This window comes from Streptomyces sp. NPDC014801, from assembly GCF_043082085.1.
In the GTDB taxonomy this organism is placed as follows: domain Bacteria; phylum Actinomycetota; class Actinomycetes; order Streptomycetales; family Streptomycetaceae; genus Streptomyces.
Genome location: NZ_JBIBXG010000003.1, coordinates 508,258 through 564,804 on the forward strand (window position 1 = coordinate 508,258; position 56,547 = coordinate 564,804).

Annotated in this window: 49 protein-coding genes, 1 tRNA gene and 1 riboswitch (2 of these 51 cut by a window edge); of the genes, 30 read left to right on the top strand and 20 right to left on the bottom strand. The window is 73.8% G+C overall.

The annotated features are described in order from the left end of the window. The 6 genes from ACF1AL_RS08945 to ACF1AL_RS08970 form a co-directional block, all read right to left on the bottom strand. Nucleotides 1–3,488, bottom strand: partial view of an aminotransferase class I/II-fold pyridoxal phosphate-dependent enzyme gene (locus tag ACF1AL_RS08945; protein ID WP_391825720.1) — the 5' portion only. 1,462 nt of this gene lie to the left of the window's left edge; the window shows 3,488 of its 4,950 coding nt (coding positions 1–3,488); the start codon lies at nt 3,486–3,488; its stop codon lies off the left edge, out of view. Between the two features lie 180 nt (nt 3,489–3,668). Further along, entirely contained in the window at nt 3,669–4,754 is a 1,086-nt protein-coding gene (galE, locus tag ACF1AL_RS08950; RefSeq protein WP_391825647.1) for a UDP-glucose 4-epimerase GalE, read from the bottom strand. 186 nt (nt 4,755–4,940) lie between these two features. Beyond that, on the bottom strand, nt 4,941–5,711 hold the full coding sequence (locus ACF1AL_RS08955; RefSeq protein WP_391659596.1) for a GntR family transcriptional regulator: 771 nt from the start codon (nt 5,709–5,711) through the stop codon (nt 4,941–4,943). A gap of 10 nt (nt 5,712–5,721) precedes the next feature. Next, complete coding sequence (gene iolD, locus ACF1AL_RS08960; RefSeq protein WP_391825648.1) at nt 5,722–7,593, bottom strand: 3D-(3,5/4)-trihydroxycyclohexane-1,2-dione acylhydrolase (decyclizing); 1,872 nt, start codon at nt 7,591–7,593, stop codon at nt 5,722–5,724. Next, nucleotides 7,590–8,483: a 5-deoxy-glucuronate isomerase gene (gene iolB, locus ACF1AL_RS08965; RefSeq protein WP_391825649.1), complete on the bottom strand. Its 894-nt coding sequence runs from the start codon at nt 8,481–8,483 to the stop codon at nt 7,590–7,592. The genes iolD and iolB overlap by 4 nt, the downstream gene beginning before the upstream one ends. 40 nt (nt 8,484–8,523) lie before the next feature. After that, the gene (locus ACF1AL_RS08970) at nt 8,524–9,402 is read right to left on the bottom strand and encodes a deoxyribose-phosphate aldolase (protein WP_391818472.1); all 879 of its coding nucleotides are present in this window, start codon (nt 9,400–9,402) and stop codon (nt 8,524–8,526) included. Between the two features lie 284 nt (nt 9,403–9,686). Here ACF1AL_RS08970 and ACF1AL_RS08975 point away from each other — a divergent pair, with 284 nt between their 5' ends. The 5 genes from ACF1AL_RS08975 to ACF1AL_RS08995 all read left to right on the top strand — a co-directional run bounded on the left by ACF1AL_RS08975 (nt 9,687) and on the right by ACF1AL_RS08995 (nt 15,143). Further along, entirely contained in the window at nt 9,687–10,700 is a 1,014-nt protein-coding gene (locus ACF1AL_RS08975; protein ID WP_391825650.1) for a sugar ABC transporter substrate-binding protein, read from the top strand. Next, on the top strand, nt 10,700–11,776 hold the full coding sequence (locus ACF1AL_RS08980; protein ID WP_366834883.1) for an ABC transporter permease: 1,077 nt from the start codon (nt 10,700–10,702) through the stop codon (nt 11,774–11,776). The genes ACF1AL_RS08975 and ACF1AL_RS08980 overlap by 1 nt, the downstream gene beginning before the upstream one ends. A gap of 6 nt (nt 11,777–11,782) precedes the next feature. Further along, a complete protein-coding gene (locus tag ACF1AL_RS08985; RefSeq protein WP_391659600.1) occupies nt 11,783–12,691 on the top strand; it encodes an ATP-binding cassette domain-containing protein in 909 nt (302 codons plus the stop codon). A gap of 1 nt (nt 12,692) precedes the next feature. Continuing rightward, the gene (locus ACF1AL_RS08990) at nt 12,693–13,595 is read left to right on the top strand and encodes a sugar phosphate isomerase/epimerase family protein (RefSeq protein ID WP_391825651.1); all 903 of its coding nucleotides are present in this window, start codon (nt 12,693–12,695) and stop codon (nt 13,593–13,595) included. Nucleotides 13,596–13,793: 198 nt separating this feature from the next. After that, nucleotides 13,794–15,143 carry a serine hydrolase domain-containing protein gene (locus tag ACF1AL_RS08995; RefSeq protein WP_391825652.1) on the top strand — a complete coding sequence of 450 codons (1,350 nt, stop codon included), beginning with the start codon at nt 13,794–13,796 and terminating at the stop codon, nt 15,141–15,143. 100 nt (nt 15,144–15,243) lie between these two features. On the opposite strand, the gene ACF1AL_RS09000 is transcribed toward ACF1AL_RS08995, so the two are convergent. The 4 genes from ACF1AL_RS09000 to ACF1AL_RS09015 form a co-directional block, all read right to left on the bottom strand. After that, nucleotides 15,244–19,209, bottom strand: a complete 3,966-nt coding sequence (locus tag ACF1AL_RS09000; RefSeq protein WP_391825653.1) for a hypothetical protein — start codon at nt 19,207–19,209, stop codon at nt 15,244–15,246. Nucleotides 19,210–19,437: 228 nt separating this feature from the next. Then, nucleotides 19,438–20,442: a Gfo/Idh/MocA family oxidoreductase gene (locus tag ACF1AL_RS09005; protein WP_391825654.1), complete on the bottom strand. Its 1,005-nt coding sequence runs from the start codon at nt 20,440–20,442 to the stop codon at nt 19,438–19,440. 48 nt (nt 20,443–20,490) lie between these two features. Continuing rightward, nucleotides 20,491–21,267, bottom strand: a complete 777-nt coding sequence (locus ACF1AL_RS09010; protein WP_391825655.1) for an SDR family oxidoreductase — start codon at nt 21,265–21,267, stop codon at nt 20,491–20,493. A gap of 3 nt (nt 21,268–21,270) precedes the next feature. After that, a complete protein-coding gene (locus ACF1AL_RS09015; protein WP_391825656.1) occupies nt 21,271–22,515 on the bottom strand; it encodes a phytanoyl-CoA dioxygenase family protein in 1,245 nt (414 codons plus the stop codon). Between the two features lie 123 nt (nt 22,516–22,638). Here ACF1AL_RS09015 and ACF1AL_RS09020 point away from each other — a divergent pair, with 123 nt between their 5' ends. Continuing rightward, nucleotides 22,639–23,670, top strand: a complete 1,032-nt coding sequence (locus tag ACF1AL_RS09020; protein WP_391659607.1) for a LacI family DNA-binding transcriptional regulator — start codon at nt 22,639–22,641, stop codon at nt 23,668–23,670. Continuing rightward, a complete protein-coding gene (locus ACF1AL_RS09025) occupies nt 23,667–24,278 on the top strand; it encodes a poly-gamma-glutamate hydrolase family protein (protein ID WP_391825657.1) in 612 nt (203 codons plus the stop codon). The genes ACF1AL_RS09020 and ACF1AL_RS09025 overlap by 4 nt, the downstream gene beginning before the upstream one ends. A 75-nt stretch (nt 24,279–24,353) precedes the next feature. Here the strand turns inward: ACF1AL_RS09025 and ACF1AL_RS09030 are convergent, their stop codons facing one another. Beyond that, nucleotides 24,354–25,505 (bottom strand): Gfo/Idh/MocA family protein, encoded by a 1,152-nt coding sequence (locus ACF1AL_RS09030; RefSeq protein ID WP_391825658.1) that lies wholly within the window; start codon nt 25,503–25,505, stop codon nt 24,354–24,356. A gap of 235 nt (nt 25,506–25,740) precedes the next feature. On the opposite strand from ACF1AL_RS09030, the gene ACF1AL_RS09035 reads away from it, so the two are divergent. Then, a complete protein-coding gene (locus tag ACF1AL_RS09035) occupies nt 25,741–26,733 on the top strand; it encodes a LacI family DNA-binding transcriptional regulator (RefSeq protein ID WP_391825659.1) in 993 nt (330 codons plus the stop codon). 86 nt (nt 26,734–26,819) lie between these two features. On the opposite strand, the gene ACF1AL_RS09040 is transcribed toward ACF1AL_RS09035, so the two are convergent. Next, entirely contained in the window at nt 26,820–27,164 is a 345-nt protein-coding gene (locus ACF1AL_RS09040; RefSeq protein ID WP_391825660.1) for a cupin domain-containing protein, read from the bottom strand. A gap of 188 nt (nt 27,165–27,352) precedes the next feature. Between ACF1AL_RS09040 and ACF1AL_RS09045 the strand changes: the two genes are divergently transcribed. The 5 genes from ACF1AL_RS09045 (at nt 27,353) to ACF1AL_RS09065 (ending at nt 29,897) form a co-directional block, all read left to right on the top strand. Continuing rightward, nucleotides 27,353–27,898, top strand: a complete 546-nt coding sequence (locus ACF1AL_RS09045) for a hypothetical protein (RefSeq protein WP_384207185.1) — start codon at nt 27,353–27,355, stop codon at nt 27,896–27,898. Between the two features lie 73 nt (nt 27,899–27,971). Then, entirely contained in the window at nt 27,972–28,622 is a 651-nt protein-coding gene (locus tag ACF1AL_RS09050) for a GntR family transcriptional regulator (protein WP_391825661.1), read from the top strand. Between the two features lie 102 nt (nt 28,623–28,724). After that, nucleotides 28,725–29,087, top strand: a complete 363-nt coding sequence (locus ACF1AL_RS09055; protein WP_384207192.1) for an ArsR/SmtB family transcription factor — start codon at nt 28,725–28,727, stop codon at nt 29,085–29,087. Beyond that, nucleotides 29,084–29,716 (top strand): SRPBCC family protein, encoded by a 633-nt coding sequence (locus tag ACF1AL_RS09060; protein ID WP_391825662.1) that lies wholly within the window; start codon nt 29,084–29,086, stop codon nt 29,714–29,716. Before ACF1AL_RS09055 ends, ACF1AL_RS09060 begins: the two co-directional genes overlap by 4 nt. A 107-nt stretch (nt 29,717–29,823) precedes the next feature. Then, nucleotides 29,824–29,897, top strand: a tRNA-Pro gene (locus ACF1AL_RS09065). Nucleotides 29,898–29,957: 60 nt separating this feature from the next. Here the strand turns inward: ACF1AL_RS09065 and ACF1AL_RS09070 are convergent. Continuing rightward, entirely contained in the window at nt 29,958–31,055 is a 1,098-nt protein-coding gene (locus ACF1AL_RS09070) for a glycosyltransferase (RefSeq protein ID WP_391825663.1), read from the bottom strand. A gap of 135 nt (nt 31,056–31,190) precedes the next feature. Between ACF1AL_RS09070 and ACF1AL_RS09075 the strand changes: the two genes are divergently transcribed. The 13 genes from ACF1AL_RS09075 (at nt 31,191) to ACF1AL_RS09135 (ending at nt 42,467) form a co-directional block, all read left to right on the top strand. Next, on the top strand, nt 31,191–31,886 hold the full coding sequence (locus ACF1AL_RS09075) for a TetR/AcrR family transcriptional regulator (RefSeq protein ID WP_391695956.1): 696 nt from the start codon (nt 31,191–31,193) through the stop codon (nt 31,884–31,886). Nucleotides 31,887–32,103: 217 nt separating this feature from the next. Further along, a complete protein-coding gene (locus ACF1AL_RS09080; protein WP_366834900.1) occupies nt 32,104–32,280 on the top strand; it encodes a hypothetical protein in 177 nt (58 codons plus the stop codon). A 75-nt stretch (nt 32,281–32,355) separates the two neighbouring features. After that, nucleotides 32,356–33,036: a class E sortase gene (locus ACF1AL_RS09085; protein ID WP_391695961.1), complete on the top strand. Its 681-nt coding sequence runs from the start codon at nt 32,356–32,358 to the stop codon at nt 33,034–33,036. Between the two features lie 159 nt (nt 33,037–33,195). Beyond that, nucleotides 33,196–33,312 carry a putative leader peptide gene (locus tag ACF1AL_RS09090; RefSeq protein WP_366834902.1) on the top strand — a complete coding sequence of 39 codons (117 nt, stop codon included), beginning with the start codon at nt 33,196–33,198 and terminating at the stop codon, nt 33,310–33,312. Between the two features lie 265 nt (nt 33,313–33,577). Beyond that, nucleotides 33,578–34,456, top strand: coding sequence for a glutathione S-transferase C-terminal domain-containing protein (locus ACF1AL_RS09095; protein WP_391825664.1), 879 nt, complete (start codon nt 33,578–33,580; stop codon nt 34,454–34,456). A 38-nt stretch (nt 34,457–34,494) separates the two neighbouring features. Beyond that, nucleotides 34,495–34,605: riboswitch (SAM riboswitch) on the top strand. 33 nt (nt 34,606–34,638) lie between these two features. Continuing rightward, the gene (locus ACF1AL_RS09100; protein WP_366834904.1) at nt 34,639–34,788 is read left to right on the top strand and encodes a hypothetical protein; all 150 of its coding nucleotides are present in this window, start codon (nt 34,639–34,641) and stop codon (nt 34,786–34,788) included. 242 nt (nt 34,789–35,030) lie between these two features. Beyond that, complete coding sequence (locus ACF1AL_RS09105) at nt 35,031–36,014, top strand: amino acid ABC transporter permease (RefSeq protein WP_391825665.1); 984 nt, start codon at nt 35,031–35,033, stop codon at nt 36,012–36,014. 53 nt (nt 36,015–36,067) lie between these two features. Then, nucleotides 36,068–37,087, top strand: a complete 1,020-nt coding sequence (locus ACF1AL_RS09110) for an ABC transporter substrate-binding protein (protein WP_391825666.1) — start codon at nt 36,068–36,070, stop codon at nt 37,085–37,087. Nucleotides 37,088–37,180: 93 nt separating this feature from the next. Beyond that, a complete protein-coding gene (locus tag ACF1AL_RS09115) occupies nt 37,181–37,276 on the top strand; it encodes a putative leader peptide (RefSeq protein WP_366834907.1) in 96 nt (31 codons plus the stop codon). Between the two features lie 100 nt (nt 37,277–37,376). Continuing rightward, nucleotides 37,377–38,585, top strand: coding sequence for an LLM class flavin-dependent oxidoreductase (locus ACF1AL_RS09120; RefSeq protein WP_391825667.1), 1,209 nt, complete (start codon nt 37,377–37,379; stop codon nt 38,583–38,585). Between the two features lie 20 nt (nt 38,586–38,605). After that, nucleotides 38,606–39,979 carry an NtaA/DmoA family FMN-dependent monooxygenase gene (locus ACF1AL_RS09125; RefSeq protein WP_391825668.1) on the top strand — a complete coding sequence of 458 codons (1,374 nt, stop codon included), beginning with the start codon at nt 38,606–38,608 and terminating at the stop codon, nt 39,977–39,979. Between the two features lie 34 nt (nt 39,980–40,013). Continuing rightward, the gene (locus tag ACF1AL_RS09130) at nt 40,014–40,460 is read left to right on the top strand and encodes a GNAT family N-acetyltransferase (RefSeq protein WP_391695970.1); all 447 of its coding nucleotides are present in this window, start codon (nt 40,014–40,016) and stop codon (nt 40,458–40,460) included. Nucleotides 40,461–40,685: 225 nt separating this feature from the next. Then, a complete protein-coding gene (locus ACF1AL_RS09135; protein WP_391825669.1) occupies nt 40,686–42,467 on the top strand; it encodes a LuxR C-terminal-related transcriptional regulator in 1,782 nt (593 codons plus the stop codon). Nucleotides 42,468–42,533: 66 nt separating this feature from the next. Here ACF1AL_RS09135 and ACF1AL_RS09140 read toward each other — a convergent pair whose 3' ends face one another. Then, nucleotides 42,534–45,098, bottom strand: a complete 2,565-nt coding sequence (locus tag ACF1AL_RS09140) for a CHAT domain-containing protein (RefSeq protein WP_391825721.1) — start codon at nt 45,096–45,098, stop codon at nt 42,534–42,536. Between the two features lie 171 nt (nt 45,099–45,269). On the opposite strand from ACF1AL_RS09140, the gene ACF1AL_RS09145 reads away from it, so the two are divergent. The 3 genes from ACF1AL_RS09145 (at nt 45,270) to ACF1AL_RS09155 (ending at nt 47,781) form a co-directional block, all read left to right on the top strand. Then, entirely contained in the window at nt 45,270–46,691 is a 1,422-nt protein-coding gene (locus ACF1AL_RS09145) for a S8/S53 family peptidase (protein WP_391818453.1), read from the top strand. Between the two features lie 62 nt (nt 46,692–46,753). Continuing rightward, on the top strand, nt 46,754–47,329 hold the full coding sequence (locus ACF1AL_RS09150; protein WP_366834913.1) for a sigma-70 family RNA polymerase sigma factor: 576 nt from the start codon (nt 46,754–46,756) through the stop codon (nt 47,327–47,329). Beyond that, nucleotides 47,329–47,781 carry a hypothetical protein gene (locus tag ACF1AL_RS09155; RefSeq protein WP_391825670.1) on the top strand — a complete coding sequence of 151 codons (453 nt, stop codon included), beginning with the start codon at nt 47,329–47,331 and terminating at the stop codon, nt 47,779–47,781. The genes ACF1AL_RS09150 and ACF1AL_RS09155 overlap by 1 nt, the downstream gene beginning before the upstream one ends. A 122-nt stretch (nt 47,782–47,903) precedes the next feature. Here the strand turns inward: ACF1AL_RS09155 and ACF1AL_RS09160 are convergent, their stop codons facing one another. From ACF1AL_RS09160 to ACF1AL_RS09185, 6 genes are all read right to left on the bottom strand, one after another. Next, nucleotides 47,904–48,701, bottom strand: a complete 798-nt coding sequence (locus ACF1AL_RS09160; RefSeq protein ID WP_391825671.1) for an N-formylglutamate amidohydrolase — start codon at nt 48,699–48,701, stop codon at nt 47,904–47,906. A 165-nt stretch (nt 48,702–48,866) separates the two neighbouring features. Continuing rightward, nucleotides 48,867–51,086, bottom strand: a complete 2,220-nt coding sequence (locus ACF1AL_RS09165) for an NADP-dependent isocitrate dehydrogenase (protein ID WP_391825672.1) — start codon at nt 51,084–51,086, stop codon at nt 48,867–48,869. Between the two features lie 134 nt (nt 51,087–51,220). Continuing rightward, the gene (locus ACF1AL_RS09170; protein ID WP_391695986.1) at nt 51,221–51,625 is read right to left on the bottom strand and encodes a DUF4186 domain-containing protein; all 405 of its coding nucleotides are present in this window, start codon (nt 51,623–51,625) and stop codon (nt 51,221–51,223) included. 431 nt (nt 51,626–52,056) lie between these two features. Then, the gene (locus tag ACF1AL_RS09175) at nt 52,057–53,130 is read right to left on the bottom strand and encodes a mechanosensitive ion channel family protein (RefSeq protein WP_384207236.1); all 1,074 of its coding nucleotides are present in this window, start codon (nt 53,128–53,130) and stop codon (nt 52,057–52,059) included. A gap of 245 nt (nt 53,131–53,375) precedes the next feature. Further along, entirely contained in the window at nt 53,376–54,899 is a 1,524-nt protein-coding gene (locus ACF1AL_RS09180; protein ID WP_391659629.1) for an amino acid permease, read from the bottom strand. Then, nucleotides 54,859–55,905, bottom strand: coding sequence for a hypothetical protein (locus ACF1AL_RS09185; protein ID WP_391695988.1), 1,047 nt, complete (start codon nt 55,903–55,905; stop codon nt 54,859–54,861). The genes ACF1AL_RS09180 and ACF1AL_RS09185 overlap by 41 nt, the downstream gene beginning before the upstream one ends. Nucleotides 55,906–56,174: 269 nt before the next feature. Between ACF1AL_RS09185 and ACF1AL_RS09190 the strand changes: the two genes are divergently transcribed. Further along, nucleotides 56,175–56,547 carry the beginning of an FGGY family carbohydrate kinase gene (locus tag ACF1AL_RS09190; RefSeq protein WP_391825673.1) on the top strand. It continues 1,067 nt past the right edge of the window, so 373 of the gene's 1,440 nt are visible here — the first part of the coding sequence; the start codon lies at nt 56,175–56,177; the stop codon falls past the right edge of the window.

Sequence of the window (56,547 nt, forward strand, 5' to 3'; positions counted from 1 at the left end):
CGCGGGGGGTTCCCGCTGTCCGTGGCGCTGCCGGTGTGCCCGGCGTTCCCGCCGTCCGTCGCGTGTCCCGTACGGGGGGCGCTCCCGCCGCCCGTCGAACTCCGGCCGTCCGTCGCCCTCCCGCCGTCCTCCGCCGCGTGTCCGCCGTCCGGGGGTGCGGAGGCCGGCAACGGGGGTGTCGGCGCCCGCCGCGCTCGGGGCGGTGCTCCTGCCTCCGCGGGACCGCCGCCCCGTGCGGTCCCGGGTGCCGGCGGAAGAGGTGCCAGAGCCCGCTGGACGCCGTCGACGCCGTCGACGCCGTGGAGACCGCGGACGCCGTCGATGCCGCCGGTGCGCGCCGCCGCCGGTTCGCCGGTGGTGACCCGGCCGGCGGCCCCGGCCGTACCCGTCCGGGGCGCCCCGACGAGCGGGGCGGTCCTGCTCAGCACGGCCTCCGTCTCGTCCAGCGGCATCGGCCGCGCGAACAGATAGCCCTGCCCGAACCGGCAGCCCATGTCGGCCAGCAGCTCGCGCTGCGCCGCGTGTTCGATGCCCTCCGCGATCACCGTCAGGCCGAGGGTGTCGGCGATCCGGACGATCCCCTCCACGAGCGCCACCTGGCGCGGGTCGCCCGGCACATCGTCGATGAACGTCTTGTCGATCTTCAGGACGTCGAGGGGGAACTCCCGCAGATAGCGCAGCGAGGAGAACCCGGTGCCGAAGTCGTCCACCGCGATGCGCACCCCGAGGTCCCGGACCCGGCCGATGGCGGTGTCGATCTGCTCGTCGCGCTGCATCAGCACGGACTCGGTCAGCTCCAGCTGCAGCGAGCGCGGTTCGAGCGCCGCCCGGTCCAGTGCCTGGCACACCGCGCCCAGGAAGCCGGGGTCCCGCCACTGCCGGCCGGAGACGTTGACGCTGACGTACGGCGGGTCCGGCGGCTGCCAGCGGCGCTGCAGCCGGGCGATGTCGGCGACGGCGCTGCGCAGGATCCACGAGCCGAGCGGGGTGATCTGGCCGGTCTCCTCGGCGAGCGGGATGAACTGCTCCGGCGGCACCAGTCCGCTCGGGGCGTGTGGCCAGCGGGCCAGCGCCTCGAAGCCCACCACCTGCGGCGTGGGCTCGCCGAGGTCGACGACCGGCTGGTAGCACAGCGCGAACCGTTCCTGCGCGATCGCGTCGTCGAGGTGGGCCAGCAGGTCGTGCCGCTGCGCCACCCGCACCCGCAGCTGCGGCATGAAGCGGCGCCACTGCCGCTTGCCGGCCGCCTTCGCCGCGTAGAGCGCCATGTCGGCCAGGGCCAGCAGCTCCTCCGCGTCGCCGCTGTCCAGCGCGGTGGCCACCCCCACGCTCGCGGAGACGGTGACGGTCTCGTCGGCGAGGTGGAAGGGGCGGCTGAACGCCTGGATCAGCTGGGCGGCGAGCAGTTCGGCGTCCAGCGGCTGCCGTGCGTCCTCCATCAGCACCGCGAACTCGTCCCCGCCGAGCCGGGCGGCGGTGTCGCTGCGGCGCAGGGTGTGCGCGAGCCGCTCGCCCACGGCCTTCAGCAGCCGGTCGCCGGCCGAGTGCCCGAGGGTGTCGTTGACGGTCTTGAAGTCGTCGAGGTCCAGGAAGAGGACGCAGGTCAGCGTGGACTCGCGGCGGCCGCGCAGCAGCGCGCGGGCGGTGCGCTCCAGCAGCAGCGTCCGGTTGGGCAGGCCGGTCAGCGGGTCGTGGAAGGCGCGCTGGGTGAGTTCCTGCTCCAGCTGCCGCTGCTCGGTGACGTCCCGCAGGGTGACGACCAGGCCGCCCACGGTGGTGTCCTGCCGCAGGTCGCTGCACCGCACCTCCACCTCGACCCGGGTGTCACCGCGCAGCACCCACCAGTGGTCGTGCGCCTCCTGGCGGCCGTGCCGGCCCAGCACACCCAGCGTGCGGTCCACCCGGTCCCGGTCGCCCGGCGCGACCAGTTCGCGCAGGGCGGTGCCGGTCAGGTCGGCGCGTCCGAACACCGCCCGCGCCGACGGGCTGGCGTAGCGCACGGTGGTGTCGTCGTCGACGATGAGGATGACGTCGGAGGCGTTGCGCACCAGGGTCCTGAAGTACGCCTCGCTCTCCCGGCGCACGATCTCCTGCCGCAGCGCCACGCGTTCCACGGCGAGCCCCGCGTGCGAGGCGAGGATCTCCAGCGCGCCGCGCACCTCGCTCAGCCGCCGCTCCGGTGCGGCCGCCACCAGCGCGCCCGCCGGCTCGGTGTCGGCCGAGGTGTCGGGCGGCGCCATCGCGCAGACCAGGGCGCGGGGCAGCCCGCTCAGCCGGGTCGCGAACCGGGTGCCGAGCCGGTCCACCGGCGCGGAGAACGAGCGGTGCGCCGGCTCACCCGCGCCGGCCCTCGCGGGCGGCCGGCCGAGGGAGTCGTAGAGCTCCCGCGCCTGCCGCGCGGTGAGCAGCAGCGAGCGGTGCGGTACGTCCGGTCCGAACAGGTTGCCCACCGCCCGCACGCACACCGTGGTGATCTCCTGGGGTGTCATCGCCGCCGCCAGGGCGACGGTCGCCGTGCGCAGGGTCTGCTCCCGGGCCATGGCCTTGCGGTGCGCGACGACCATCACCGTGAGCCGGAAGATGACGAGCAGGAACATCAGCGTGGAGAAGCAGGCCAGCGCGGTGGCGTCGTGCACCCGGCCCATCCGCTCCTCCACGAGCAGCAGCGCCGGGGCGATCAGGGTGGCCGCGGTGAGCAGCACCAGCCGGTGCCAGCGCAGCAGCAGCGACTGTGGCCGGGGCTCGGCGGCGGTCAGCTCCGCCATGTCCGGGTGCAGCCCGGCCAGTCCCCAGGCCGTGTAGAACACGACCCAGCCGGAGTCCAGCAGTGTGCCGGTCTGCCAGGTCCCGTTGAGCTGCAGGAAGCCGTAGGCGATGTCGAAGCACAGCAGGGTGAAGGTGCCCACCACCAGCAGCTGGACGCTCCGGTTCGGGGCGCCGACGCGGCTCGGCGCGAGCAGCCGGGCCAGCATCGCCAGCACCATCAGGTCCCCGAGCGGGTAGGCGACGCTGATCACCCGCTGCTGCCAGGTCAGGTCCTCCTGCCCGGCCAGCGGCTGCACCAGGTACACCCACACCGGCAGCGCGACCCCCGCCGTGATGATCATCGAGTCCAGCAGACTGGGCAGGTCGCGGCCCACCCAGCGGTGCCGGACGAGCCCGAACAGCCCGGCCGCGAACAGCGGGTAGACGGCGAGATAGCAGGCGTCGGCGGGGGAGGGGAACGGGTTGGACTCGTGGAAGTACTGCTCCACCGCGTTGTAGTACGTGTCGCCGGCCGCGAAGCACAGCAGCCCGGCCGCCAGCGCGTACCACGGCCAGCGGACGGCCGGCCGGTTCAGCCGGACGCCGGCGAGCACGGCGAGCGCGCCGCCCAGCCCGATCAGCGCCCACAGCACGGTCCGCGCCGGGGGCACCAGCAGGTAGACAACGGTGAGGATCAGGACCGTCGCGAGATAGGCGGCCGGCAGCCGGCGGGACGGCAGCACTGGCACACGCCTCCCCAACTCGGAAGGAGACCGGGCGGCGTACGAAGCGTCAGCCTGGAAGGACGAACTGCGGTACCGATCCTAGGCACGCCCGGCGCGCGGCCGCATCTTCGGCCGGACGGGTGATTCCCGGGCCGGGGCGGCGTCCGGCTCCCCGTCACGTCCCGGGAGGGTGGCGCCTCAGACCTCATCGGGGCCGCTCTGGGTCCAGCGCCCGCCGTCGCCGGGCTCGTGCAGGGAGTCGGGGGAGTCGAGCGGCTGCATGCGCTGGAAGCGCCAGGCGTCGCGGCACACGTCGTCCAGGCCGTGGCGCGGTCGCCAGTTCCAGGCCCGGCCGACGGCCCCGGCGTCGGCGACCCGCCGGGCGGTGTCCCCGGCACGGCGCGGCACGATCTCGTACGGCAGCCGCCGGCCGCACACCCGGGAGAACACGCCGACGACCTCCAGCACCGAGGTCCCCCGCCCGCTGCCCAGGTTGTACACGTGCAGGCCGCGCGCGCCGGCGAGGTGGTCGAGCGCCAGCCGGTGCGCCTCGACGGCGTCCAGGACGTGCACGTAGTCGCGGACCGCGGTGCCGTCGGGCGTGGGGTAGTCGCCGCCGTACACCGGCACGTGGGGGCGGTGGCCCTCGGCGACCTGGGCGAGGAGCGGCACCAGGGACTCCTGTCCGGCGGGGCGTTCCTCGCCGAGCAGTCCGCTGGGATGCGCGCCGGCCGGGGTGAAGTGACGCAGGCAGACCACCGTGTACTCCGGCCGGTGCCGGCAGACGTCGGCGAGGACCTGTTCGCAGGCCCACTTCGACGCCGCGTAGGGGTCCTCGGGCCGTACCGGGTCGTCCTCGGCGTGGGCGCGCCCTACCGCGGGCGCGTACAGGGCGCAGGTCGAGGAGAACACCAGCTGGTGCACGCCGTGTTCGTGCATGGTGTGCAGCAGTGCGGTGGTGCCGCCGACGTTGGTGTCGTAGTACGTGACCGGGTCGCGCAGGGCCGCCTGGGCCGAGGTCAGGCCGGCGAAGTGCAGCACCACGTCCACCGGGTGGCGGGCGAACACCGCCGACAGCGCCCGGCGGTCGCGGATGTCCAGTTCGTACACGGCCCCGACGAACCGGCCCGCGAGCCGCTCGACCCGGGCGAGCACCTGCCGCAGGGCGGGGGACCGGTGGTCGACCACGATCACCTCGTAGCCGTGGTCGAGCAGGTCCACACAGGTGTGGCTGCCCAGGAAGCCGGCCCCACCGGTGACCAGGATCGTTGACGGTGCGCTCATGGACCGGGCTCCTCGCGCACGACAAAGTGTACGTTTACGACGTACACCCCACGACTCTCCTCCGCCCGCCGCGGCCCGTCAAGTACGGGGGAGCGGAAAGGCGGAGGAGAGGCGGATGCGAGGGGGCCGCAGACCGGGAGGCGCGGGCCGCGCAGCCCGCGGCCACGGTCCGACCGGCACCCGCGGCTACGGTCTGACCAGCAGCTGGAAGTCGAACGTGTAGCGCGAGGCGCGGTAGACATGACTGCCGTGTTCGACCGCGCGGCCCGTGTGGTCGTAGGCCGTGCGCTGCATGGTCAGCAGGGCGGCGCCCGCGCGCTCCTCCAGGCGGGACGCCTCCTCGGCCGTCGCGGAGCGGGCGCCGACGCGCTGACGGGCGCTGTGCAGGGTGATCCCGGCCGCGCGCAGCAGCCGGTACAGGCCCGTCGTCTCCAGCCGGGCGGTGTCGAGGTCGAGCAGCGTCGCGGGCAGGTGGTTGCACAGCAGCGCCACCGGCCGGCCGTGCGTCAGGCGCAGCCGCTCCAGCAGCACCACCTCCTCGCCCTCGGCGATCCCCAGCGCCGCGGCCACTTCGGCGCCCGCCGGCACCCGCTCGTGGCGCACGACCCGGGTGGAGGGGCCCTGACCGGCCGCTTCCAGGTCGTCGTAGAGACTGCTCAGCTCCAGCGGGCGCCGGACCTGGCTGTGCACCACCTGCGTGCCCACCCCGCGGCGCCGCACCAGCAGGCCCTTGTCGACCAGGGACTGGATCGCCTGGCGCACCGTGGGGCGGGACAGGCCGAGCCGGGCGGACAGGTCGACCTCGTTGCCCAGCAGGCTGCCCGGGACGAGCACGCCGCGGCCGATGGCCGCCTCCAGTTGCTGCGCCAGCTGGTGGTAGAGCGGCACCGGACTGCCCCGGTCCAGCGCGAAGTCCAGCGCGTCCGTGCCGGACCCGGCGGCGCGGGCTCTCGTCATGACACCCCCCTCACAGATGGCGGCGGCGGTCCGCCACCCGCTGCTCGTAGCGCGCGCGGGCGGCGACGGCGGCCTCACGGCCCGCCACCTCGGCGACCGGCACGTCCCACCAGGCCTCGGGCGGGGGAGCGGTCGGCGCCGGATCCGTCTCCACGTACACGCAGACCGGCCGGTCCGCGGCGCGCGCCGCCGCCAGGGCCTCGCGCAGCTCGGCCACCGTCTTGGCGCGCAGCACCTCCATGCCGAGGCTCGCCGCGTTCGCCGCGAGGTCCACCGGCAGCGGCGGCCCGGTGAACGTGCCGTCGGCGGCCCGGTGCCGGTAGGCGGTGCCGAAGCGCTCGGCGCCGGTCTCCTCCGACAGGCCGCCGATCGAGGCGTAGCCGTGGTTCTGGATCAACACCAGCTTGATCGGCAGGCCCTCCTGGACGGCCGTGACGATCTCGGTCGGCATCATCAGATACGTCCCGTCGCCGACCAGCGCCCACACGACGGTGTCCGGCGCGGCCTGCCGCACCCCGATCGACGCCGGGATCTCGTAGCCCATGCACGAGTAGCCGTACTCCAGGTGGTACTGCCGGGGGCTCCGCGCCCGCCACAGCTTGTGCAGGTCGCCGGGGAGCGAACCGGCCGCGTTGATCACCACGTCCGTGTCGCCGACGACGCCGTCCAGCGCGCCGAGCACCTGCGTCTGCGTCGGCACCGCGCTGTCGTCCGCCGCCCGGTACGCGGCGTCCACGACCCCCTCCCAGCGCTCCTTGCCGGCCCGGTACTCCGCCTCGTACGCCGCGTCGACGCGATGCCCGGCCAGCGCCGCCGTCAGCTTCTCCAGCCCGCTGCGTGCGTCGCAGACCAGCGTGCGCGCCGCCAGCTTGTGCGCGTCGAAGGCGGTGACGTTGAGGTTCACGAACCGCACGTCCGGGTTCTGGAAGAGGGTGCCGGAGGCGGTCGTGAAGTCGGAGTAGCGGGTGCCGACGCCGATGACGAGGTCGGCGGTGCGGGCGAGCTCGTCGCAGACGGCCGTGCCGGTGTGGCCGATGCCGCCCACGTCGGCGGGGTGGTCGTGGCGCAGGGAACCCTTGCCCGCCTGGGTGGAGGCGACCGGGATGCCGGTGGCGTCGGCCAGGGCGCGCAGCGCGTCCTCCGCCTCGCTGTGGTGCACGCCGCCGCCGGCCACGATCAGCGGCCGGGACGCGGCCCGGATCGCGCGGGCGGCCTCGGCGAGTTCGACCGGGTCCGGCGCCGTCCGCCGTACGAACCACACACGCTCGGCGAAGAACTCCCGCGGCCAGTCGTACGCCTCCGCCTGCACGTCCTGCGGCAGGGCCAGGGTGACCGCGCCGGTCTCGGCGGGGTCGGTGAGCACCCGCATGGCCTGCAGCGCGCTCGCGATCAGGGCCTCGGGGCGGGTGATGCGGTCGAACCAGCGGGAGACCGGGCGCAGCGTGTCGTTCACCGACACGTCGGCCTCCACCGGGTGCTCCAGCTGCTGGAGCAGCGGGTCGGCGGGGTGGGCGGCGAAGTAGTCGCCGGGCAGCAGCAGGACCGGCAGCCGGTTGATGGTGGCGAGGGCGGCGCCGGTGACGAGGTTGGTGGCGCCCGGCCCGATCGACGTCGTCACCGCCTGCGCGGACAGCCGGTTGAGGTGGCGGGCGTAGCCGACGGCGGCGTGCACCATGGCCTGCTCGTTGCGGCCCTGGTGGTACGGCATCACGCCGGCGTGCTCGACGAGCGCCTGGCCGATCCCGGCGACGTTGCCGTGGCCGAAGATCCCCCAGGTGCCGGCGATCAGCCGGCGGCGCACGCCGTCGCGTTCGGTGTACTGCGCGGCGAGGAACCGCACCAGGGCCTGGGCGGTGGTCAGTCGCAGGGTGCGCTCGCTCATACGGACGTCTCCGGGGCGGTGTAGAGGGGCAGACGGGGGTCGACGGGCTGCCCGGGCCAGGTGTCACGGATCCAGGCGTGGTCGGGGTGGTCGCAGATCAGCCAGGCGCGCTCGGCCTCGGGGCCCGCCATGACGTTGAGGTAGTACATGTGATGGCCCGGCACGGCCATGGACGGTCCGTGCCAGCCGTCGGGGATGAGGACGACGTCGCCGTCGCGCACCTCGGCCAGCACGTCCGTCTCGCGGCCCGGCCCGGACGGGGAGACCCGCTGGTAGCCGAGGCCGGGGACGCCGTCGTGCGCGGCGAACTCGAAGTAGTAGATCTCCTCCAGCACCGACTCCTCGCCGGGGCGGTGCTCGTCGTGCTTGTGCGGCGGGAAGGAGGACCAGTTGCCGCCGGGGGTGAGCACCTCGACGGCGATCAGCTTGTCGCACTCGAAGACGCCGGCCGCCCCGAAGTTGTTGACCTGGCGCGAGCAGCTGCCGGTGCCGCGCAGCTCGACCGGGACCGAGGAGGCCGGGCCGTACCGGGCGGGCAGCCGGCGGGTGCAGCGGGCGCCGGTGAGGGCGAAGCGGCCGCCTGCGGCGGAGGCGACGCTCGTGCGCGCGTCCCGCGGGGCGTACGCGAAGTCGCTCACCGCGCTGAAGATGTCGGCCCGGCCCGCGAGCTCGAAGGCGTGCCGGCCGAAGTCGTCGGTCACGGTCACCGTGCAGGAGCCGGCGAGCGGCAGCACGATCCACTCGCTCTCGCCGGTCTCGAAGGTGTGAGAGCCGCCGGGCGGCAGCTCCAGCACCCGCAGGGCGGAGTGACCCCAGCCGGCCGTCTCGGGGCCGACGTCGACGGCGTACGGCCCGGCGGCCGCCTTGCCCGCGGGCAGGTGGTGCGTCATGAACTCCTCCGTTTCACAGCAGTCTTCCCCGGCGGCCGGCTCACAGCAGCCCGACGGCCGTGTCGACCGCCTCCTCCACGCTTCCCGCGGCCGGGTAGAGCAGCGAGCGGCCCACCACCATGCCGTGGACGGTGGGCAGCCGCAGGGCCTTGCGCCAGCGTTCGTAGGCCGCGTCCTGGTCCTCGCCCACCTCGCCGCCGAGCAGCACGGCCGGCAGCGTGGACGTCTGCAGCACCTCGCCCATGTCGTCGGGGTCCTCGGTGACCGGCAGCTTGAGCCAGGTGTAGGCGGAGGTGCCGCCGAGGCCGGAGGCGATGGCGATGGAGCGGGTGACGGCCTGCGCGGACAGGTCGTTGCGGACCCGGCCGGCCACCCGGCGGGTCAGGAACGGCTCGACGAACACCGGCAGGCGCATCGCGGCCATCTCGTCGATGGCGCGGGCGGTGGCCTCCAGCGTGGTGAGGGAGCCGGGGTCGTCGTAGTCGATGCGCAGCAGCAGCTTGCCGGCGTCGAAGCGGAGCCGGGCGAGGTCGGCGGCGCGGTGCCCGGTGAACCGGTCGTCCATCTCGAAGGCGGCGCCCGCGAGGCCCCCGCGGTTCATCGAGCCCATGACGACCTTGCCGTCCAGGACGCCGAGCAGCAGCAGGTCCTCCAGGATGTCGGCGGTGGCCAGCACCCCGTCCACGCCGGGTCGCGACAGCGCCACGCACAGCCGCCGCAGCAGGTCGGCCCGGTTGGCCATGGCCAGGCCGTGCCCGCCGACGCCGAGCGCGCCGCGGGCCGGGTGGTCGGCGGCGACGATCATCAGCCGGCCCGAGTCGTTCAGCAGGGGCCGGCGGACGCGCCGGGCCGCGGCCTCGGCGACGGCCTCGGGATGCCGGGCGCGGACCGCGACGAGGTCGGGGATGCTGAGGGTCACCAGTTCGCTCCGTTTCCGCGTCCGGGGCTACGCCCGTGCGCCTGGGGTAGGGATCGACCCGTACCGAGGGGCTTGCCGCCTCCCAGGTGTAGGTCCCGGGGACCGCGCGTGTCAATGGTTTGTACTTACATTCGGACCTGCTCGTGAAATGATGTCTTAACAAAGTATTGACAGCGGGCGTCGCAGCGACTTGTATCCCGTCCCAGCGCAACAGCCATGTGACACGGCTCTCGATCCCCCTCCTTTCCCCCGTCGCACACGTCGCACAGTGAGGTGCAGGAAAGATGGACCGCTCTTCCCACTCCCGCAGACTGGCCCCGGTCGTGGCCCTCGCCGCGGCGGCCGCCCTGACCCTCGCGGGCTGCTCCAGCAGTTCCGGCGGCAAGAAGGCCGAGGAAGGAGGGGGTGCCGCCTCCGCCGGCAAGGCCACCACCCCCCGGATGACGGTCGCCCTGGTCACCCACCAGTCGCCCGGCGACACCTTCTGGGACATCGTCCGCAAGGGCGCCGAGGCCGCGGCCGCCAAGGACAACATCAAGCTCGTCTACTCCGCCGACCCCAACGCCGGCGGCCAGGCCAACCTGGTGCAGAACGCGATCGACCAGAAGGTCGACGGCATCGCCATCACCCTCGCCAAGCCGGACGCCATGAAGAGCGTCGTCGCCAAGGCCGGCAGCGCCGGCATACCCGTGGTCGGCCTCAACTCCGGCGTCAGCGACTGGAAGAAGCTCGGCCTGCTGGAGTTCTTCGGGCAGGACGAGACCGTCGCCGGCGAGGCCTTCGGCAAGAAACTGAACGAGGTCGGCGCCAAGAAGGCCGTCTGCGTCATCCAGGAGCAGGGCAACATCGGCCTGACCCAGCGCTGCGACGGCGTGAAGAAGACCTTCTCCGGCTCGGTGGAGAACCTCTACGTCAACGGCACCGACATGCCGTCCGTGAAGGCGACCATCACCGCCAAGCTCAAGCAGGACACCGGCCTCGACTACGTCGTCACGCTCGGCGCGCCCTTCGCGCTGACCGCGGTGCAGTCGGTGGGCGACGCCGGCAGCAAGGCCAAGGTCGCCACCTTCGACCTCAACAAGGACCTGACCAAGGCGATCCAGAACGGCACCATCCAGTTCGCCGTCGACCAGCAGCCCTATCTGCAGGGCTATCTCGCGATCGACTCCCTGTGGCTCTACAAGAACAACGGCAACTACAGCGGTGGCGGCGAGCAGCCGGTGCTCACCGGCCCGGCCTTCGTCGACAAGTCCAACGTCGACCAGGTCGCCCAGTACGCCGCGAAGGGCACCCGGTGATGAGCATGACCCAGCAGGCTGCGCCGGCGGTGGGGACACCGCCGGCCCCCGGCGCCAAGGAGTCCGACGGCCGCACACGGCAGCGCTCCCTGGTGCTCCGGCTGCTCGCGCGGCCCGAGGTCGGCGTCTTCCTCGGCGCCGTGGCCGTGCTGATCTTCTTCCTGATCGCCGCGCCGACCGTGCGCCAGGGCAGCTCGATGGCCACGGTCCTCTACCAGTCGTCCACCATCGGCATCATGGCGCTGCCGGTGGCGCTGCTGATGATCGGCGGCGAGTTCGACCTGTCGGCCGGCGTCGCCGTGATCACCTCGGCGCTCACCGCGAGCATGCTGAGCTTCCAGCTGAGCATGAACGTGTGGACCGGGGTCGTCGTCGCGCTGATCGTCTCCCTCGCCATCGGCTTCCTGAACGGCTGGATGGTGGTGAGGACCGGGCTGCCCAGCTTCCTGATCACCCTCGGCACCTTCCTGATCCTCCAGGGCGTCAACCTCGCCGTGACCAAGCTGGTCACCGGCAACGTCGCCACCGACGACATCAGCGACATGGACGGCTTCGGCCAGGCGAGAAAGGTCTTCGCCTCCTCCTTCGACGTGGGCGGCGTCCAGGTGAAGATCACGGTGGTGTGGTGGCTGGTCTTCGCGGCCCTGGCCACCTGGGTGCTGCTGCGCACCAAGTACGGCAACTGGATCTTCGCCGTCGGCGGCAACAAGGACAGCGCCCGGGCCGTGGGCGTGCCGGTGAACTTCACGAAGATCACGCTGTTCATGACCGTCGGCTTCGGCGCCTGGTTCGTCGGCATGCACAACCTGTTCTCCTTCAACACCGTGCAGTCCGGCGAGGGCGTCGGCCAGGAGCTGATCTACATCGCCGCGGCCGTCATCGGCGGCTGCCTGCTCACCGGCGGCTACGGCTCCGCGATCGGCCCCGTCTTCGGCGCGTTCATGTTCGGCATGGTCAACCAGGGCATCGTGTACGCGGGCTGGAACCCCGACTGGTTCAAGGCCTTCCTGGGCGTGATGCTGCTCGGCGCCGTCCTGATCAACCTGTACGTGCAGCGCACGGCGACGCGGAGGTGAGGTGACATGAGCACCGGCGAAACCCACGGCGCGATCCTTCAGGACACCGCGCCCGAACAGGACACCCCCCTCGTCGAACTGCGGGGGGCCGGCAAGTCCTACGGCAACATCCGCGCCCTGCACGGCGTCGACCTCAAGGTCTTCCCCCACCAGGTGACCTGCGTCCTCGGCGACAACGGCGCCGGCAAGTCCACCCTCATCAAGATCGTCTCGGGGCTGCACCAGCACACCGAGGGCGAGTTCCTCGTCGACGGCCGCCCCGTGCGCTTCACCACCCCGCGCGAGGCCCTCGACCGCGGCATCGCCACCGTCTACCAGGACCTCGCGACCGTCCCCCTGATGCCCGTGTGGCGCAACTTCTTCCTCGGCTCGGAGATGACCAAGGGCCCCTGGCCCATCCGCCGCCTCGACATCGCCCGCATGAAGAAGACGGCCGACCAGGAACTGCGCAACATGGGCATCGTCCTGGACGACCTGGAACAGCCCATCGGCACCCTCTCCGGCGGCCAGCGCCAGTGCGTCGCCATCGCCCGCGCCGTCTACTTCGGCGCCCGGGTGCTCATCCTGGACGAGCCGACCGCCGCCCTCGGCGTGAAGCAGTCCGGCGTCGTGCTGAAGTACATCGCCGCCGCCCGCGACCGCGGCCTCGGCGTCATCTTCATCACCCACAACCCCCACCACGCCTACATGGTCGGCGACCACTTCAACGTGCTGCGCCTGGGCACCCTGGAGCTGTCCGCCGCGCGCAGCGAGGTCGGCCTGGAGGAACTGACCAACCACATGGCCGGCGGCGCCGAACTCGCCGCCCTCAAGCACGAGCTGTCCCAGGTCCGCGGCGTCGACGTCGAGGGGCTCCCCGAGGAGCAGGACCTCTCCGCGCCCCTGGCGACCCCCGCACCGGAAGGAACACCCTGACATGCCCGCAGCCCTCGACCGCATCCGGGTCGGCTCCGCCCCCGACTCCTGGGGCGTGTGGTTCCCCGACGACCCCGTCCAGGTGCCCTGGCGGCGCTTCCTCGACGAGGTCGCCGAGGCCGGCTACGAGTGGATCGAGCTCGGCCCCTACGGCTACCTGCCCACCGACCCGGCCCAACTCACCGACGAGGTGAACGCCCGCGGCCTGAAGGTGTCCGCCGGCACCGTCTTCACGGGCCTGCACCGGGGCCCCTCCGTATGGGAGTCCACCTGGGAGCACGTGTCTGAGGTCGCGGCCCTCACCCAGGCCATGGGCGCGACTCACCTCGTCGTCATCCCCTCCTTCTGGCGGGACGACAAGACCGCCGAGATCCTGGAGCCGCCCGAGCTGACGGCCGAGCAGTGGGCCCACCTCACCAAGGGCATGGAGCGGCTCGGCCACGAGGTCAGGGAGACCTACGGCCTCGACATCGTCGTCCACCCGCACGCCGACACGCACATCGACACCGAGGCCCACGTCGAGCGCTTCCTCGACTCCACCGATTCCGAACTGGTCAACCTCTGCCTGGACACCGGGCACTACGCCTACTGCGGCGGCGACAGCGTGCGGCTCATCGAGGAGTACGGCGAGCGCATCGGCTATCTGCACCTCAAGCAGGTCGACCCGGAGATCCTCGCCGAGGTCCGGGCGCAGGAGGTCCCCTTCGGGCCGGCCGTGCAGCGCGGCGTGATGTGCGAGCCGCCGTCCGGCGTGCCGCCGCTGGAGCCGGTGCTGGTGGCCGCGCAGAAGCTGGGTGTGGACCTGTTCGCCATCGTCGAGCAGGACATGTACCCGTGCGAGCCGGACAAGCCGCTGCCGATCGCCGTGCGCACCCGGCGCTTCCTGCGCTCCTGCGGGGCCTGAGCGCTCCGGGGACGGGTGGGGGCGCCGCGGCCCGACAGGACGCGTCGGGCGGGCGCTCCTATGCTGGTCGTAACCGGTGTGACCGTTGGTACCACTGGTGCACCAGGGCCGTGGGCCTGTGCGCTGCGGCCGCTGTCCCGCCGCCTTCCACGACGTTCGCGGGGCGTTCCCTCCCGTCTTCTCCCGGGGAGCAAGCCCATGCCGTACGCGTCCACCCGGCTGCGCAGGTCGGCCGTCGCCGTCGCCGCTCTAGGCGTCCTCGCGGTGCCGGCCGCGGGCGGCACCGCCCTCGCCCTGCCGGCCGCGGCCCCCACGCCGCCGTCCCCCTCGGACACCTCCTCCGCGCCCGCCACCTCCCCGACTTCCTCGGGCACATCCCCGTCCTCCTCGGGTACGTCCCCGTCCTCCTCGGGCACCTCGTCGGCGGCCGCCACCTCACCGTCCCCCGTCGGCGGCGAGGTGCGCACGCTCACCCCCGCCGTGCAGGGACAACTCGACGCCGCCGTACAGCGGGTGATGCGGCAGGCGAACGTCCCGGGCGTGACCGTCGGCGTGTGGACACCCCACCAGGGGCAGTACGTCAGGTCGTTCGGCGTCGCCGACAAGTCCACCGGCGCGAAGATGTCCCCCGACCTGTACCTGCGGATCGGCAGCGAGACGAAGACCTTCACGGTCACGGCCGTGCTGCAACTCGTCGACCAGGGCAAGGTGCGCCTCGACGACACCATCGACCAGTACGTCGCCGGCGTGCCCAACGGTGACAAGATCACCATCCGGCAGCTGGCCGGGATGCGCAGCGGACTGTTCAACTACTCGCAGGACGAGAGCTTCTTCAAGGCGCTCACCTCGGACCCGACGCGCCCCTTCACCCCGCAGCAGCTCCTCGCCTACTCCTTCAAGCACCCGGTGCTCTTCCCGCCCGGTCAGCAGTTCTACTACTGCAACACCAACCTGATCCTGCTCGGCCTGGTCGTCGAGAAGGAGAGCGGACAGCACCTGAACGACTACATCCAGCAGAAGATCCTCGACCCGGTCGGCCTGCGCCACACGCTCTTCCCGACCGGCGCGGAGTTCCCCGACCCGCACGCCCAGGGCTACACGAACCAGACCGCGACCGGGAAGGTCGAGGACTCGGCCGACTGGAACCCGTCCTGGGGCTGGGCGGCCGGCGCGATGATCTCCCAGCTGGACGACCTGCGGGTGTGGGCCCGCACGGTCGCCACGGGCAAGCTGCCCGACGGCGGCGACATGATCAGCCCCGCGACGCAGGCCCAGCGGCTGATCACCCCGCCGACGGCCATCCCGGGCGCCGGCTACGGTCTCGGCATCTTCAACGTGCAGGGCTGGATCGGGCACAACGGCTCCCTGCCCGGCTACGAGTCCCTGACCATCTACCTGCCGTCGGCGCAGGCGACGGTCGTCGTCATGCTGAACACCGACATCGACTACCAGAACCAGGAGCCCAGCACCCTCTTCGGCCAGGCCGTCACCCGGATCGTCTCCCCGAACCACATCTTCGACCTGCCGGCGGAACCGGCGGCGCACTGACGGGAAGGAGCGCGTCCGCGAGGCCCGGACGTCTTTGTGGCAGTCCAAGGGCCGGACCCCGTGCAGGCGGTCCGGCCCCGGAACGAGCGGCGGGCTGAGGTCAGCCGCCGAACCAGCCGTTGAGGTCGGCGACGACCTGGACGCCGCCCGTGTGGTTGGTGAAGGTGATCCTGCCGTCGACGACCGGGACGACCACCAGGTTGGAGATCGTCTTCCCGGCCGTGTAGTTGAGGTTGGACACCACGGGCCGCGGGCGGCCGTGCGGGTGGACGATGAGGAAACTGTCCGCGGTCGGCGCCGTGACCGTCACGTTCAGCACGACGGCCGTGACGCCTTCAGCGGGAACGCCGGCCACGCCCGTGACCTGCATGCTCACCACTCCGCCGGGGCCGACCGCCCCCGCGCGGGCACCGAGACCGCTGCGGGTGTCGAGCAGCCGTACCGGGTCGGCGGCGGTGAACGCCGCTCCCTGGGCGGAGTAGTAACCGGTCACATCGGCGAGCAGATCGACCGCGCCCGCGCTGTTGCGCAGCGCCACCGAGCCGTTCACCACCGGAACGACCACCAGGTTCGGCAGGGTCTGTCCGGCCGTGTAGTTGATGTTCGACGCGGTCGGCACGGCCTGACCGTCCGGGTAGACGGTGACGAAGCCGTTCGCCGTCGGAGCGACGGCCGTGACGTTCATGACCACCGCGGTCACCCCCGTCGTGGGCACCCCGCGCACCCCGGCGACCTTCAGCTTCACCGTGCCGCCCGCGCCGACGCGGGCCTTGGGGGCGCCGATGCCGGACCGGGTGTCCAGGAAACGCGTCGGGTCGATGGGCGTCAGCACCGACCCCGTGTCCTGCGCGGCCGTGTAGTAGCCGGCCACGTCGGCGACGATGTCGACCGTCCCCGCGCTGTTGCGCAGGTCCACCGTGCCGTTGCTCACGGCCACGGTCACCAGGTTGGAGAGGGTCCTGCCCGCCGTGTAGTTGAGGCTGGACGCCGACGGCACCGGCCGGCCGTCGGGGTGGACGGTGAGGAAGCCGTTGCTGGTCGGGGCGACGGCGGTGACGTTCATGACGACCGCGGTCACACCGGTGGCGGGGATGCCACCCACCCCGGCGACCTTCAGCTTCACCGTGCCGCCCGCGCCGACCCGGGCCTTGGGGGCACCGATGCCGGACCGGGTGTCCAGGAAACGCTGCGGCGTGACCGGGACGAACCGGCCGGGCGTCGTGGCCGCGGCCTGCGTCACGGTGTAGGCGTCCGGCAGGTATCCGGGCGAGCGGGTGCCGCTCGTGTAGCCGGGGCTGTCCGCCACCAGGTCGTAGCGGCCCGGCGGCAGGTCACGCGTGCCCAGCAGCACGGTCAGGGAGGTGCCGCCCGGCCCGACGGAAACCGGTGGGTTCATCCGGTAGCCGCTGCCGGTGTCGCTGTTGCGCAGCTCGATCTCGGTGCCGAGCGTCAGCCCGGAGCCGTACAGCACGACCGGGTGCGCCGTCCCGGCCGGACCGCTCGTGCTGCTCAGCCGGGACACGTCCGCCCGGGGCGGGTAGGTGCCGCAGCCGGACTTGCACACGCCCTGCATCGTGTACTCGTACGGCGCCGCGGCGTCGCCGGGACCCAGCAGGAGCACGTACTGCCCGCTGGGTGCGGAGGCGCTGGTCAGGCAGTGGAACCGGAACTCGCCGTAGCTGCCGGAGCACTGGTACGAGTAGTCGGTGGTCGCGCCGAAGGCGTTCGGCGCCAGCAGGCTGAGCGACGGCATGTCCGTGCCCACCGAGCTGTCCGCGCCGTACACGTCGAAGGACAGGTTCGGCTTCATGGAGAGGACCGCGCAGTAGGCCGTGGCGGACTCCGTCAGGACCCCGCTGCGCGGCGCGAAGCCCGCCGGCGACACGGTGTTCGCCGTGCACTCCGGCGCCCAGCCGGCCGCGGTGCCGATCCGCCAGGTGTCCAGGTAGGCGGTGATCGGCGTGGTGGCGTACCCGTTGGCCAGGGCGAAGACGAGATAGGACGCGGAACCGCTGACCCGGCAGGTGCCGGCGGTGCCCGGGGCGCGGCACAGGACGGTTCCCGAGCCGTCGACCACTCCGAGCGTGGCGCCCGTGCGGTAGGCCGCGTCCGGGGCGCGCACGGACAGCCACAGCTTGTCCGCGGCCGCCGCCGTCACCCGCAGGCACGTGCTGTCGAGCGCGCCGTGGAAGGTGTACGCGGTGGAGGGCCCGCCGACGGCCAGCGACCTGGGCGCCGCGCACCGGGCCGTCGCGGAGATGTCCCGCCGGACCAGCTTGTACGTGTCGGCGGCGTAGCCGTTGTTGGTCAGCAGGACCGTGTACGCGGCCCCGCCGGTGAAGCGGCAGGTCGTCGTGGAGGAGCCGACGGTGGCGCACACCTGGTCGCCGGCGGTGTCGTGGATGCGCAGCGCCGCGGTGACCCGGTTGCTGTCGTTGGTGTAGTCGAGCAGCTCGGCGGTGGAGTGCGCGTCGGCCGCCAGGGACAGGCACGCGGTCTGCCCGGGCCGGAGCGCGACCTGCGCGCCGAAGTGGTCACCGAAGGCGGACTGCGCCCACGCCGTGCAGCCCGCCGCCTCGCCGGTGCGCTGGACGGCCAGCCGGTACGTACCGGCCGACGGAGCGGACAGCACCGCGTGGAACGGGGCGGTCCCGGTCAGCTTGCAGACCGTCGGCGCGCCGTCGTCGGCGCACTGGGCGGTGCCCGCCGCGTCGAACACCCGCACAGCCGGGTGGACGTCGTCCGACGTCCCCTGGTCGACGAGGTAGACGCCCCGGCCCGAGCCGGTGGGCAGCCCCAGGCACACCGTCTGCCCGGCGCCGGTGAAGGTGCCGCTCGCCGGGCCGGACGCGAAGCCGTCGTCGCGTACCGGGGTGCAGCCCTGCGTCTGGGAGGTCGGGTAGAACCAGACGCCGTACGCGTCGGTTCCGGTGCCGCTGCGGCCGTCGCGGGCCCAGGTGTAGTCGCCGGCGGTCAGGCCGCAGGGCGTGGACGGGTCCAGGACGCAGACCGGTGTGCCGTCCGCGCGGTGCAGCCGGCCGGCGATCGGGGTGTCCGTGGTGCCGCCGGCGCCGAGCGCGCCGAACAGGTGGGGCCCGGCGGTGCGGACCCTCAGGATGCGGCAGCGGGCGGACGACGCGGTGTCCGGGACCGTGCCGTACGCCTGCGGCTCGACGGCCGGGCAGCCGGCCGGGTGGGACAGCCGGGCCAGCGTCACCGTGTTGCTGTCGTCGGCGGCGCCGGACCGCTCGTTGGCGAGGACGCGGAACGGCGCCTCGCCCTTCAGCACGCAGTCGAGGTCCGTGGTGTCCGCGGTGCGGGTGTCGCAGACCGGCGTACCGGCGGCGTCGTACACCGTCGCGTGCACGGGCCAGTGGGCCAGGTGCAGGCGCAGCGTCTCGCCGGCCGCCGTCGGCAGGGTGTAGCAGACGCCGGCGGAGCCCGCCGCGAGGCCGCCCGGCAGAACGGCCGGCGCGCCGAGAGCCGTGTCGTCCTCGGTCACCGCGGTGCAGGTGGAGTCCGACAGAAACGCCTTGTACGCCACGGAGAACGCGCCGCCGGTGCTCCAGAAGCTGCTGACGCGCAGCGTGTGGTCGCCGGCCTGCCGGGTCGGGCAGCGCCGGACCCCGTAGGAGCCGTCGGGCTGGTCACAGGTGACGGCGGTGCCGTCGGGCGCGGTCAGCGAGACGTCCGCGGGATAGCCCTGCGCGTCGACGACCTGGACGAACACCAGGTCGCCGGCGCGGGGCACGTCGAGGGTGAAGCCGGCTCCGCCGGCGGGGAGGGCGGAGCAGGTGTGGACGGCGCCGGGAGTGAGGGACCCGGAACAGGTGTCGGCCGCGCCGCCCTCGCCGATGCCGGCGGCGATCTGGCGGGCGGCGAGGAGGTGCGAGTCGGTGGCCTTGGACGGCTTGGGCGCCGCCTCGGATGTCCGGGACGGCGTGGGTGCCGCCTCGGATGTCCGGGCCGCCGGCTTCGGCGTGGGCCCGGCGGCCGCGGAGGCGGTGCCGGCCGGTCCGAGAACGGAGGCGGCGACGGCGACGACCAGCGCGAGGAGCGCGCCCACGCGCGGCCCTCTCGCCTGTCTCCGCCTGCGTGCGAACGTCAAGTGGTCCCCCCTTGGACGACTGCGGTGAGAAGCAGGCGGAGTCTAACGATGATTCGATCGTCTGTTCCTGCTGGTTTTCCGCGTCCAGAGGGCATCCGACGGTGCATCAGGTCAAAGGGGACGGAGACATGGCTGCGCGGGACCGGACGGTGATCCGGGCGGGGTGGGCGGGGAGCCTGGCGTACCTCAGGCGTCGCGTACCTCCGCGAGGGTCACCGGGCGGTGCTCGCGCAGGGAGAGCGTGCACGCCTCGGCGATCCAGCCCGCCTCCAGCGCGTCCGCGACCGTGCACGGGGAGGGCCGGGTGCCGGCGATCACCTCGGTGAACGCGGCGAGTTCGGCGCGGTAGGCGGCAGTGAAGCGGTCCATGAAGAAGTCGAACGGGGTGCCGGCGGGGAAGGTGACGCCCGGCTCGGCCGAGCGCAGCGGCAGCCTGTCGTCCAGGCCGACGGCGAGCGAGTCGGCGAACCCGTGCAGTTCCATGCGGACGTCGTAGCCACGGCCGTTGTGCCGGGAGTTGGAGACCACGGCGAGGGTGCCGTCGTCGAGGGTGAGCAGCGCGCCCGTGGTGTCGGCGTCGCCGGCCTGCCGGATGTAGTCCGCGCCCCGGTTGCCGCCGACCGCGTACACCTCGGTGACCTCGCGGCCGGTCACCCAGCGGATGATGTCGAAGTCGTGCACGGAGCAGTCCCGGAAGATGCCCCCCGACGCGGCGATGTAGGCGGCCGGGGGCGGCGCCGGGTCCAGCGTGGTCGACCGCACGGTGTGCAGCGTGCCCAGTTCCCCGGACCGCACGGCGGCGCGGGCCGCGGTGAAGCCGGCGTCGAAGCGCCGGTTGAAGCCGATCTGGATCGGCACGTCGGCGCCCTGGACGGCCCGCAGCACCTCGACGCCCTCGGCCATCGTCCGGGCGACCGGCTTCTCGCAGAACACGGGCACGCCGGCCGCCACCCCGGCCCGGATCAGCGCCGGATGGGCGTCGGTGGCCGCGGCGATCACCACCCCGTCCACACCGGCGGCCAGCAGGGCCTCGGGCGAGTCGGCCACCTCGGCGCCGAACCGCTCGGCCGCGGCCTTGGCGGCGTCCGCGAAGGGATCGGCGACGACGAGCGACTCGACGGCGTCGAGCCCGGACAGGGTCTCGGCGTGGAAGGCGCCGATACGGCCGAGGCCGAGGATTCCGATACGCATGGTGCTCCTAGGAGAAGGATCCGGGGGAAGGGAAGCGGGGTGTGCCGGTCAGTCCAGTCCGCCGAGGACGTTCTGGTCCCAGTCGATCACCGAGCCGGTGACCACTCCGGACCGGTCGGACAGCAGGAAGACCACGAAGTCGGCGATCTCGTCCGGTCGGCCGAGCCGCCCCATCGGCAGCCGCGCGGCGGCCTGTTCCCGCCAGTCGTCACCGGCCCCGTGGAAGGCGCGCTGGGTGGCGTCCTCGCCCTCGGTGGCGGTCCAGCCGATGTTCAGGCCGTTGATCCGGATCCGGTCCCAGCGGTGCGCGTGCGCGGCGTTGCGGGTCAGTCCCGCGAGCCCCGCCTTGGCCGCCACGTACGGGGCGAGGAAGGGCTGCCCGCCGTGCGCGGAGGAGGTGATGACGTTGACGATGGTGCCGGGCGCCCCGCGGGCCAGCATGTCGGCGACGGCCGCCTGCATCGCGAAGAACGGCCCCTTGAGGTTGACCGCGATGTGCCGGTCGAACAGCTCGGGGGTGGTGTCCAGCAGGGTGCCGCGCGCGGTGAGCCCGGCGGAGTTCACCAGGCAGTCGACCCGGCCGAAGGCGTCCACCACCGCGGTCACTGCCGCCTTGGCCTGCGTGGCGTCGGCGAGATCGGCCCGTACGTACAGCGCCTTGCCGCCGGCGGCCGCGAGCTGCGCGACGAGGGCCTCGCCCGGCTCGGGGCGGCGCCCGGAGACGGCGACGGCCGCGCCCTCCCGGACGGCGGCCCGGGCGACGGCGGCGCCCACGCCCTGGCTGCCGCCGTTGACCAGCACGACCTTGTCGTCGAGAAGTCCCATGCCTCAGCTCTCCCGTCGGGCGGCGGCCGCGCGCAGCTCCTCGCGCAGCGTCTCGGGGGTCCACTCCTCGGCGAGCGCCCGCCGCAGCAGATCGCTCTGCGCGGGCGGGGCCAGCCCCTCGACCGGCGGGTCCCGGTCGAGGTTGGTGGGGAAGGGGTAGCCCTCCGCGCTCGCGGCGATCACCCGCTCCAGCCACTCCTCGCCCACCCCTTGGGCCTTGCGCCGCAGCAGCACGGGGTAGACGGCGCCGGCCACGGCCGCCCGGTCCACGGTCTCCATGGCCCGCCCGAAGGCGGAGGAGATCTGCAGCAGGTTGGCCATGCGGCGGATGTCCGCCGAGCGGTTGGCGCCGGCCGCGTGGAAGAGGGCCGGGTTGAAGAACACCGCGTCCCCCTGGGCGAGCGGCAGCTGCACATGGTGCCCGGCGAAGTACTCCCGGAACTCCGGCAGCCGCCAGGCCAGATATCCCGGCTCGTACAGCTGGGAGTACGGCAGGTACAGCGTCGGCCCGGACTCCACCGGCATGTCGCCGTGGGCGACGGCGCCCTGGAGGGTGAGCACGGGGGAGAGGCGGTGCACGTGCGCGGGGTAGGCGGCGGCCACGTCGTTCGCGAGGAACCCCAGGTGGTAGTCGCGGTGCGGCTGCTGTGCGTCGCCGCCCGGGTTGACCACGTTGACCTGCGAGGTGACCTGGTAGCCGGGGCCGAGCCAGGCGTCCGCCACCAGGGCCACCACGTCGTTGGCGTAGTAGTCGGCGAACGCCTCCGGGTCGTGCCGGGCGGCCTTCTCCAGGGCGTTCCACACGCGGTCGTTGGCGCCGGGCCGGGCGAAGTGGTCACCGGCCGTGTGGCCCGCGGCGCGCTGCTCGGCGATCAGCGCGTCGAACACGGCGGTGAGCCGGTCGACGACCGCCGGGTCGGGGAAGGCACCCCGGAAGACGGCGAGGCCGGGGCCGTCGGCGAGGACCCGGACGATCTCGGCCCGGACGGCGGGACCGCGGTCCAGGCGCCGGGCGTCGTAGACCGGCACGTTCCGCTCGACGGAGGCGGCGTGCGGCCAGTCGGCGGGGTCGGTCCTCCGCTCGACCAGCGCGCGGAAGGCCGCCAGGTCGCAGTCCCGCTCCGACAGCCGTGCGGGGCGGGAGGCCGGCGAGGAGTGGGGCGCCGGAGAGGGCAGGGGTGCGGTGGAGCCGCGGGATGCCGTGGGGTGCTGCGGTGCGGCCGGGTGGCGGGGTGCGGTGGAGGACATCGCCGTCCCTTCGGGTCATGGCGCGACGCGGTTCATGAAGCACCGCGGCTCTGTCATTCTTGTCAGGACAAACACGGCGAACAACCGGCAGGCAGCCATCAAAAACCCCTCAAGGAGCCGACCGTGGGGCACCCCTTCCCGATCAAGGAGATCGCACGTCAGGCGGGTCTGAGCGAGGCCACGGTCGACCGGGTGCTCAACGCACGCGGCGGGGTGCGGGCGTCCACCGCGCAGGAGGTCCACCGGGCCATCGCCGACCTGGACCGGCAGCGCACCCAAGTGCGGCTCGTCGGCCGCACCTTCATGATCGACATCGTGATGCAGGCACCGGAGCGGTTCTCCACCGCCGTACGGGCCGCCCTGGAGGCGGAGTTGCCGTCCCTGCACCCGGCCGTGCTGCGTTCGCGCTTCCACTTCCGGGAGACCGGGCCGGTGGAGGAGCAGGTGCGCGTCCTGGACCGGATCGCCCGCCGGGGCTCCCAGGGCGTGCTGCTCAAGGCGCCGGACGTGCCCGAGATCACCGCCGCCGTCGGCCGGCTGACCGCCGCCGGCATCCCGGTGGTCACCCTCGCCACCGACCTGCCCGCCAGCACCCGCGTCGGCTACGTCGGCATCGACAACCGCGCGGCCGGCGCGACCGCCGCCTATCTGACGGGCCAGTGGCTCGGTGACCGGCCCGGCAACGTCCTCACCAGCCTCAGCAGCGGCTTCTTCCGCAACGAGGAGGAGCGCGAGATGGGCTTCCGCAGCGCCATGCGCGCCCGGCACCCCGAGCGTGTCCTCGTCGAGATCGCCGAGGGGCAGGGACTGGACGCCACCCAGTACGACCTGGTCCGGGCCGCCCTGGAACGCGACCCGGAGATCCGCGCCGTCTACTCGATCGGCGGCGGCAACATCGCCACCCTGCGCGCGTTCGCCGACCTCGGCCGGGAGTGCGCCGTCTTCGTCGCCCACGACCTCGACCACGACAACACCCGCCTGCTGCGCGAGCACCGGCTGTCCGCTGTCCTCCACCACGACCTGCGGCAGGACCTGCGCGAGGCCTGCCACCTGGTGATGCGGGCGCACGGCGCGCTCCCACCGGCCGGGCCCACCCTGCCGTCGGCGATCCAGGTCGTCACCCCCTACAACATGCCGCCGCAGGCCGCCCGATGACCGGCGCCGGGCGAGTGCGCACCGAGCGCGTGACGATCGAGGGCGTGGAGTTCACCGTCACCCTCACCCCGGGCGACGGCATCGGCCTGCTCGCCCTGCACGCCAGCGTGGAGGGCGGCACCGGCGAACTCGCGGACGAACTGACCGGGCGGTGCGGCGCGACCAGCCTGGTGTACCGGCAGTGCGACGGCGACCCGGTGCACATCCCCTCGCCGCGCATGGGCGCCGCGCCCTGCGCCCTGCTGCGCGACTTCCTCACCCGGGTCGACGCCGTCGTGTCGCTGCACGGGCACCTGCGGACGGCCGCGCCCCGCGCGATCTTCCTCGGCGGCGCCGACCGGGACGCGGCGCGGCTGTTCGCGGGCGCGCTGGAGACGCTGCGGCCGCGGTTCGAGCCGGTCGCCGACCTGGCACGGATCCCCGTCGCGCTGCGCGGCGTCCACCCGCGCAACCCGGTGAACCTGGCCGGCGGCCGGGGCGTCCAAGTGGAACTGCCGCTGCTGGCCCGCACCACGACCCCGGGCGGCGCCGACGTACCCCCGCGGGAGGTCGCGGACGCGCTGGCCGACGGTGTGGGACGGCTGCGGGGCTTTAGGCCGCGGCCCTGAGCCGCCGCACGGCCTGCCTGGACAGGAGCCCTGCACGTGCTCGCGGGGCCCGTGGCCGGGCAGACCGAGGAAGCCTCACAAGGTGACCCACGCCCCGCTCGCCGCCGAGCGGGCCATCGCGTCCAGGACGACGGCGCTGTGCACGGCGTCCGCGAGGGTCGCCCCGTACGGGGTGCCCTCGGCGATGGAGCGCAGGAAGCGGTGGCACTCGACGACCTTCAGATCGTCGTACCCCATGGCGTTGGCCGCGCCGGGCTGGAAGGCGGCGTACTCGCCGGCGCCCGGGCCGACGTACACCGTGCTCACCGGCTGGTCCTGGTACGTCGTACCGCGGCTGACCCGCAGCTCGTTCATTCGGCGGAAGTCCCAGAAGACGGCGCCCCTCGTGCCGTGCACCTCGAAGCCGTAGGCGTTCTGCTCGCCGACCGACACCCGGCACGCCTCCAGCACCCCGCGGGCCCCGGAGGCGAAGCGCAGCAGGCAGCCGGCGTAGTCCTCGTTCTCCACCGGACCGAGGGCGCCGCCGGTGGCGCGGGAGTGGCCCGCGGTGGCGCCGGTGGGGCGTGCCCGCTCGGGCACGAAGATCGCGGTGTCGGCGGTGAGGGAGGCGATCTCACCGAGCAGGTACCGGGCGAGGTCGACGCCGTGGGAGGCGAGGTCGCCGAGCACCCCGCTGCCGCCGCGCTCCCGCTCGTAACGCCAGGTCAGTGCACCCTCGGGGTGGGCGGCGTAGTCGCTGAACAGCCGGATGCGGACATGGGTGACGGTGCCGAGTTCCCCCGAGGTGAGCAGCTCGCGGGCCGCCTCGACGGCCGGGGCGTTGCGGTAGTTGAAGCCGACCGCGCCCTGCACGCCGGCCCGGGCGACCGCGTCGGCGACCGCGCGGGCGTCCTCGGCGTTCAGGCCGACCGGCTTCTCGATCCACAGGTGCTTGCCGGCCTCGGCCAGGGCGACGCCGACCTCGCGGTGCAGGAAGTTCGGGGCGGTGACGCTGACCGCCTCCACCCGCGGGTCGGCGGCGAGGTCGCGCCAGTCGCGGGTGGTCGAGGCGAACCCGAACTGCGCGGCGGCCTCCTCCGCCCGGCCCGGCACCTCCTCGGCGACGGCGACGAGGTGCGGCCGCAGCGGCAGCTGCGGGAAGTGGTGCGGCACTCGCGCGTACGCCTGGGTGTGCACCCGCCCCATCCAGCCGAACCCGACGACGGCCACCCCGAGCGTGCGTGCCATGACAGCCCTTCCTGATCGCGCGGCGAGAAGCGAGAAGCGAGAGACGAGAGGCGAGCGGTGAGCGGCGAGCGGCGAGCGGTGAGCGGCACGGCGGACCGGCTCCCGGCCGCCCGGCTCCGCCCCATGACCGCTCGCACTTGGAACGGTCCAAACAGCCTGGTCCCACCCTGATCCGGCCCCTTCCTGCTGTCAAGCCCTTTGACAGCCCGTGTCCCGCCATGGAACGGTCCATCCCATGAGACCGCCGACGATCCGCGACGTGGCCGAGCGGGCCGGAGTGTCCAAGTCCCTGGTCTCCCTCGTGCTGCGCGGTTCCGACCAGGTCCGGCCCGAGAAGCGGGACGCCGTGCTGAGGGCGGCCCGCGAACTCGGCTACCGGCCCAACGCCGCCGCCCGAACCCTGAGCGAACGGCGCTCGCGCACCGTCGGCGTCCTGCTGAACGACCTGCGCAACCCCTGGTTCGTGGACCTGCTCGACGGCCTGAACTCCCTGCTGCACGCGGCCGGCCTGCGCATGCTGCTGGCCGACGCCCGCCTGGGCCGCCGGGCCGGCCACGACCTGGCCGAGCCCTTCCTCGACCTGGGCGCCGACGGCCTGGTCGTCGTCGGCACGCTGCCCGACCCGGCGGCGCTCGCCCCGGTAGCCGAGCGCCTCCCGGTGGTCGTCGCGGGCGCGCGCGAGCCGGTCCTGCCGGGGGTGGACGTCGTCGCCAACGACGACGCGGAGGGCGCCCGCCTGGTCACCGAGCACCTGATCGGGCTCGGCCACCGCCGCGTCGCGCACGTCGGCGGGCACGGCGCCGTCGGCGAGCTGCGCCGCCGCGGGTACGAGACGGCGATGCGGGAGCGGGGCCTGGAGCCGGTGGTCGCGGACGGCGACCTGACGGAGGAGGGCGGCTACCGCGCGACGGTACGGCTGCTGAGCCGGCCGCAGCGGCCCACGGCCGTCTTCGCCGTCAACGACATGACGGCGGTCGGTGTGCTGTCGGCGGCCGGGGAGCTGGGGCTGAGCGTGCCGGGGGACGTGTCCGTGGCCGGCTACGACAACACGAGCATCGCGCGGCTGCGGCACGTGTGGCTCACCACGGTCGACAACGCCAGCCACGAGGTCGGCCGCCGCGCGGCCCGCTGCCTGCTGGAACGCCTGGACGGCGAGAGCGGCCCGGGCCGCGTCCACCTGACGGCGCCGACCCTGGAGATACGCGGGACGACGGGCCGGAACGCCTAGGGCTTTTCACGACAGGCCCTGGGACGGGCGGCCCTGCGCCGCGCCACCCCGACGTCTGCGGAGCCCCAGGGCGAAGCGACCGGCGCTCACAGATTGACGGCGTACACCTTGCGCAGGGTCTCGTGCACCGTCCAGGTGGTCCGGTCGCCCTCGTGCAGGACCGCCATGTCACCGGGTCCCACGTGCAGGGTCGGCCCGCCGTCCACCTCCACGGTGGCCGACCCGCTGATCACGGCGAACACCTCGTCGGCCTCGGTGTCGGTGACGACGCCGGGCGTGATCTGCCAGATGCCGCGGACCTGCCGCCCGTCGTCCGACTCCCACACCACCTTCCCAGTCACCTCGGGCGACCCCGAGACGATCTGCGCGGGATTGAGCGGCTCCGGAACCAGCTCGGCGTCCGGCACGTGCACTGCGAAGCTGTGGATCATGCGGCGACCCTAACGGCCCCGCTCCCACGCGGGGCTGGACACACTGTGCGTGTTCCCATCACGCGGCAGGACACTTCGTCGCGCGAGGGGCAGAGGAGCGAAGCTGGAGGCCGCGGCAGGGGAGGCGCCGCGAGATCACAGGCTCTCCGCAAGTGGCAGGCACCCGAGCCGCGGGTGATCGTGAGGTAATGCCCGACCCCTCGCCCGAACCCCCGACGGCGGCCTCCCCCTCGACGGCGGCCGCCACCGCATCGCACGGGCACGACGCCCGGGAGATGATGCTCTTCGGCGGCGTCTACGGCGCCGTCCTGGCCAGCTCCATGGTCGCCGCGCTCACCCAGTACGGGCAGGCCTCCGCGCACAGCCGCCGCTACGACGCCCTGTGGCTGATCGTCACCGCCCTGGCCTCCGCCCTGGCCCACGGCTACGCCCACTACATCGCCGAGCGCGGCCCGCACCGCCGCTGGGACGTCCTGCGCACCCAGGTCGACGAGTGGCCCCTCGTCGCCGCCGTGATGCCGACGGTCCTCATCCTCGCCGGCGCCGGCTGGGGCTGGTGGCCGCCCGACGGCGTCGAATACCCGGCGTTCGCCCTCAACATCGCCCTGCTCTTCACCCTCGGCCTGGTCACGGCCCGCCGCTCCCACCGCACCTGGCCCGCAGCCCTCACCATCGGCCTGGCCGACGCCCTCCTGGGCGCGGTGGTCGTGGTGGCGAACGCGCTCATCAAGTGACGCCGTGAACAAAATTGTCGACCATGTTGGTGGGGTGGCCTTCACGTCCGACAGGCGACTCACGGAGGGCTCGATGGCGGCAACCGTCCGTCCGCGCACCGGGGAGCAGGCCAAGCGGCATGCGCTCGCGCAGGTGCGGGAGGCGATCCTGCGCGGCGAGATGGCGCCGGCGCAGCGGCTGGTGGAGAACGAACTCGCCGAGCAGTTCGGTGTGACGCGGGCGAGCATCCGGGCGGCGTTGATCGATCTGGAGGCTCAGGGGCTGGTCGAGCGGATCCGCAACCGCGGTTCGCGGGTGCGGGTCGTGACCGTGGAGGAAGCGGTCGAGATCACCGAGTGCCGTAGGGCGCTGGAGGGGCTGTGCGCGGCGAAGGCCGCCGTCGCCGCGAGCGACGAGCAGCTGGAGCGGCTCGGCGGGCTGGGCCTGGCGATGAGCAAGGCCGTGGACGCCGGCGAGCTGGTCGTCTACTCCGACCTCGACCACGAACTGCACGCCCGCATCCGGGAGCTCTCCGGCCAGCGCACCGCACGGGAGCTGCTGGACCGGCTGAACGCCCAACTGGTGCGCCATCGCTTCCCGCCGGCGCTCCGTCCGGGCCGCCCGCAGCAGTCCCTCAAGGAGCATCTGGCCCTGATCGAGGCGATCGCGGCCAGGGACCCGCAGGGGGCCGAGGCGGCCGCCCGCGCCCACCTCACCAGCGTGATCGAAGCGCTGCGCGACTGACCACCGCGGCGGCGCGCCGAGTCCCGTCCACCCTCGCCGCCGGCTCCTCCCCTCCTTGCTTAGCTGGTCGCTTATATAAGCCGGTACTGATAGAGTTTCCTCATGCACGCCTTCGACGTCCTGTCCGATCCGGTGCGCCGCCGGATACTGGAGCTGCTGGCCGACGGCGAGATGACCGCCGGAGCCGTCGCGGACGTCGTGCGCGCGGAGTTCGGGATATCGCAGCCCGCCGTCTCCCAGCACCTGAAGGTGCTGCGGGAGAACGGCTTCGCGACCGTCCGGGCCGAGGGCACCCGGCGGCTGTACGCCGTCGACGCGCAGCCGCTGCGGGACATCGACGCCTGGCTGGACCGCTTCCGCCGGTTCTGGACCCCGCACCTGGACGCCCTGGCCACCGAACTGGCCCGCGGCCGCCGCGAGCGCCGCCTGCGCGGCACCGACGCACCCCCGAGGAGCACCCCGTGATCGACGTTACCCACCAGATCAACAGCGTCCACCGCACGGTCGGCCGCCGCGACTTCAAGGCGGGCGAGGCCCGCGTGGTGACGGTGAGCCGGACATACGACGCCCCGCTCGAGGACCTCTGGGACGCCTGCACGAACCCCGAGCGCATCCCCCGCTGGTTCCTGCCGGTGGAGGGCGACCTGCGGCCGGGCGGCCGGTTCCAGCTGCAGGGGCAGGCGGGCGGCACGATCGAGCGATGCGACCCGCCGAAGGGCTTCACCGCGACCTGGGAGTACGGCGGCGAGATCAGCTGGATCGAGCTGCGGCTGACCCCTCAGGCGGAGGGGCGGACCCGCTTCGAGCTGGACCACATCGCCCACGTCGACGACACCAAGTGGGCGGAGTTCGGGCCCGGCGCGGTCGGCGTCGGCTGGGACGGGATGCTCGTCGGGCTCACCCTGCACCTGAGCACCGGCGAGGCCGTCGACCCGGCGGAGGGCATGGCGTGGATGACCTCCGAGGAGGGGCGCCGCTTCTACACCGAGAGCAGCGAGGCGTGGTACGCGGCCAACGTGGCGAGCGGCGAGGACGAGCGGCGCGCCCGCGAGGCCGCCGACCGCACGACGGCGGCGTACACCGGCCAGGGCTGACCGGCTCGGACCTGCCGCCGGGCCCGCGTCCCGCCGCGGCGGAAGCACGCGCGCGCGTGCGGTAGGGTTTACCTGCGTGATCACGCGGGCCACCGCGTGCGACGCAACGGGACGTGGCGCAGCTTGGTAGCGCACTTGACTGGGGGTCAAGGGGTCGCAGGTTCAAATCCTGTCGTCCCGACTCGTACATACGGGACGGAAGGCCGGTCCGGCGCGCTGCCGGACCGGCCTTCCGTGCGTTCTACCAGGCGCGTTCCCGGTGCAGCGCCGACTCGGTCAGGGCCCGGATGTGGACGCCCTGGAGGAACAGGTCGTAGAACCACTCCGGGAGGACCAGCATCGACGCGGCGGCCACCCGCCACCCCCGCGCCTTGACGGTGACGGCCCGCTCGATGGCGTAGAAGCCGGTGAGAGCCAGCCAGAACGGCGCGATGCGGATGCCGGCGCCGCTCGTCAGGTACCACAGGATGGCCCCGACGTAGATGGCCGACACGGCCGCCCCGAGCAGGGCGACCAGCTGCCGGGCCCAGCCTTCGCAGGTGTGGCGTGTGAAGCCGTAGGCGAACAGGTTCTCCAGCGCGCCGCGCTTCCAGCGCAGTCGCTGCCGGGCCAGGGCCCGCCAGGTCGTCATGACCTCGGTGGTCATGGTGGCGCGGGCCGGGGCCACGACGCGCCAGCCGCGGTGCTTGAGCGCGAGGGTGAGTTCGTTGTCCTCGGTCAGCACCTTGGTGTCGTAGACGCCGTCCGCGGCCGGCAGGTGCCCGTCCCGGCGCGCGGTGAGCACGTCGTCGAGAGCCTCCACCCGGAACAGGCAGGCGGTGCCGGTCAGGCACAGAACCTTCCCGCGCTTGCGCGCGGTGTCCCGGGCGTACCGGACGTACTCGTTGCGCTGGAACGCGCCGCACAGCCCGCCGCCGTCGCCGCCGCGGAAGTTGCCGCCCACGGCGCCGAAGCCCTGGCGCAGCCGGTCGTGCGTCACCTCGATGAAGCGCGGATCGAGACAGGTGTCGGCGTCCTGGACGAGCACCGCGTCCTCGTCCGCGAGAGTGGGGAGCAGTTCGGCGAGGGCCCCGTTGAGGTTGCCGGCCTTCTTGTACCGGTTGCCGACCGAGTGCCGGACCTCGGCGCCGGCCCGGCGGCCGATGCGTTCCAGCGCGGCCGTCGTCGCGGGGTCCTGGTGCGGGTCGAGGGTCAGCACGACCCGGTCGGCGGGGCGCGTCTGGCGGCTCAGCGCGTCGAGCACGCGGGGGAGCGAGTCCACTTCCTTGTAGGCGGGAATGAGCACCACCACCTTCCCCGGCGCTGAGGCGGCGGGGATGCGTTCCTCGGTACGAGGCATGGTGTCCGCCCTCCGTCGAGAAATTCCGGATTCGGCCCGAGAGGCTTGTTTACGCCGTATACGTACACTATGGAACGAGGGGGGTGCCCAGTCAACGCGAGGGTGTGTGCGCCGACGGAACCCGGGAGGTGCGGTATGCCCACTGGACGGGGTGGCGGCCGTGGCGGCTACGGCCGGCTGAGCCGTCAGCGCATGCTCGCGAGCGCGCTGGAGCTCGTGGACCGCGAGGGCCTGGCCGCGCTGAGCATGCGCCGCCTGGGCGCCGAGCTCGGCGTGGAGGCGATGGCCTTGTACCGGCACGCCGCGAGCAAGGACGAACTCCTCGACGGACTGGTCGAGGTGCTCTACGCCGAACTCGAGGAGCGCCGGGCCGCCGACGAGGGCCGGGTGCCGCGGCCCGCGGGCTCCGCCGCTCCGCCGTCGTGGCGCGCCCGGCTGCACTGCATGGCCCGGGCCACGTACGAGGTGTGCCTGGCCCATCCCCGGGCGGCGCCGCTGCTGACCACGCGGATGCTCGACATACCGCTGGCCCGGCGTCCGCCCGTCGTCCTGGAGGCCTACGGGACGGTGATCGTCTCGCTGCGCGAGGCGGGACTCGGCGAGCGCCGTGTCTCGCTGGTCTTCCGTGCTTTTCTCACCTGGGTCCACGGTTATCCGGCGGTCGATCTGTCCCTCATGGACTCACCGCGGGATCCGCCCGAATTCCGGGCCGTCACCGCCTCCGGCCTGCAGGGCGGGACGGCCGGCCTCGCCGCCGGGCTGGACGCGCTCCTCGATCGCCTGGTCGGGCCCGAGGGCTCCGGGAACGAAGCGGCGGACCCTCCCACTTGACGTCCACCGCACAGAGGCGGAAGGTGGTACGTATACGGCGTAAACAAGACGCCGTCCGGATAGGCCGCCGTAATAGTGCGCGCCTGTTCCAGGGCCAGGGCGGGCCCCTTTCGGCCGTGCTTTCCCTTATCCCGGCCGTCCTTTTGTTCACTCGCGCTGCATTCGTTCGCGGCCCCTTCCGGCCGCATTTCCCCAGAACGCAGGAAAGGAGAATCTCATGGCGGACTACACAGGTGCGGGAACCGCGGCTTCCGCGGGCGTCGGCGCGGGCGTGCTGCCCGTGACCGGCGGCGTGGACAGCCTGTGGTTCTGGGTCGTGATGTTCGTCCTGATCTCGGCGGGATTCGCCCTTCTGCGGCTGGTTCCGCGCAGGACCGGCGGCCGCGACACCTGACACCTCGTCGGTACACGCCCCGAGGCGGGGCCGCTGCCCGCGGCGGCCCCGCCGCAACGCCGAGGACGGCGCGCCATGCGGAAGTTGATCCGCCTGTTCGGTATCGGACTGATCCTCGCCGGCCTGGTGCTGGGAGGTCTCGCCGTCTACCGGAACTGGCAGCGGAACCACGCCTACGACGAGGCCCAGCGCGCGTTGCGGGCGCAACTTGCGCAGCCGGCCGGGCGTGACTCACCCGCGGTCGGCGCGGCGACGCCGCGCACGGAGCCCGGCGCACGCGAGAGGAACGGCCGGCCCACGAGGGAGCCGGGTCCCCGGGAGGGGGCGGCGCTCGCGGTGCTGCGCGTTCCGCGCTTCGGGCCGGGATACCACCCGGTCGTCGTCGAGGGGGTGGGGCAGGGCGACCTCGCCAAGGGGCCGGGGCACTACCCGGGCTCCGCGCTGCCCGGAGCCGTCGGCAACTTCGCGGTCGCCGGCCACCGGACGGGCTGGGGCGAACCCTTCCGCAGGCTCGACGAACTGGTGCGCGGCGACGCGCTCGTCGTCGAGTGGCGCGGGCGGACGTACACCTACCAGGTCACCGCCACCAAGACGGTGAAGCCGACGGACGTGGGTGTCGTGCTGCCGGTCCCGAACAAGCCGGGCGCCACACCGGACAGAGCCCGGATCACTCTCACGACCTGCGCGGACCGCGACCCGGTCACCCGCGCGTACACCCACCGGCTGATCGTCTGGGGCGAACTGCGGCGCTCCTGACGCCTTCTCGCGTCCGCCGCACGGTCGGGCCCGGGCCGCCGCGCGGCCACCCCTCCCGGAAGCCCCTGTGCGACCAGCCGGTGGACGCCCCCTTGACGGTGGGCCGTCGCGGATCGACACTCCAGGACAGGGAATCCTAGTGAACAGGTAGGGAACGGCATGAGGGACCGCGCAGTGCTCCCGGAGCACCTCCGGGCCGGCCGTTCGCCCCTGCTCACCTCCCGCCGTCACATCGACCTGCTGCGCGTCTGCAGCGCCATCAGCCCGAGGGGCTGAGGAGCGGGCGCCCCCGCGGCGACCGCCGGGCCGCCCGTCCCGCGGCCGCCCCGTGCCCGTCCGGCCGCGGACACCGACGGTCCTCACCCTCACCGCGACACCGATCGGTCCTGACCGCCACCGCGATACGGCGCCCTCCCGCGCCCCGTACGTGGGCCGCCCCGACGCCGAGGCCCCGCGCCCACCCCGCGCACTGCCGCGCATGCCGCCCGCCCCGCCCCGTCCGCCCCCGCGCCCACCCGCGCGCCCGACCCCCGGGAGACCCATGTCCGTCGCACCGCTCGTCGCCCACCCCTCCCTGCCGTCCGTGTACGCCTTCCGCGGGCGGATCGGCCGGGACGCGCGCAGCGGGCACTACGCCGTGCCCCGCCGCTACCGGCTGCACCTGTCGACCGCGTGTCCCGACGGGCTGCGGATCGCCGTCACGCACAGCCTGCTCGGGCTCGACGAGAGCTGTCCCCTCACGCTGCTGCCCGCCGTGCCGGACTGCCCGGACGGCGGCCACACGGCGCTGCGCCCGCTCTACGAGGCCAGCGCCCACCGCTACCCCGGCCCGGCTCTCGGGCCCGTCCTCAGCGACGACTGGTCCGGGCGGATCGTCTCCACGCACGCCCGCGACATCATGCGCGACCTCGACCGGCACTTCGCCTCCGGCCGCCCCGCCCTCTACCCGTGCGGAGCCGACGGCGGGATCGAGGCCGTCGAGCGGCTGTGCGACGCCATCGAGGACGCGGCCCAGCGCGCCGGATCGGCCGCCGCCGGACCCGAGGAGCGCGCGGCCGCCGTGCGCACGCTGCTGACCGCGCTGGACGACGCCGAGCGCCTGCTGAGCGGGCACGGTCACGCCCTGGGCGACCATCTCACCGCCGCAGACGTCGAGTTGTGGGTCGCGCTGGTCCAACTCGACACCGTGCACCGGCACCACCTCGACGCCGCCGCGGTGCAGCGCATCGCCGGGCACCCCGCCCTGTGGGCACACGCCCGCCGTCTCGCCGCGCTCCCGGCCTTCGGCGGCCGGCTTGACCTCGACGGCATCGCCCGGCGCCACCACGCCCGTTGCCGGGGCCTGGAGGCCGCCGGATCCGCCGTACAGATCCTGGACTGGGCCGGCCACGCCAGGTCCCAGCAGGTGGACGGACGTTGACAGCCGTTCGGCCGGCTGTCTTAATTACGGCCCAGAACGGTCATGAGCGTCAGCGCCAAGCCCTGGCTCGCTGACCGGCAACCCTCGCACCGCGGTGGGGTGCCCCAGGTGACGACCGGACCGGAGTACGTTTTCGGTAAGCGCGAGGCCCCTCCGGGGGCCGGAACAGTGACGGTGACGTGATGCACGCAGCTCCCAGCACGGCGGCCCGCCGCGCCGTGGGCCGCGTGCGGCCGTATCCGAGCCCGCTCGTCGCCGACCGCGCCGTCGACCTCCTGCGCGTCAACAGCGCCCTGTGTACCGCACCGGGCCGCGCCCGCTGCCGGGGCTGAACCCTTCGCCGTCCGTCTCGCGCCCTCGTGGCGCGCGGCGCTGACCGCTCGCCCGTCCGCCCCGCGCGTTCCGCCGCACCCCGTCCTCGCGGGGTCGCCGCCGCCCTCCCGCGCCCCCGGTCCCGTGTGCCTCCCGCGTTCCCGCCCCGTCCGCCGCGCAGCCCTCCCGCGCCGCCCGGACGCGGTCCCGCGCGGCCCGCCACGGCCGAGGGCCGTCCGCCGACCTTCCGCCGGAGCCCACCATGAGCCAGCCCCCAGGCAGCGCCGTCTCCCTCGCCGAGGCGGCCCCAATATCTGATGCTTCGTCAAACACGGACGACAGTCCGCGCGTTGTGCCGCTACGGCACCCCGGCCGCTGGATCGCCACCGCCGTCGTGCTCGTCCTGCTCGCCCAGTTCGTGCACGGGCTGGCCACCAACAGCTTCTACCAGTGGGACCGCTTCGCCTACTGGTTCACCCGGCCCACCATCCTCGATGGCCTCCTGATCACCCTGGAGGTCACCGCCTACAGCGCCGTCCTCGGCCTGCTCGGCGGCATCCTGCTCGCACTGGCCCGGCTGTCCAAGAGTCCCGTGCTGCGCCTGGCCAGCTGGACCTACGTATGGGCGCTGCGCTCCATCCCGCTGATCGTCGTCCTCCTCTTCCTGTACAACTTCTCCGCCCTGTACAAGACGCTCAGCCTCGGCGTCCCCTTCGGGCCGGCCTTCCTCACCTTCGACGAGTCCCGGCTGGCCACCGACATGGTCGTCGCCGTCGTCGGCCTCAGCCTCAACGAGGCCGCCTACGCCGCCGAGGTGGTCCGCGCCGGCATCCTCTCCGTCGACCAGGGCCAGCACGACGCGGCGGCCGCCCTCGGCCTGCCCAGGCGCCGCCAGTTCACCCGGATCGTGCTGCCGCAGGCGCTGCGGTCCGTCGTCCCGAACTACGTCAACCAGCTGATCGGCCTCATCAAGGCCACCTCCCTGGTCTTCTACGTCTCCCTGCTCGACCTGTTCGGCGCCGCGCAGACCATGGGCTCCACCTACCCCGGCGACATCGTGCCGCTGCTGCTCGTCGTCACCGTCTGGTACCTGCTGCTCACCAGCGCCGTCTCCGTCGTGCAGTACTACGTCGAACGCCACTACGCCCGCGGTGCCTCCCGCACCCTGCCGCCGACCCCACTGCAACGCCTGCGCGCCGGCCTCGCCGACGTGCGGGCCCGCGCCCGCGGCGAAGCCGCCGTATGACGCACCGACCGCTTTCCACACCTCCCTCCCTACACTCAGCGACAAGGACAGCCATGCCTTCCCACGCCACCCGACGTCACCTGCTGCGCGGCCTCACCGCGGCCACCGCCTCCGCTCTGCTCGCCGGTTCCCTCGCCGCCTGCGGCGGGGACAGCGAGGCCGCCACCACGACCGCTCCCGCGGGCACCGTCGTCGTGGGGCAGGTGTCCAACGGCGCCGCCCGGGAGACCACCCTGAAGGTCTCCGAGGTGAAGTCCATCAGCGCCGAACTGCCCGAGGCGATCAGGAAGCGCGGCACGCTGGTCGTCGGCTCCGGCACCCTGCCCTCGGGCGCCCCGCCGCTCGGCTTCGTCGGCAGCGACCAGAAGACGCTGACCGGCTCCGAGCCCGACCTGGCCCGGCTGGTCGCGGCCGTCCTCGGCCTCAAGCCGGAGATCAAGCGCTTCACCTGGGAGAACCTCTTCGTCGGCATCGACAGCGGCAAGGTGGACATCGGCTTTTCGAACATCACCGACACCGAGGAGCGCAAGCGCAAGTACGAGTTCGCCTCCTACCGCAAGGACGACCTCGCCTTCGAGGCACCCAAGTCCGGCACCTGGACCTTCGACGGCGACTACCGGGCCCTCGCCGGCAAGACGGTCGCCGTCGGCGCCGGCACCAACCAGGAGCGGATCCTGCTGGAGTGGCAGAAGCGGCTGCGCGGCGAGGGCAAGCAGCTCACCGTCAAGTACTTCCAGGACAACAACAGCACCTATCTGGCGCTCGCCAGCGGCAAGATCGACGCCTACTTCGGCCCCAACCCCAACCTCGCCTACCACGTCACCCAGACCGCCGGCACCCCGCGCGCGACGCGGATCGCGGGCCAGTTCTCCGGCGCGGGCGAGACCTTGCAGGGCCTGATCGCGGCCACCGCGAAGAAGGACAGCGGACTGGCGAAGCCGGTCGCCGACGCGATCAACCACCTCATCAAGGGCGGCCAGTACGCGCAGTGGCTGAAGGCGTGGAACCTCTCCAACGAGGCCGTCCCCACCTCGCAGATCAACCCGCCCGGGCTGCCGCTGACCAACTCCTGACCGCCCCGGGTCACGGGAACAACCGCTCCCGGCAAGGGCGTTGACCCCGGCGACGACTCGCGCGCGGCCGCCGCCGCGCCCCACGCAAGGGAGGTGACGGCCGTGCACGGCAGCCCGCACGCCGTCCGCCTCCACACCCGGCCGCACATCGACCTGCTGCGCGTGGCCGGCGCGCTCTGTCGCGCCTGACGCGTCCCCGCCCGGCCCGCCGCGCAGGCGGCCACCCCCGCGCCCGTGCCCCCTCGACGGGGGCCGGCGCCACCCCACGGATCTCCAGGAAGGCACCCTCGTGTCCTCGACCCCCGCTGCCCCCCTGCACCTCGCCGTCGCCCTGGACGGCACCGGCTGGCACCCCGCCTCCTGGCGCGAGCCGGTGGCCCGGCCCCGGGAGCTGTTCACCGCCCGCTACTGGGCCGACCTCGTCACCGAGGCCGAACGCGGCCTGCTCGACTTCGTCACGATCGAGGACGGCCTCGGCCCCCAGTCCTCCCACTGGCTCGACCCCGACGAGCGCACCGACCAGGTCCGCGGCCGCCTCGACGCCGTCCTGATCGCCTCCCGGGTCGCCCCGCTGACCTCGCACATCGGCCTGGTGCCGACGGTGATCGCCACGCACACCGAGCCGTTCCACATCTCCAAGGCCATCGCCACCCTGGACCACGTCAGCACCGGCCGGGCCGGCCTGCGGGTGCAGATCTCCGCCCGCCCCCACGAGGCCGCGCACTTCGGCCGCCGCACGCTCCGCCGGGTCGACGCCTACGACAGCCCGGCCGCGCGGGACGTCGTGACCGAACTGTTCGACGAGGCAGCCGACCACGTCGAGGTCGTACGCCGGCTGTGGGACAGCTGGGAGGACGACGCGGAGATCCGGGACGTGGCCACCGGACGGTTCATCGACCGCGACAAGCTGCACTACATCGATTTCGAGGGCCGGCACTTCAGCGTCAAGGGCCCCTCCATCACCCCGCGACCGCCGCAGGGCCAGCCGCTCGTCACGGCCCTCGCCCACTGGACCGTCCCCTACCGGCTCCTGGCCCGCCAGGCCGACGTCGGCTACGTCACCCCGCACGACACCGAGCAGGCCCGCGCGACCGTCGCCGAGATCCGCGCCGAGCAGGAGGCCGCCGGACGGGCCGGCGAGCCGCTGCACGTCTTCGCCGACCTGGTGGTCTTCCTGGACGAAGACCCCGGCGCGGCCGCGGCCCGCCGTGAGCGCCTGGACGCCCTGGCCGGTGAGCCGTACGCCAGTGACGCGCTGGTCTTCGCCGGGACTCCCGCCGAACTCGCCGACCTGCTGCAGGAGTTCCAGGCGGCCGGGCTGTCCGGGTTCCGGTTGCGGCCCGCCGTCGCCGGGCACGACCTGCCCGCGATCACCCGCGGCCTGGTCCCCGAACTCCAGCGCCGCGGCGTCTTCCGCCGCGCCTACGAGGCCCGCACCCTGCGCGGCCTGCTGGGCCTCGCCCGCCCCGCCAACCGCTACGCCGCCACCACCGCCTGAGCCGGAGGGACCCGACGACCATGACCAAGCCGCTGAAGCAGATCCATCTGGCCGCGCACTTCCCCGGCGTCAACAACACCACCGTGTGGAGCGACCCGAGGGCCGGCAGCCACATCGACTTCGACTCCTTCGTGCACTTCGCGCGGACCGCCGAACGCGCCAAGTTCGACTTCCTGTTCCTCGCCGAGGGCCTGCGCCTGCGCGAACACGCCGGGAAGATCTACGACTTGGACGTCGTCGGCCGGCCCGACACCTTCACGGTGCTCGCCGCGCTCGCCGCCGTCACCGAGCACCTGGGACTGACCGGCACCATCAACTCCACCTTCAACGAGCCCTACGAGGTGGCTCGCCAGTTCGCCAGCCTCGACCACCTCTCCGGCGGGCGCTCCGCGTGGAACGTCGTCACCTCCTGGGACGCCTTCACCGGGGAGAACTTCCGCCGCGGCGGGTTCCTGCCGCAGGAGGAGCGCTACAGCCGCGCCCGCGAGTTCCTCACCACCGCGCACGAGCTGTTCGACTCCTGGCGGGGCGACGAGATCGTGGCCGACCAGGCCACCGGCACCTTCCTCGCCGACGCTAAGGCGGGCGCGTTCGTGCACCACGGCCGGCACTTCGACATCCACGGACACTTCAACGTGCCGCGCTCCCCCCAGGGCCGCCCGGTGATCTTCCAGGCCGGGGACTCCGACGAGGGCCGCGAGTTCGCCGCCGCCGAGGCCGACGCCATCTTCAGCCGCCACGGCACCCTGGAGTCCGGCCAGGCCTTCTACCAGGACGTCAAGCGCCGCCTCGCCGCCTACGGCCGCCGCCCCGAGCAGCTGCTGATCCTGCCCGCCGCGACCTTCGTGCTCGGCGACAGCGACGCCGAGGCCGAGGAAGCGGCCCGCGAGGTGCGCCGGCAGCAGGTCAGCGGCGCGACCGCGATCCGCCACCTGGAGTTCGTCTGGAACCGGGACCTGTCGGCGTACGACCCGGACGGGCCGCTGCCCGACATCGACCCGGACGTGAGCGAGCACCACATCGCCCGCGGCCGCGCCCAGGTGCGCATGTACCGCGACCCGCTGGCCACCGCACGCGAGTGGCGGGAGCTGGCCGAGGCCCATGGCTGGTCGATCCGCGAACTGGTCATCAACACCGGCAACCGGCAGAACTTCGTCGGCTCCCCGGCCACGGTGGCCAAGGCGATCAACGAGCTCGTGCAGGCCGACGCCGCCGACGGCTTCATCCTCGTCCCGCACCTCACCCCCGGCGGCCTGGACGAGTTCGCCGACACGGTCGTGCCGCTGCTGCAGGAGCAGGGCGTCTTCCGCACCGAGTACGAGGGCACCACCCTGCGCGACCACCTCGGCCTCGCGCACCCCGACGGCGTACGGGAGGAACGGGCGGCCTCCTGACAGCCGGCCGGGGCCCGGCTGCCATGATCGGCCCATGACACTCCACATCGGCCGGGCCACGGTGAAGGACCTGCGGCAGGTGGTCGCGGACCACGCGCGCTACTGGGGCGAGAGGGACCTGCGGGCCTTGCACCAGCCCGTGTTCGTCCAGGAGTTCGGGGCCACCTGCCTGCTGGCCCGGGACGAGGACGGCATCCGCGGCTACCTCGTCGGCTTCGTCACCCCGGACGCCACCGGATACGTCCACCTGGTCGCCGTCCGCGACGACAGCCGGGGCACGGGCCTGGGCCGCCGGCTCTACGAGGCGTTCACCGACGCCGCGCGCCAGCAGGGCGCCCTGCGGCTGAAGGCGATCACCTCGGTCACCAACACCGGCTCGGTCGCCTTCCACCGCAGCCTCGGGTTCGACGCCCGCACCGTGGACGACTACGACGGCGACGGCCGCCCCATGGTGGTCTTCTCCCGCACCCTGACGACCTGACCCGCTCCCCGGCCCGTCACACGCGGCCGGGGAGCGTCGTCATCCCCCGAAGACGACGCTCCCCGGCCGCTCTTCCCCCGGCGCCGGACTGTGGCTTCATCGGGGCAGCGAGCAGGACCGAGCGGTCACGGCCCCCAGGGTGCCCCGGGCCGGCGCCCGGGCGCCTGAGTCGAGGGCTACTCAAGTCGGCGTGTATCAGAACCGAGTAGCCCGACTCCAGTTGATGTGACACCTGACGACCTTGACGCGCTGACCCCCCGGCTGCCCTGGCCGTTCACCGGACGCGAGGACGAACGCGAACGCGTGCGCCGCTCCCTGGCGGCCGGCAGACCCGGGCTGGTGGTGACCGGCGGCCCCGGCCACGGCAAGACCCGGCTCGCCGCCGAGGCCGTACGCGGCACCGACTGCGCCAGGATCACCGGCACCCCCGGCACCCGGCGCACGCCCTACGCCGCGTTCGCCCCGCTGCTGCCGGGCACGCTCACCCCGCACGAGGCGCTGGCCCGGCTCGGCGGCGTACGGCAGCTCGTCGTCGACGACGCGCAGTGGCTCGACGACGCCTCGGCCGCGCTGGTCCACCAGCTGGCCGTGCACGGCCGCACCCGCCTGCTCGTGCTCGTCACCGACGCTCTGCCCGCGCCGGCACCCGTCACCCGGCTGTGGACCGGCGGCCTGCTGCCCCGCCTCACCCTCGCCCCGCTCCCGGCGGAGGACACGGCACGGCTGCTCACGGCCGCCACCGGCCGGGCCCCGGACCCGCTGACCGCGGCCCGCCTGCACCGGATCGCCGGCGGCGATCTGCGGCTCCTGGGCGACCTGCTGGACACCCTGACGGCGGAGGGACGGCTCACTCCCGTCCCGGACACCGGCACCTGGGCCTGGCGGGGCCCCCTCCCGGTCACCGCGGCCCTCCGTGAACGCGCCGCGGGTCCGCTGGAGCGGGCCTGCCCCGCCGAGCGCGAGATCCTCGACCGGCTCGCCTTCGCCGAGCCCCTGCCGCTGGACGCCGGCACGCTGGACCTGCCCGTCCTCGAACGCCTGGAGGCCGCCGGGCTCATCGACGTCGACGAGCACGACGCCGTACGTCTCGCCCGCCCCCTGCACGGACCCGTCCTGCGCGCCACGGCCGGCCGGCTGCGCGCCCGCCGCCTCAGCCGCACCCCGGACGACCTCGCCCTCGCCCTGAAGGCCGAGACCGCGGCCCTGGAACGCCGGATCGACACCGACGACGTCACCGCGCTGCCCACCCCGGTGGGGGAGTGGCTCGCCGCCGAGGGCGCGTCCGTCCCGGCCGGCTACACCGCCCTGCGCGCCCGCTTCGCCCGTCTGCGCGGCGACCTGCGCGAGGCCGCGGCCTGGGCCCGGCTCCACCCGGACGACCCCGCCTGCCGTACCGAACTCACCCTCGCCGCCGCCCAGTCGGGCGATCCGGTGCCGGCCGGGGAGACCGCGGTGTGGTGCCTCGCCGCGCGCGGTGAACTGGACGCGGCCCTGGACCTGATCGGCCCCGGCGACGCCTACGACGCGGTCCGGCTCGGTGCGCCGGAGCGGGCCCGGGGGCTGCTGGCACGGGGCAGTGTGTTCGCGCGGCACGCCGACGCCCTCGCGCGCGAGGACGGGGCCGCCCTGGACCGGGTCGCCGGGGAGCTGGCGGAACGGGGCTTCCTGCTGTTCGCGGCCGAGGCGTACGCACAGGCCGTGCCAGCGCACCGGGACCCGGCCGCCGCGCGCACCGCGCGCACCCGGGCCGCCGCCCTCGCCCGCCGCTGCCCGGGCGCCCGCACACCGGCCCTGACCGGGCTGGCGCTCGGCGAACTCACCGCGCGGCAACGGCAGATCGTCACCCTCGCCGCCGCCGGACTGACCAACCGTCAGATCGCCGAGCGCCTCACCCTGTCCGTGCGCACGGTGGGCAACCACCTCTACAGCGCCTACACGCGCCTGGGCAGCGGCGACCGGGACGCGCTGCCCTGGCTGGTGGACCTGCCGGAGTCCCGGACGGCGTAGCACGCGGGGCGCTGCCGGGGCGGGCGCCGTGCGTGGGGCGGGTCCCGCGCGGCGCGTCCGCCCCGGTCACGCCGCCCCGAACGCCGTGAACGACCAGCCCGTCGCCTGGTGCACGGGATCGTCGGGCAGCGCGGCGCGGGCGTCGCGCAGCGCCTCGGACAGGGACAGGCCCGCACCGAGGCCCTTGTGCAGCGCCAGCATCAGCGGCACCACCGCCGCGTCGTTCACCGGCGCGCTGGCCGCCACCACCCCGGCGGTGCCGAGCGGCAGCAACGCGGTCACCAGGCCGAGCAGTTCGTCGGCGCCGACCGAGGCGAAGCGGGCGGTGTCGCAGCAGGACAGGATGATCCGGTACGGGCTGCGGGCGAGGCGTTCGAAGTCGTGCACGATCAGCGGCCCGTCGGCCATCCGCAGCGAGGAGAACAGCGGGCTGTCCGCGCGGAAGGTGCCGTGCGCGGCGATGTGCGCGAGCGCCGCGCCGTCCAGTTCCGCCAGCACCCGCGGCACGCGCGCGCCGTCACCCTCCAGCAGCGTCGGCGTGCCGTACTGCCCGGCCAGTTCCGGCACTTCGGCCCCGCCGGTGGCCAGCCCCGGCCCGCGCACCAGGACGTGCCGCCCGTCGGCCGGCGGCGCGGTGCCGGCGGCCCGCAGCCAGCTGCTCGCCGACGGCGACACGCTCACCACCCGCTCCCGCAGCGACGGCAGCACCGCCCACGGCACCCGGTGCAGCCGCCCCGGCGGCACGACCACGAGCGGGCCGGAGCCCAGGTGCCGGACCGCCTCGCCGAGCAGCAGCTCCTCCAGCCGCCGCCCCGCGGCGAGCAGCACCGGCAGCCGGGCCGCCCCGCCCGGGTGCGCGAGGCGGCGCAGCCCCGCCTGCACGTGCTCGGCCTCCGCCTCCGCCTCCGCGAGCAGCCCCGCCGTGAACCGCCGCACCCGGCCCTGCCCGGCGAGCAGCACATGCACCCGCCCGTCCACCACGGCGAGTTCGACCAGCCGGCCCTCGCCGAGCCGCTCCAGCAGCCGCCCGGTGTCGAACCGGTCGGCGCCGCCGGGCGCGTCGCCGCGCAGGTGCAGGGTGCGGGAGCGGATCTCCCGCTCCAGCCGCCGCTGCTCCCGCTCCAGCGCCGGCACGGCCCGGCCCTCGCCGCGGGCCTCCTCCGCGCGGGCGGCGATCTCCCGGAACGCGGTCATCCGGCTCAGCAGCTCAGGATCGGCCGGCGGACGGGTGGGCGGGGCGCTCAGCGCGGTCGCCCGCCACCGCTCGCTCCACTCCAGCAGCCGCCGCGGCCCGCCCGAGGCCAGACTCGCCCGCTGCGCCAGCGCCGCCAGCTCCGCGCCCTGCTCGGTGGCGCGCGCCCGCAACTCCGAGGCGCCCAGCGTCATCCGGTACGCGTCCAGCACGGCCAGGCCGCTGCGGCACGCCTGCAGCACACCCCGGCCCGACCCGGCGGCCTGCGCGCGCAGCGCCTGCGCCGCCCAGCCGGTGATCCGGGCCAGGGGCGGCCCGCCCTGCCGGCTGCGCGCGGCCAGCGCCAGATGCCGTTCCGCCTCGCGGGGCCGGTTCAGCGCCAGCGCGATCCGCCCCGCCAGCAGCGACGCCTCCGGAGCGGCCGGCGCCCCGAACGAGGCCAGCCGCCGGGCGACCCGCGCCGCGTCCGCGACCAGCCGCCCCGAGACCGCGCCCGCCGCGAACCGCGCCTCGATCAGCACCAGTTGGGCGTGCGCCTCCCACCACGGCCGCCGCTGCGCCGCGAACAGCCGCACGGCGAGACCGGCCCGCTCGATCGCGGTCTGTGGGTGCCCGGCCGGCCGGGCGGCGCGCGCCGCGACCAGCAGCAGCTCCGCCTTGCGGGTCGGCTGCCCGCCGATGCCGTCCAGCACGCGGATCGCCGCGTCCGCCTCGGCCAGCGCCTCCGGCGCCAGCCCCGCCGCCAGCAGCACCTCGCAGCGCCGGACGCTCAGCATGAACGGCGGCGTGCCCAGCGCCGCGTACCGCCGCTCCGCCTCGTCGAGAAGCCGCAGCGCGGCCGGCACGTCGCCCGCGCGGAACGCCGCCAGGCCGCGGCTCTCCACCGCGTCCGCCTTGTCGTGCTCCTGGCCGGTGGTGTCCCACAGCGCCTCCGCCGCGGTGAAGTCGGCGTCCGCCCGCTCCACCGCGCCCAGCGCCAGATGCACGGTGGCCCGCAAGGTCAGCGCCCGCGCCGTCCAGATGACGTCGTTCTCCTGGCGCAGCACGGGGATCGCCCGCCGCACGTCCTCCAGCGCCTCGCGGTGCCGGCCCAGCACCCAGCGGGCGTACGCCCGGCGGAAGAGGACCTGCGCCCTGACGTGCCCGCTGCCCCGCTCCACGCCCCGCTCCAGCGCCGCCAGGCCCTGCCGGGTGCGGCCCGCGTGCACCAGGGCGACCCCCAGCGTGGCCAGCACGTCCGCCTCCCGGTCGGCACGCTCCGCGCGCGCCGCGCAGTCCCGGGCGCGCCGCAGATGGCGCAGGGCGAGCCGCAGATCGCCCCAGTCGCGCTGCCAGATGCCGATCACCTGGTGGGCCACCGAGGCGTGCACGGGGGACGGGTCGGCGTCGAGCACCGCACGCGCCCGCGTCAGCGCCTCGTTCGGGGCGGCGAACACCATCGGCAGCAGGTCGAAGACCGAGTCGCTTCCCGAGGTCACCCTACGGATGGTAGGGGACCGGGAGGCACCGCAGGGAAAGCGGGAACCACATCCCCACCGGTACGCCTCTGTATCAAGCGGCGACCGAACCGCTCTCACTCACGACGGTTGCCCCGAGGGGGAGGACGGACCATGGCACCACAGCGATTCCGTGAGCAGTTCGACCAGATCCAGCGCTCCATGCCCGACGTCCCGCTGGCCATGGGCCCGGACGACTCCGCCGAGTTCGTCTTCGAGAAGGGGTACGTCCTGGTCCGCGACGGCGAGGACGCCGCGTTCGTCGAGGACGCCGTGCGCGCCCACTTCACGGCGACCGAGGGCCTGGTGCCCGACCACGTGCGGCGCGCCGGCCCCCGGACCAACCGCTCCGGCATCACCCGCATCCAGGTCGCCGACCCCGGCGAGGGCACCCACCCCGGCGACCCGGTCGTCGGCCACGCGCTGCGCGCCGTACGGCACGCCGAGGACCGCACCGGACGCCGGCTGGTCAGCCGCAACCACGTGGTGTCCATCGCGGTCAACTCCTGCCCCGGCGACGAGCCGGTGCCCGCCGACCGCGCCGCGGGCCCCAACCCGGCCGCCTCCGACGGGGGTTACGACCCCGAGCGGGCCGTCGGCGTGCTGGTGATCGACAACGGCCTCACCCACGACTACCGCGCCCACCCGCTCCTCGCCCGCACCCACGGCGATCTGCACCCGCAGGAGACCGACGAGGCCGGCGTGCTGCGCCAGTACATGGGCCACGGCACGTTCATCGCCGGGCTGCTCGCCGCCGTCGCGCCCGGCACCGACATCACCGTCCTCGGCACGCTCAACGACGCCGGGGCGATCCTGGAGTCGGAGTTCGGCGACAAGCTCTTCGAGGCCGTCGACCGGCACGGCTGGCCCGACATCCTGAGCCTGTCGGCCGGCACCTCCAACGGCCGCACCGACGGCCTGCTCGGCGTCGACGCCTTCATGCGGGAACTGCGCGAGCAGCGCACCCTGCTGGTGGCCGCGGCCGGCAACAACTCCAGCGCCAGCCCCTTCTGGCCCGCCGCCTACGCCGACCTGCCGGGCTACGAGGAGGCGGTGCTGAGCGTCGGCGCGCTGCGCGAGGACGGCGAGTTCGGCGCCTGCTTCACGAACCACGGCCCCTGGGTGAAGGCCTACGCCCCCGGCGAGCGCCTGGTCAGCACCTTCACCGGAGCCGACACACCGGTGCCGTACGTCTACCACCACTCCACCTACGACACCTGCCGCTACGGCTTCGGCTACGGCTGCACCTGCACCACACCCCACCACACCGGGCTGCTCAGCGAGGACGGGGACGCCAACGCCAAGCCGGACCAGGTGATGTTCGAAGGGCTCGCGCACTGGAGCGGCACCTCCTTCGCGACCCCGGTGGCCGCCGGGCTGATCGCCGCGCACATGAGCGCCCACAAGGAGACCGACCCGCGCGCCGCACGCGCCCAACTGCTCGCGACCGACCGGCAGTTCGCCGAGGTCCGCGGGGCGCACGTGCCGGCGCTGCGGCCGCCGACCTGGCGCGCGGCGCCCGCCCCGGCGTCATGACGTGCGGGACCGCCCCGTCCACGGCGTACCATGACGTGCCGTACACGAGGAGTGGGGCAGTCGTGGACCGTGCAGAGGTCGGCACGCTCGTCCGGTCCGCCGTCGACGGCGACGGCGCGGCCTGGAAGGCGCTGGTGGAAGGGCTCAGCCCGCTGGTCTGGTCCGTCGTGCGCGCGCACCGGCTCTCGGACGCCGACGCGCACGAGGTGTACCAGACCGTGTGGTTCCGCTTCGCCCAGCACCTGGGGCGGCTGCGCGAACCCGACAAGGCCGGCTCCTGGCTGGCGAGCACCGCGCGGCACGAGTCGCTGAAGGTGATCAAGAGCTTGCAGCGGCTGACCCTGACCGACGATCCGCAGGTGCTGGACCGGGTCAGCGAGGAGCACACGCCGGAGCAGTCGCTGCTGGAGGCGGAGGAGGCCGCCGCCGAGAGCGAGCGGATCCGCCGGCTGCGGCGCGAGCTGCAGGAACTGGGCGAGCGGTGCCAGGGGCTGCTGCGGGTGCTGATGGCCTCGCCGCCGCCCAGCTATCAGGAGGTGTCCGCGGCGCTCGGGATCGCCGTGGGCAGCATCGGCCCGCTGCGCCAGCGCTGCCTGCGCCGCCTGCGGGCACGACTGGACGCACGGGGGGTGCGCTGATGGACGTGGACGACGACCTCGAGCGGCTGGAGCGGCTGGAGACGGAGTTGCGGGAGGCCGCGCCCGCCATCGATCCGCTGCCGCCCGAACTGACCGCGATCGCCGTGGAGGCGTACGCCCTGCACGACCTGGACGCGCGGATCGCGGAGCTGACCTTCGACTCGCTGACCGACGCGCTGCCGGTGCGCGGGGCGTCCGACGTGCCGCGGATGCTCACCTTCCAGGCCGGTGAGCTGACGGTCGACGTGGAGGTGGGAGCCGAGGGCCTGCTCGGCCAGGTGCTGCCGCCGCAGCAGGCGAACGTGGAGGTACTGACCGGCCCGCACGGCGGCCCCACCCTCACCGCCGACCCGCTGGGCCGCTTCGCGTCGCCAGCGACCCCCACCGGCCCCTTCGCCCTACGCCTGCGCACAGACGACCACGTGATCGTGACGGAGTGGCTACGCACCTGACGCTGCGCGCCCCGATAGGGGCGCGGGGAACTGCGCGACAAGCCACGACGGCGCCGCACTGGGCCACGGCGGCCGGCCACGACGGTGCCGCGCCGCGATCGCCCGGGCGGGGCCCGGTCCCGTCACGCGGAGACCGCGTCCACGAGGCGGGCCAGGGCCCCGGCGAGGCGGTCGAGGCCCGGCCCGGCGGGCCCGCCCGGCTCGCTCATGTACGTGTCGCGCCGGATCTCGACCATCAGCGCGGCGACGCGCGGCTCCCGGCCGTAGAAGTCCAGCGGCACGTACGTCCCGCTGAACGGGCTGTCCAGCCCCGTCTCCCCGCACACCGCGAACGCCTCACGCGCCGCCTTCAGCAGGGCGGGCGGGGTGTGGAAGGCGTCCGTGCCCAGGCACACCGGCGGACGCGGACCGGTGCCGTGCAGCTCGTAGGGCAGGGGCGCGGTCGGGTACGAGTGGACGTCGACGACGACGGCCCGCCCGACGGCGTCGAGCCGCTGCGCGACGGCCTCCGTCATGGCCCGCGCGTACGGCCGGAAGTACCGCTCCAGGAGCGGCTCGGGGTCGAGCCCGTCGCCCCGCAGCACCTCCCGGTGCGTGGTGCGCGTGTAGACCGCGCCCATGCCGACGGCCGTCATCTCCTCCCGCTCGTCCGGGAACCGCTCCGGGTCGACGACCAGCCGCGACAGCCGGTTGACGAACCGCCACGGCGTGACCCCGGCCAGCCGGGCGGCCTCTTCGGCGATCTCGGCGGTGTGCGCGTCGGTGATGTGGTCCAGCTCCCGTTCGAGCGCGAGGTCGTCCAGGACGATCCCGTCGCGCACGTCAGCGGGTATCTCCCGCGCCGAGTGCGGCACATGCAGGATCACGGGCGACGCGGCGTCGCCGGGCAGCAGCGCGAAGGAGGGCTCGGCGGGGGACATACGGCGGCTCCCAGGAGGGATCGGTGGCAGGGCACGTGATGGCGGTGCAAGCCGGTGACCGCCCGGCCCGGGAATACGGCTCCGCCCCGGCCGGGCGGTGCGCGGTCGGGGCGGAGGTTTCCGGGACGGTCGGGTCGCCGGCGTCGGCTCAGGGAGCCGTAGGCGTCAGCTCAGGGACGCCAGGGCCTCGTTCCAGGTGGCCGACGGGCGCATCACCGCGGCGGCCTTGGCCGGGTCGGGCTGGTAGTAGCCGCCGATGTCGGCCGGCTTGCCCTGGACGGCGTTCAGCTCCTCGACGATCTTCTGCTCGTTCGCGGCCAGCGTCTCCGCGAGCGGCTGGAAGGCCTTGGCCAGCTCCGCGTCGTCGGTCTGCCGCGCCAGCTCCTGCGCCCAGTACAGGGACAGGTAGAAGTGGCTGCCGCGGTTGTCGATGCCGCCGACGCGACGGGTCGGGGACTTGTCCTCGTTGAGGAAGGTCGCGGTCGCGCGGTCGAGGGTGTCGGCGAGGACCTTGGCGCGGGTGTTGCCCGTGGCCTCGGCGTACTGCTCGAAGGAGGGGACGAGCGCGAAGAACTCACCGAGGGAGTCCCAGCGCAGGTAGTTCTCCTTGACCAGCTGCTGCACGTGCTTGGGCGCGGAGCCGCCGGCGCCGGTCTCGAACAGGCCGCCGCCCGCCATCAGCGGGACGACCGACAGCATCTTGGCGCTGGTGCCCAGCTCCAGGATGGGGAAGAGGTCGGTCAGGTAGTCACGCAGCACGTTGCCGGTCACCGAGATGGTGTTCTCGCCGCGGCGGATGCGCTCCACGGACAGCTTGGTGGCCTCGACGGGGGACAGGATCCGGATGTCCAGGCCCTCGGTGTCGTGCTCCGGCAGGTACTGCTTGACCTTGGCGATCAGGTTGGCGTCGTGGGCGCGGGTCTCGTCCAGCCAGAAGACGGCCGGGTCGCCGGTGGCACGGGCGCGGGTGACGGCCAGCTTCACCCAGTCCTTGATCGGCGCGTCCTTGGTCTGGCAGGCGCGGAAGATGTCACCGGCCTCGACGCTCTGCTCGATCAGGACGGCGCCGGAGGCGTCGACGACGCGGACCGTGCCGGCGGCCTGGATCTCGAAGGTCTTGTCGTGGGAGCCGTACTCCTCGGCCTTCTGCGCCATCAGGCCGACGTTCGGCACCGAGCCCATGGTGGCCGGGTCGAAGGCGCCGTTGGCCTTGCAGTCCTCGATGACGGCCTGGTACACGCCGGCGTAGGAGGAGTCCGGGATGACGGCGAGGGCGTCGTGCTCCTGGCCGTCGGGGCCCCACATGTGGCCCGAGGTGCGGATCATCGCCGGCATGGAGGCGTCGATGATCACGTCGGACGGGACGTGCAGGTTGGTGATGCCCTTGTCGGAGTCGACCATGGCCAGCTCCGGGCCCTCGGCGAGCTCGGCGTCGAAGGAGGCCTTGATCTCGGCGCCCTCGGGCAGGGCGTCCAGGCCCTTGAGGATGCCGCCCAGACCGTCGTTCGGGGTCAGGCCGGCCGCGGCGAGCTTCTCGCCGTACTTCTCGAAGGTCTTCGGGAAGAAGGCGCGCACCACGTGACCGAAGATGATCGGGTCGGAGACCTTCATCATCGTGGCCTTCAGGTGCACGGAGAACAGCACGCCCTCCGCCTTGGCGCGGGCGACCTGCGCGGTGAGGAACTCGCGCAGCCGGGCGACGCGCAGGACGGACGCGTCGACGACCTCGCCGGCCAGGACCGGTACGGACTCGCGCAGCACGGTGGTGGTGCCGTCGGCGGCCACGTGCTCGATCTTGAGCTTGCCGTCCTGCTCGATGATCACGGACTTCTCGGTGGAGCGGAAGTCGTTCTCGCCCATGGTCGCCACGTCGGTCTTGGACTCGGAGGTCCAGGCGCCCATGCGGTGCGGGTGGGTCTTGGCGTAGTTCTTGACGGAGGCGGGGGCGCGGCGGTCGGAGTTGCCCTCACGCAGGACCGGGTTCACGGCGGAACCCTTGATCTTGTCGTAGCGGGCGCGGATCTCGCGCTCCTCGTCGGTCTTCGGCTCGTCCGGGTAGTTCGGCAGCGCGTAGCCCTGCGCCTGCAGCTCGGCGATCGCGGCCTTGAGCTGCGGGATGGACGCCGAGATGTTCGGCAGCTTGATGATGTTGGCGGCCGGCGTCTTGGCCAGCTCGCCCAGCTCGGTCAGCGCGTCCGGGATGCGCTGGTCCTCGGTGAGGTACTCCGGGAAGACGGCGATGATGCGCCCGGCCAGCGAGATGTCGCGCGTCTCCACGGCGACACCGGCCTGCGAGGCGTACGCCTGGACCACCGGCAGGAAGGAATACGTCGCCAGGGCCGGGGCCTCGTCAGTGTGCGTATAGATGATGGTCGAGTCAGTCACCGGGTGCTCCGCTCCACGTCTGCAACATTGCTCGACATCAAGATATCTCGTGATCCCGCCGGGCTCGACAAGGGTCCTGGCCGGACTCGGCGCCCCGGGCGGCCCCGCGCGCGTGTCGGCGGCGGCCGCGCGCGTCAGTCGCGGCGGACCGTGTCGGGTCCGGTACGGGCGGTCATCTCGCGCTCGATCCAGCGGTGGATCACCCGCACCACGTACGCCTGTTCCTCGCGGGTCAGCTCGCGGCCCTTGGGGATGCCGTGCCAGCGCTCCAGGCAGCCGCGGCAGCAGGTCGCGGTCGCGTGCTGGGCGACGAACACCGGGTGGCCGCGGTACGGGGTCTGCTTGCCGTCCTTGTACGGCTCGGCCGGGGCGAGCCGTTTCGCGATCAGGTCGTGGGCGTGGCGGCGGATCGTCGCCGGGCCCTTCAGCTCGGCGGTCGCCCGGTCGCGGCCGCGCAGGTGGAACTTCGACCGGAACGGCTGCCGCGCGAGCGCGTCCAGCCGCCGGTCGAGGTCGTGGGGGGTGGGGGGAGTCGTCATGCCTGCGTCCGAGCGTAACGCTCCGCTGGTCGGGCGGGGCGTCTGCTCGGGGGTGGGTGGCTTCCGGTCGGGTGGCTGCGGGTGGGTCGTGGCTGGTCGCGCAGTTCCCCGCGCCCCTTCGGGGGCGCTGCGTCCCGCTCCCGCGTGGGGTCTGGTCGGGCGGGCGCCTCCTCGGGGGGTGGGTGGCTTCCGGTCGGGTGGCAGCGGGTGCGTTGTGGCTGGTCGCGCAGTTCCCCGCGCCCCTTCGGGGGCGCTGCGTCCCGCTCCCGCGTGGGGTCTGGTCGGGCGGGGCGCCTCCCTGGGGGGCTTCTGGTCGGGTGGCTGCGGGTGCGTTGTGGCTGGTCGCGCAGTTCCCCGCGCCCCTTCGGGGGCGTTGCGCTCGCCCCCGTCCGGGGCGCTGCCCCGGGGCCCGCCCGCCCCCGTCCGGCGCGTTACTCCTTCGTCAGGGTCCCCGACCTCTGGTGGGGGATCGTCGCCGAGGTCTGGTGGAGCGTTACCGTGCGGGTCGGGGCCGGGATGTGGATGCCTTCGGCGCGGTAGCGCTTGTGCAGGCGTTTGATGAACTCGTGCTTGATCCGGTACTGGTCGCTGAACTCGCCCACGCCCAGGATCACCGTGAAGCCGATCCGCGAGTCGCCGAAGGTGTGGAAGCGGATCGTCGGCTCGTGTTCCGGCAGCGCCCCGGTGATCTCGGTCATCACCTCGGCGATCACCTCGTTGGTCACCCGCTCCACGTGGTCCAGGTCGCTGTCGTAGGACACCCCGACCTGGACCAGGATCGTCAGCTCCTGCTCGGGCCGGGAGAAGTTGGTCATGTTGGTCTTGGCCAGCTGGCCGTTGGGGATGACGACGAGGTTGTTGGACAGGGCGCGCACGGTCGTCTGCCGCCAGTTGATGTCCTCGACGTAGCCCTCCTCGCCGCTGCTGAGCCGGATGTAGTCGCCGACCTGCACGGTCTTGGAGGCGAGGATGTGGATGCCGGCGAAGAGGTTGGCGAGCGTGTCCTGCAGCGCGAGCGCGACGGCGAGGCCGCCCACGCCCAGGGCGGTGAGCAGCGGCGCGATGGAGATGCCGAGGGTCTGCAGCACCACCAGGAAGCCGATCGCCAGCACCAGGACCCGGGTGATGTTGACGAAGATCGTGGCCGATCCGGCGACACCGGAGCGCGACTGGGTGACCGCGCGCACCAGCCCGGCGATCACCCGGGCCGCCGACAGCGTCACGACGAAGATCAGCCACACGGTCAGCGTCTGGTTGACGGTCCGCTGCACGGTCCGGGTCAGCGGCAGCACGGCCGCCGCCGCGGCCGCGCCGCCCGCGATGGCCGCCCACGGCACCACCGTGCGCAGGGCGTCCACGATGACGTCGTCACCGCTCCACCTGGTCCGCTTGGCGTGCTTGGCCAGCCAGCGCAGCAGGGTGCGGGAGAAGAAGGCCAGCAGCAGTCCCGCGGCCAGGGAGATGCCGGCCAGCACCAGGTCGTCCAGGGTCAGCGCGCGGTTCACCGGCCGCCTCCGGGAAGACGATCCGCGGGGTCCGCGGCCGACGGCGGGATGGGAAGGCTCATCACGTGGTCACCTGCTCGAACTGTTCCGTACCAAGGACGCGCGCCGCGCGCGCCCGACGGGACGTCACCGCGCCCGGCGGGGCGTCCGCGTGCCCGACGGGGCGTCAGGGCGCGGCGCGAGCGCTCATCCTGCCGTATGAGGCACAGCAGTTCGAAACCGGGCGGTCGCTCCCCGGCCGTCGGTCAGACGATCCCCTCCGCGAGTTCCGCCTGCTCGCGCTCGTCGCCGTACGCCGCCGCGGACGGCGTGCCGTAGGAGCGGCGGGCCACGAACCACCACACCGTGGCCAGCACCAGGACGACGGCGAGGGCGAGGGCGGCGTAGTTCATCGTGTCGACGGTCACCGGCCGGGACTGCGGCAGGCAGAACAGCACCGTCACCAGCGCCACCCAGACCACCGCGACCCAGCCGACCGGCCTGCTCCACCGGCCCAGGTGCCACGGCCCGCGCCGGAAGCGGTCCCCGGCGCGCAGCCGCAGCAGCACCGGGATGGCGTAGGCGGGGGTGATGCCGATGACGTTGATGGCGGTGACGGCCCCGTACGCGGTCGCCGAGTACAGCGAGGGCAGCGCGAGCAGGCACGCCACCGCCACCGACAGCCACACCGCCGCCACCGGCGTCTGGGTGCGGGCGCTGACCCGGCGCCACAGCGCCGATCCGGGCAGGGCGCGGTCCCGGGAGAAGGCGAACACCATCCGGCTGGCCGCGGCCACCTCCGCGTTGCCGCAGAACAGCTGGGCGACGATGACGACCAGCAGCAGCGCGCTCGCCCCGTTCGTGCCGAGCCCGTCCAGCAGGATCTGCGCGGGCGGCACCCCGGTCGCGCTGTCCCGGGTGGCGGCGTAGTCCTGGATGGCGAAGGTCAGCCCGGCCAGCAGCACGAAACCGGCCAGCCACGACACCCAGATGGACCGCACGATGCCGCGGGCGGCGGCCACCGACGCCTGCGTGGTCTCCTCCGACAGATGGGCGGAGGCGTCGTAGCCGGAGAACGTGTACTGGGCGAGCAGCAGCCCGATCGCGGCGACGTACACCGGGTTGTCCCAGCCGGTGTCGTTGACGAACGTGGTGAACACGAACGACGGGGAGCGGTGGTGGTCGGGCACGATCGCCAGCGCGCCCACGATGAGCGCCACGCCGGCCAGGTGCCACCACACGCTGACCGAGTTCAGCAGGCTCACCAGCCGCACCCCGAACAGGTTCAGCACCGCGTGCAGCAGCAGGATCACGCAGAAGATCAGCATCGTCTTCCCGGGCGTCGGCGTGAAACCCCACCGCAGATTGGCGAAGGCGCCCGCGAACAGGGCGGCGCCGTAGTCGATGCCGGCGATCGCGCCGAGCAGGCCCAGCAGGTTCAGCCAGCCCGTGTACCAGCCCCAGCGGCGCCCGCCGAGCCGGTCGGCCATGTAGTACAGGGCACCGGACGTCGGGTACGCGCTGGTGACCTCCGCCAGCGCCAGCCCCACGCACAGCACGAACAGGCCGACGCCCGCCCAGCCCCACAGCATCACGGCGGGGCCGCCCGCGCCCATGCCGAAGCCGTACAGGGTCATGCAGCCGGACAGGATGGAGATGACCGAGAAGCTGATCGCGAAGTTGCCGAAACCGCCCATGCGGCGGGCGAGGACGGGGCGGTAGCCGAGTTCGCGCAGCCGCTTCTCCTCGTCACGGGAGTCGGGGGCGCCGGCCGGATCCAGGGTGGGCATGCGAGGCCTTTCGGGAGTCGGGTCGGTCGGGGACGGGCGCGGCGGCGCCGCAGCGGGCGCGGGCCTGCCGGAAGAGCTCCACGGCCTGCTCCCGGCCGGCGGCGCGGGCCTGCCAGGGGGCCGGCGTCAGGTACGGGCCGATCGCCTCGAACACCCGCGCCGCCTGCGGGAAGAGCAGCGCGCCCCACAAGGCGTGCGCGAGGTGGTTGAGATCCAGCGGGGAGCGCTCGGCGGCCCCGGTCTGCAGGAACCAGGAGGTGTACGCCCGCTCCGCCTCCCGTACGGCCTCGTCGGCCACCCAGTGCAGATCGAGCGCGGCCCCGTGCCCGCCGTCGCGCCGGTAGCGCTCGACCCGCACGTACAGCGGCAGCAGATGCAGCGCCGAGCCGCGCGGGGCGATCTGCGCCGCCCGCTGCGCGTACCCGGTCGCCTCCGCCAGCCGCGGCGAGGAGGCGCGCGCGAACAGGAACTGCAGCATGCGGTGGTGGGCCTCGCGGTTGCCGGGGTCGCGCCGGTCGGCCTCGGCGAGCAGCCCCCACGGGCCCACCGGCAGCATCGGCTCCGGCGGCGGCTCGCGGTGCTCCTTCCACTGCTGTGCCGCATCCAGCCGGGCCAGCGCCAGCAGGCACACCCACGGCACCGGGTCCGACGGGGCGGCCCCCGCGGCGGTCCGGGCGGCGTCCCAGGCCTCGATCCACAGCTCGTGCGTACGGCGGTGCCCCGCGCGGCCGGCCCGCAGCGCCCGCTCCACCGCGACCCGGGCCCGCATCACGGTGGCCGCCACACCGGCCGGGTCCTCGGCCTGCCAGGCCCGCACCACGTCGGTGCCCGCGGCCGCGGCGGCCAGCACCTGGGTGCGCCCGGTCCACTGCCACCACGGCATCGGCTGCTCCAGCAGCGCGCGCATCGACATCCAGCGTCCCGCGCGCACGTCCAGCAGGGCCTCGCGCAGCGCGCCGTCGTGACCGGCCGGGTCGTAGGCCGGCCGGGCTGCGTCTCTGCCCATCAGCCGGCCGCCCCCGGTCGCGGGGCGGCCGGGGTCGCACGGACCACGACGGCATGGAGAGCCAACAGTCCTCCCCCGGGCGGACGTCGAGAAGATCGGTAGCGGTCGGCGGTCACTATAGGGGCGCGTCCCGCGTCTCCCGGCGGGCTTCGCGGAACCCGCCGAACTTCCTTGCTTCGTGGGCGACTTCACGCCACCGGGCGGTGCTTGACGCGGCGGACGGGGCGGCGGCACGCTGGCGCGGGCAGTGATCGACGTCAAGGGGTGGCATGACATCTGCGGTGCTCGCCGTCGACCAGGGCACGTCCGGCACGAAGGCGCTGGTGGTCTGCCCCGAACGCGGTGTCCTGGGCACCGGGTTCGCCGCCGTGCGCCCCCGGCACCTGCCCGGCGGGCGGGTCGAGGCGGACCCCGCCGAGCTGTACGACTCGGTCCTCGACGCCGGCCGGCAGGCGCTGGCCGAGGCGGGCGAGGACGTCGTCGCGCTGGGGCTGGCCAACCAGGGCGAGACCGTGCTCGCCTGGGAACCGGACACCGGCCGCCCGCTGACGGACGCCCTGGTCTGGCACGACCGCCGCGCCACCAGCGTGTGCGCCGGACTGGAGGCGCACGCCGAGGAGTTGCGGCAGCTCACCGGGCTCC

Bases quoted from the DNA above. Each gene is read 5' to 3' on its own strand.
- galE (WP_391825647.1), bottom strand. From the start codon at position 4,754: ATGAGCGCACCGTCAACGATCCTGGTCACCGGTGGGGCCGGCTTCCTG.
- ACF1AL_RS08955 (WP_391659596.1), bottom strand. From the start codon at position 5,711: ATGACGAGAGCCCGCGCCGCCGGGTCCGGCACGGACGCGCTGGACTTC.
- iolD (WP_391825648.1), bottom strand. From the start codon at position 7,593: ATGAGCGAGCGCACCCTGCGACTGACCACCGCCCAGGCCCTGGTGCGG.
- iolB (WP_391825649.1), bottom strand. From the start codon at position 8,483: ATGACGCACCACCTGCCCGCGGGCAAGGCGGCCGCCGGGCCGTACGCC.
- ACF1AL_RS08975 (WP_391825650.1), top strand. From the start codon at position 9,687: ATGGACCGCTCTTCCCACTCCCGCAGACTGGCCCCGGTCGTGGCCCTC.
- ACF1AL_RS08980 (WP_366834883.1), top strand. From the start codon at position 10,700: ATGAGCATGACCCAGCAGGCTGCGCCGGCGGTGGGGACACCGCCGGCC.
- ACF1AL_RS08985 (WP_391659600.1), top strand. From the start codon at position 11,783: ATGAGCACCGGCGAAACCCACGGCGCGATCCTTCAGGACACCGCGCCC.
- ACF1AL_RS08990 (WP_391825651.1), top strand. From the start codon at position 12,693: ATGCCCGCAGCCCTCGACCGCATCCGGGTCGGCTCCGCCCCCGACTCC.
- ACF1AL_RS08995 (WP_391825652.1), top strand. From the start codon at position 13,794: ATGCCGTACGCGTCCACCCGGCTGCGCAGGTCGGCCGTCGCCGTCGCC.
- ACF1AL_RS09005 (WP_391825654.1), bottom strand. From the start codon at position 20,442: ATGCGTATCGGAATCCTCGGCCTCGGCCGTATCGGCGCCTTCCACGCC.
- ACF1AL_RS09010 (WP_391825655.1), bottom strand. From the start codon at position 21,267: ATGGGACTTCTCGACGACAAGGTCGTGCTGGTCAACGGCGGCAGCCAG.
- ACF1AL_RS09015 (WP_391825656.1), bottom strand. From the start codon at position 22,515: ATGTCCTCCACCGCACCCCGCCACCCGGCCGCACCGCAGCACCCCACG.
- ACF1AL_RS09025 (WP_391825657.1), top strand. From the start codon at position 23,667: ATGACCGGCGCCGGGCGAGTGCGCACCGAGCGCGTGACGATCGAGGGC.
- ACF1AL_RS09030 (WP_391825658.1), bottom strand. From the start codon at position 25,505: ATGGCACGCACGCTCGGGGTGGCCGTCGTCGGGTTCGGCTGGATGGGG.
- ACF1AL_RS09035 (WP_391825659.1), top strand. From the start codon at position 25,741: ATGAGACCGCCGACGATCCGCGACGTGGCCGAGCGGGCCGGAGTGTCC.
- ACF1AL_RS09040 (WP_391825660.1), bottom strand. From the start codon at position 27,164: ATGATCCACAGCTTCGCAGTGCACGTGCCGGACGCCGAGCTGGTTCCG.
- ACF1AL_RS09045 (WP_384207185.1), top strand. From the start codon at position 27,353: ATGCCCGACCCCTCGCCCGAACCCCCGACGGCGGCCTCCCCCTCGACG.
- ACF1AL_RS09050 (WP_391825661.1), top strand. From the start codon at position 27,972: ATGGCGGCAACCGTCCGTCCGCGCACCGGGGAGCAGGCCAAGCGGCAT.
- ACF1AL_RS09055 (WP_384207192.1), top strand. From the start codon at position 28,725: ATGCACGCCTTCGACGTCCTGTCCGATCCGGTGCGCCGCCGGATACTG.
- ACF1AL_RS09070 (WP_391825663.1), bottom strand. From the start codon at position 31,055: ATGCCTCGTACCGAGGAACGCATCCCCGCCGCCTCAGCGCCGGGGAAG.
- ACF1AL_RS09075 (WP_391695956.1), top strand. From the start codon at position 31,191: ATGCCCACTGGACGGGGTGGCGGCCGTGGCGGCTACGGCCGGCTGAGC.
- ACF1AL_RS09080 (WP_366834900.1), top strand. From the start codon at position 32,104: ATGGCGGACTACACAGGTGCGGGAACCGCGGCTTCCGCGGGCGTCGGC.
- ACF1AL_RS09085 (WP_391695961.1), top strand. From the start codon at position 32,356: ATGCGGAAGTTGATCCGCCTGTTCGGTATCGGACTGATCCTCGCCGGC.
- ACF1AL_RS09090 (WP_366834902.1), top strand. From the start codon at position 33,196: ATGAGGGACCGCGCAGTGCTCCCGGAGCACCTCCGGGCCGGCCGTTCG.
- ACF1AL_RS09095 (WP_391825664.1), top strand. From the start codon at position 33,578: ATGTCCGTCGCACCGCTCGTCGCCCACCCCTCCCTGCCGTCCGTGTAC.
- ACF1AL_RS09100 (WP_366834904.1), top strand. From the start codon at position 34,639: ATGCACGCAGCTCCCAGCACGGCGGCCCGCCGCGCCGTGGGCCGCGTG.
- ACF1AL_RS09105 (WP_391825665.1), top strand. From the start codon at position 35,031: ATGAGCCAGCCCCCAGGCAGCGCCGTCTCCCTCGCCGAGGCGGCCCCA.
- ACF1AL_RS09110 (WP_391825666.1), top strand. From the start codon at position 36,068: ATGCCTTCCCACGCCACCCGACGTCACCTGCTGCGCGGCCTCACCGCG.
- ACF1AL_RS09125 (WP_391825668.1), top strand. From the start codon at position 38,606: ATGACCAAGCCGCTGAAGCAGATCCATCTGGCCGCGCACTTCCCCGGC.
- ACF1AL_RS09130 (WP_391695970.1), top strand. From the start codon at position 40,014: ATGACACTCCACATCGGCCGGGCCACGGTGAAGGACCTGCGGCAGGTG.
- ACF1AL_RS09140 (WP_391825721.1), bottom strand. From the start codon at position 45,098: ATGGTGTTCGCCGCCCCGAACGAGGCGCTGACGCGGGCGCGTGCGGTG.
- ACF1AL_RS09145 (WP_391818453.1), top strand. From the start codon at position 45,270: ATGGCACCACAGCGATTCCGTGAGCAGTTCGACCAGATCCAGCGCTCC.
- ACF1AL_RS09155 (WP_391825670.1), top strand. From the start codon at position 47,329: ATGGACGTGGACGACGACCTCGAGCGGCTGGAGCGGCTGGAGACGGAG.
- ACF1AL_RS09160 (WP_391825671.1), bottom strand. From the start codon at position 48,701: ATGTCCCCCGCCGAGCCCTCCTTCGCGCTGCTGCCCGGCGACGCCGCG.
- ACF1AL_RS09170 (WP_391695986.1), bottom strand. From the start codon at position 51,625: ATGACGACTCCCCCCACCCCCCACGACCTCGACCGGCGGCTGGACGCG.
- ACF1AL_RS09180 (WP_391659629.1), bottom strand. From the start codon at position 54,899: ATGCCCACCCTGGATCCGGCCGGCGCCCCCGACTCCCGTGACGAGGAG.
- ACF1AL_RS09185 (WP_391695988.1), bottom strand. From the start codon at position 55,905: ATGGGCAGAGACGCAGCCCGGCCGGCCTACGACCCGGCCGGTCACGAC.